The following is a 57,295-nucleotide window of genomic DNA, read 5'->3' on the forward strand; positions in this document are numbered from 1 at the left end:
GCGCGTCACGAAGGGTCCGGCGACCGACGTTGCGAAGACCCTTCGTGACGCCCGCAAGCTCGCTCCTCAGGGAGCGGAGAGAACAACTGCGCCGCAGGACCCGAAGGTCCTGTGGCGCAGTGGTTTCGAGAGCCCGACTCAGCCCTGCTGCTGCCCGAGTTGCTGGGTGATCTGCTGGTTGATCTGGTGCAGGCTCGGCACCGACATGCCCGGGAGATGACCCTGGATGGTGCGCAGGACCGACGAGTCGTCGCGCACCTTCTCGCTCGATTGCACGAGAACCGTTCCCGCGCCGGTGAAGTCGAACTGGCGCTCCTCGCCCGAGTTCAACCCCATCCGCCGGCCCGCGGCCGCGATGAAACCGTTGACCCACGCCTCGTCGTAGTGGTGACTGGGCGACGGGCAATCCGACCATCCGACAAGCGCTTCGGGATCGACGCGCACGGGCGGTTCGACGAACATCACCGGGCCGTTCGACGACGCGAGGAACTTACCGGTGCCGATGAGCGTCAGGAACCCCGGCACGATCGACTGGTTGAGCGACAGGTTCGGCTGGAAGGCAAGAAGATTGGCTGCCCGGATGGTGAGGTTGCCGTCTTCGAGGTCGTAAGCGTTGATGTCGTATCCGCGGTCGCCGATGATCAGCTTGCCGTGGCCCTCGGCGACGACGTAGTCACCGAGGTACAGCGGGGCGGAGAACTGCTGCGCCACCATCTGCAGCATGTTTCCCTGCAGACCCTGGGTCAGTGCGGTGAACTGCATCTGACCGTAGTAGGCGATCATCGCGCCCTTGGACATGAACCACGGCTGGTTGAGGTCGATGCAGAAGGAGTAGTTGTTGTCCGGCACGTTGTCGTCCGACGGCAAATTCATCGGACTCCACACGGTGTTGAGTTGACTCATAGCTTCTCCTCCGATGCCTGCACGTACACGATGCCCTGTCCGGAGCACTCCAATTGCATTGCCTCACCGCCGGTTCGACCCACGTTGCGCCAGCTCATCGCCGACCGCAGGCTGGTGTTGACCTGACCGGCCGACCCGACGAACGCCTGCGGGTCGACGGTCACCGGCGGCTTGGCCGGGGACACCTCGAGCTCGAAGACCCCACCGTGCCCGAGCAGCACCGCCGAACCCGGACCCGACAGCTGCGTCGTGAACATGCCCTGACCGGTGACGGCTCCGGCGGCAGCGGACCGCAATGCACCGAAGAGGCCGCCACCACCGCCGCCACCACCGCCCTGTGAGGCGACCGAGACGACGGAGGCCTGCAGGTTGGCCGCGTAGGCGAGCAGCCGCGACGCCTCGACCCGGATCGTGCCGCCGACCGCTGCGAGATCCACGACGTGCACCTCGATGCCGAGGAAGCCGTAGTGCACCTCGCCGTGCCCCTGCGCGATCATCGTCGACTCGTGCTCGCCGGCGAGCATCCGGCCGGCCATCCCGCCCATGCCGCCCAGTCCCGGCATCCCGCCGCCCATACCGCCGGCTCCCGCGATCTGGTGGGGCTGGAAGTGCACGTTGCCCTTGTAGAAGAGCATCGCCCCGCGTCGCGCGACGACCGGCCCGGTACGGCCGATGTCGACGGAGACGACCTTGCTGTTGACCTTGGTGAACATTCTCGCTACCTCACCCTCACCGCTCGGCCGGCTGGATCGACACGACGCCGCTGCCATCCCAGCGCAACGAGAACGCCTCTCCGCCACCCTGTCCCAGCGCCGACCGCCAGGAGACATCGGTGACGAAGGACTGACTCAACTGGCCGCGGGCGCAGACGAACGCGTCCGGGTCGACCACGAGCGGATACTGCGGTGACACCTCGAGGTGGATGAGCGGGCCGCCGTTGGACAACAGTGCGATCTGTCCGTGGCCGCTCACCGTCGTGGTGAACAGACCCTGACCCGACGACGCTCCGCGCAGACCGGCGAAGGTGACGTTGGTCTGCAGGTTGCCGTTGAGCACCATCAGCTGCTCGGACTCCACCTGCAGGGTCTCGTTGTTGAGCTCGATGACGGTCGTCTCGGCGGCGTTGTGCGCGAAGTACACGATGCCGTTGCCCGAGGCCTCCATGAGCGACAGCGCCTCCCCGGTGGCCCGCTGCTTCAGGCCCGCGAGCACGCCGTCGCCGCCGCCGAAGCCCGCCGATTTGAAGGTGACCTGTCCCTCGTAGGCGACCATCGACCCGCTGATCGCGCGGACCGCGGAGTTGTTCAGCCTGGCTTCCACCACGCGTTTGGACCGTTGTACCAACTGCATTCGACGTGCCTCTCTCGCGCCGTGGGGAGGCCGCCGATCGACCATCCCTCGTTCGTCTCCCGACGCCATCCCCGCACCGCGGCACCTGCCGGCATCTCGGCATCCCAGCTCGCCGTGAGCCGGGGAATCCGGCCTCATACCGAGATGAAAATAGCCGATAGCATCGAGTGGTGCCCGGAAACTTCGTACGTCGTTGGTTCGGGAACGATTCACGCACGAATTCCGCGCCACCTGCATCATCGGAACAAATGACGGCAGCGTTCCTGGAGTCCGAATCCGTCCTGGCCGAGATCGATCCGGCCGTCGCGGTGACCGCCGCCCTCGACCCGCGGTCGCGCCTGCGCGCCTCGTGGTCGGACATCCGCGAGCAGCACGCCCAGGCGACGTCGGACTACCTCCGGCTGGTGTCCCCCCCGGCCGGCACACGCGTCGACCCCCGGGATCTCGACCGGTCGACACAGGCGCTGCGGTCGATCACCGCCTCCATGCGCGACTTCGCCCGGACCAACGCCGAGACCCTCGAGCGGGCGCGGGCCACGGTGCGGGCCGCCGACGCCCAGGACCACGAGGCGCGGGTGGCCGCCAACCGGGCGATGACCGCCCTGGAGAACGCCGCACCGGCGGTGGCACGACTGCAGTCGGTGTCGGATGCCACCGACGACCTCGCTCGTGCGCTCACGGCTTTCGACCAGGGCGCGGGGCTGCGTGCCCGGCAGACCGCCGCGGCAGCCGTGCTCAGTTCGGCGCGTCGCCTCGAACAACTTCTCGCCGAGGCCCCCGCCTTCGCCGACCGCGCACAGCAGGTCATCCGTTCGGTGGAAACGCGCCGGAGCGCGGTGTCCACCCGGAGCGCGCAACTCCCCGACACCCTCTCGGCACTGCGCCGGGAGTTCAGTGCCGATTGCTCCCTCGATCTACAGCGCAACGGCTCGGTCGTCGACGAACGGCTCGAACACGCCGACGCCGAGCTCGCGGCCGCCCGCGCGACGGTCGATGCTGCCCCCGACCAGGCCATCGGCCGCGCCGACGCCGCCCGCGACGACCTGGCCGTCGCGGAGAAGGCCGTCGACGCCGTGCTCGACCGGTTGCGACTCCTGCGGGAGGTGCGCACCGACCCAAGGGGCGCGGAGCAGCGCGTGCGCTTCCGCCTGCGCGACGCCCAGCTCTTTGCGGTCAACCACCGTCTGGTTGACGAATGGGGCTCGGTCCTCGATGCTCAGGCCGACCGGATCGAGCGCGCCAAGGGGGTCCTGGATCGCATCCACCCCGACTACTGGAGCTACCTGACGCAGCTGCGTGCGGTGGACGACCGGATCACCGAGATCGTTTCGCGGATGAGAGGACAGGTGGCCGCAGGATGACCACCACTGCACGACACGACGACACCGGTCTCGAGCCCGGGACGATCCGGCACTTCGACCATCTGGAGCCGTCGGTCTCGAACTCCCTGTTCCATCGGCAGCCCGAGCCGATCGAGCCGACCTGGCCGGCGCAGCGGCTCGCCGTCGCGCTGGGCGCCACCCTGTACGTCCCGGCAACCCGGCCCGATCTTGCCGAGGTCATCCGCCGACGCCGCGCCGAGGGTGTGATCTCGATGGTCATCGACCTCGAGGACGCGGTCGCCGACGACGAGGAGGCCGAGGCGATCGAGCACGCCGTGGCCGCGTTGCGCGCTATCGCCGCGAACCCGTGCCGGCCGATGTTGCTGTTCGTCCGTCCGCGGTCGGCCGACCGGATAGTGCCGATCGCCACCGCGCTCGACACCCCGTCGGTGCTGACCGGGTTCGTCATCCCGAAGTTCTCGTCGGAGAATGCACCCGAGGCGTTCGACGCCGTTGCCACTGCCGGACAGATCCTCGACAAGCAACTCTGGGTCATGCCGGTTCTCGAGTCGGCCGCGGTCGTGCACCGCGAGACCCGCGACGACGAGTTGACCGCCCTCGCGTCGCTTCTGAGCGCGCACCGCGACCACGTGCTCGCCGTGCGCATCGGTGCCACCGACATCTGTAGTCACTTCGGCATCCGCCGGGATCGTGACCTGACCATCTACGACGTCCGGGTCGCGGCCGATGTGATCGCCGGCATCGTCAACCATCTCGGCCGCAGCGACGAGAGCGGCTTCGTCGTGACGGGGCCGGTGTGGGAGTACTTCGCCGACCACGAGCGCATGTTCCAGCCCATGTTGCGTCACACACCGTTCCGCGAGAACGACGCCGTCTACTTCCGGCAGCAGCTCGTCAGCCGCGACATGGACGGTCTCCTCCGCGAGATCACCCTCGACCGCGCCAACGGCCTGCACGGCAAGACCGTCATCCACCCCGCGCATGTCGCCGCGGTGCACGCGTTGTCGGCGGTCACCCACGAGGAGTATCACGATGCACTCGACATCCTGGCCGGCGAGTCCGGCGGGGTACGGGCGTCGTCGTACCGCAACAAGATGAACGAGCTGAAGCCCCACCGCAACTGGGCCTTGCGGGTCATCGATCGGGCTGCCGCCTTCGGCGTGACCCGCCAGGGGGTTTCGTTCGTCGACCTCCTCACCGCACTCGCCTCGCCCGGGTCGGCCACCTCGTGAACGATCCGGACACCGTCGGCATCGACTGGGTGACCGAACGTTTCGGCGTCGAGATTGCCGACGTCGGCGACATTCCGGGTCACACGGTCCGCGACCTCGTCTCACTCGGTCTGCGCCACAACCGACGCCGTGCTCATCTGCTGGTCTCGACCGTGCTGGGCAAGCACATCCCGACCTCGCCCGCCATTGTCCGTGGCGCCGCCGACGATCTGGGCGCCGCGATCATCGCCGAGATCGGTGCGAATGCGGCGCGCGACGCCGTCGTCTTCGGCTTCGCCGAAACCGCGACCGGTCTCGGACACTGTGTCGCCGAACGCATTTCCGCGTCCCGGTATCTGCACTCGACGCGGCGCAGACGCCCGGATGTGGTGGTGACGGGCACCTTCGAGGAAGGGCATTCACATGCGAGGACGCATTTGCTGCAGCCCAGCGATTCCGCATTTCTCGACCCCGTGGCGCCGGACGAGGTGCTGATCCTGGTCGACGACGAGATCTCCACCGGCAAGACCGCGCTCGGCGCCATCGAGGCCATCGTCGCGGACCGTCCTCGTAAGCGGTTCGTCGTGGCGTCCCTGGTCGACATGCGTACCCCCGCGCAGAAGTCGGAATGCGATGATCTCGCAGCGAAACTCGGCGTCGATGTCGCTTACGTGGCGCTCGCGCACGGCTCGATCACCCTTCCCCCGGACCTCCTCGACGAGGTGTGGCAGCTCGGGTCCGACGAGCTCAACCCGGTGGCAGCCCGGCGCGGCGGCCTGGTCGCGGTGGCCCTCGACTGGCCGGCGGCAGTTCCCGACGGCGGCCGGCACGGAATTCTCCGCACCGACTCGACGGGCTTCCGGCGAGCGGCGACCGCGGCCGCCGACACCGTGGCGGCACAACTCGATCCGCGGCGCCCGGTTGTCGTGATCGGGCACGAGGAACTGATGTACGCACCCTTGTGCATCGCCGAGTCGCTGGAGCGTCGTGGCTTCGCCACCGGATACCAGACCACCACGAGGTCGCCGGCCCAGGTGCACGACGTCCCGGGTTATCCACTCCGGCGCGGATTCCGGTTCACCGCACCGGAACCCGATCCGGAGACGCCAAGGTATGTCTACAACGTGTCCTCCGTCGACCATCCGGACCCGCAGGTCGTCCTGATCGTCGACTCGCCGGCCGACACCGATGAGCTGCGTGCGCCCGGTGGACTCGTCGACGTCCTCACCGCCGCCGGGCACCCGGTGGTGCTGGCCGTCTTGCCCGCCACCGACCAGCCTGCCCTGGCACGAACCCGAGAGGCGGTGCGCTGATGGACATCGCCACCACCACACCACCGCTGTGCGGACCGGAGTTCGGTTCGTACGCGGCCGACGAGGTCACCTGGCTGCTCAAAGACCTGTCCGACGTGGCGCTGGAAGGTGAACTGCGCGAACGGGAACGTCGAATCCAGTCCGGTCAGGCCCACTACGCGGAGTCGCTGCCGATCGAGTATCAACCCGGCCGCGAGTACCAGGAACTCTTCCATGCGACGCTACGGTCTTCCGCCCAGCGGCTCGCGGAAGCCGTCGGAGTGGTGTCCGAACTCATCCTGGTCGAGCGGCATTCCACGCCGACGCTGGTGTCGCTGGCGCGGGCCGGCACCCCGGTCGGCATCCTGATCCGACGGTGGATGGCGGCCGTCCACGGCATCGAACCCCAGCACTACACGATCTCGATCGTGCGCGCCCGCGGGATCGACACCGTCGCACTCGATCACATCGTGGCGCGGCACCCGGCCGAGTCGGTCGTCTTCGTCGACGGCTGGACCGGCAAGGGCGCCATCCAGCGCGAACTCACCGCCGCTGTCGACGAGTACGCGCGCGCCGGGCGGCCGCAACTGCACGACGAACTCGCGGTGCTGGCCGACTCCGGCTCCTGCACGACCCTGTTCGGCACCAGGGACGACTTCCTCATCGCCTCCGCCTGCCTGAATTCCACTGTCTCCGGCCTGGTCTCGCGCACCGTCCTGAACGCCGACCACATCGGTCCGGGCGAGTTCCACGGAGCGAAGTTCTACCGCCATCTCGCCGACTTCGATGTCTCGGGACTGTTCCTGGACACCGTCAGCGCCGAATTCGATGCAGTCGCCGACCGAGTCCGGACGACGGTGTCGGCGATGACGCCGGAGTCACGCCGGCCCGACTGGTCCGGCTGGCGTTCCGTGGAACAGATCCAGACCGAGTACGGCCTGTCGTCGATCAATCTGGTCAAGCCCGGCGTCGGCGAGACGACGCGGGTGCTGCTGCGTCGCGTACCGTGGCGCATCCTGGTGCGCGCCGACGATCTGCCCGAACATCGCCACATCCGGTTGCTCGCCGCCGAACGAGATGTGCCCGTGGAGGTCTCGCCCGATCTCGCCTACTCGTGCGTCGGGCTCATCAAGGAGGACTCGTGAACGCGCTGGTCGCCACCGATCTCGATCGGACCATGATCTACTCACGCGCCGCCATGGGCGACGAGCAGTTCGCGGCCCTGGAGACCGTGTGCGTCGAGATCTACCGCGACGCGCCGCTGTCGTACATGACCACGACCGCCGTCGAACTGATGACCCGTCTGGCACGTGAGGTCGTCGTCGTACCGACGACCACTCGCACCCCGGCACAGTTTGCCCGGATCGAGCTGCCGGGCAGCCCATTTCGCCACGCCGTGGTCAGCAACGGTGGCCGGATCCTCGTCGACGGCGCCGACGATCCGGAATGGCGTGCGCACATCGACCGCGAGGTGACCCGCGCGGGCGCCACCCTCGACGAGGTCCGCGACGAACTCCGAACACGCATCGACGACTCCTGGGTCACCGCTCTGCGGACCGCCGACGACCTCTTCTGTTACTTGGTCGTCGACCCCGCGGTCCAACCGCCGGAGTTCCTCGAACAGTGGCAGCAGTGGTGCGACGCACGGGGCTGGACGGCATCCCAGCAGGGTCGCAAGATCTACGCGACCCCGCAGCCGGTGACCAAGTCGGCGGCCATCGCCGAAGTCCGGCGACGGCTCGTCGCAGACGGCACCCTCGACGGCTCGGCAGTGCTCTGCGCGGCCGGCGACGGCTGGCTCGACACCGACCTGTTGCTCGCCGCCGATCACGCGATCCGCCCGCGGCACGGTGAGCTGGAAGCACTCGGCTGGTCGGCGCCCGGGCTCGCGATCACCGCCGGCACCGGGGCCCTCGCCGGTGTCGAGATCCTGCGGTGGTTCGGCGAGCGGAGCGGGATCAGCGTGCCGGAATCCGCGACGCCTCCAGCGCGAGACCGGACCGTCGGGGTTCACGCGAACTGATCAACCGAACTGATCACGTGGGCATCGATCCGAGGACGTCGGAGTGCCCGTGGCGTCGGCACCAGCTGATCAGGTATCGCGCGTGTAGGCCGCACCACCGGTAGACGGCGGCCTGGGTCATCGGCAGCGATGCGTCGTGCTCACCGCGCTCGACGATGATGGGCCCGAGGTAGTGGCTCGTCACCTTGTTCGCCGTGTTCGGCGACACCTTGGCGGCGCGGGCCAATGAGGCGTTGTCCGAGGCGCTGCCCGACGCAATCGCCCCCGCGAGACGGCCCGCGGTATGGCCGCGCCGACCATCGAACAACTCGTAGAGCGGTGGACGGCGCGCCGACGCGGCCCTGGGCAGGGCCTGGCCGAGCGCCACCGAGCGCACAACACCGACCAGCGTCGCGAAACCGTCCGATTTGGCGATGACCCCCGCGACCTCGTCGCGCAACCGCGCCTCGTCGAGATGGTCCTGTTCCAGCCCGTGTCCCTGGGTCGCCAGGACAACCGGCGCGTGCCGGTCATGGTGGTCGAGGGTGTCGATGATGTCGAGTCCGTCGAAGGTCCATTCCAGGTCGGGTCGGTTCCAGATCAGATCCGCCACCACGACGTCGAATCGCACGTTGCCGGCGATGCACTGGACGAACTCGTCGCGGCCGGTGGCAACGGTGACCGTGGCCTGGTCGAGCGCCTTGGTCAGCGGCACCGCGACCACGTGTCCCAGCGGGGAGGCGACGAGGACCCGCATGTCGGTCGGCACAGGCATGATCATGCCCGATATGTCCGCGGTGTGCGCGATCACGCATCCGATCGGACGACAGGGTGATTATTTACCCTGCAATCACCACATCAGGTCCGAGATACCGCTGACAAACCGTCTCACGTTCGTAAGGCTGAAGAAGTTGGCGTTCGTGAAATAAATTCTCGATGCCCGATCGCGAGTCATGTCGATCATCCGAGAGAGTCCCGCCGTTTGTTCGGCTCACAGCTCCCGGCCGAATCGAAGTCGACAGGAGATCCCGGCACGTGTCCGTACCCCTCAACGACGCCCCCCGGTCGGCGACCCCCGGCACCGGGCCCACTGCCGCGCCGAGTCCGGAGCGGCGGATCACGGCCGTCGTTGCCGAGCACGACATCTTCGACGCCGCCCTGGCCGCTCTCGTGGAGAGCGCCGGCTACGACGCGACGGTCGTCGAACCCGCACAGCTCGCTGCCCTACGGAACCCGAGCGCGATTCTGGTGCGGTCGGCCGCGATGCTCGGATTCGTCCGGCGGGTGGCATCGCTGCGCACCGTCAACGTCATCTTCGTGGGCAACGGGGTCGCGGGCTTCGATCACATCCGTGTCTCACCGCGGGCCCCGGCCGCCGAGGACGAGCTGCAGCGGGCGCTCGAGACTGCGGTGGGGCCGCCGACCCCGCCGTCCGCACCCACACTTGCGAACCGGGTACGCATCACCCAGCGGGAGCTGGAGATCCTCCAGACCTACACATTGGGTGCGACGCTGCGTCAGACGTCGCGTGTCCACGAGATCGCCGAGAGCACGGTGCGCGAGCACTATCGGCGTGTCGCCCGACGCTACGAGGAAGCCGGCCGGCCGATCGGGAACAAGGCCCAGTTGCTGGTCGAGCTCATCGCCGACGGCTGGGTGCGCCCCTGACACCGCCGCCGTGGCCGACGTGCGGCTCAGTTGGTGTCCTTTGCCTCACGACAGAGGCTCTCGGACGGTGCAGACTTCCGACCATGACCGCGCCTGCCGACTCCCTCGACGAACGGGGGATCGGGAACCGACGGACCGGCACGGCGTGGACGCTCGCCGGGATGGAGCTGTTCGTGTCGTTGTCGGCACTCGCCGGCGGCTCGGCTCTCATGACCGATCAGTGGTCGATGCCGCGGGAGTGGCTCACCCACACGCCGTTCGAGACCTGGACCGCTCCCGGTGTCGCACTGATCGCCGTAGTCGCGTTACCCCACCTGGTGGCTGCCGTGGTCGCCGCCGTCCCGTCCGTGCCCGCGCGGTTGGGCATAATCGGCGGCCTGCTCGCCGGGTCGTCGCTGATGGTCTGGATCATCATCCAGATCGCGCTGCTGCAGGTGTTCTTCTTCCTACAACCCGTGCTCTTCGTCGTCGGCATCGGTGAGATCGCGCTGGCGATCCGCTGGCGGCGCGTCCGCTGCCCGTCGACGCCGGGTGACGGCGCTGAACCCTAGAAGAGCCCCACGGCGCGGCCGATCAGACCGAGCGCGACGATGAGAAAGATGATCGCCGCGATGGCGATGACGATCACGCCGCCGGCACGCCTGCGTTGCGGCGGTTCGTGCTCCTCTCCACCGACCGCGGATTCCGCCGGCGGTGTGTCACCGGGCGCCACTCCGCCGCCGGGCTCGAGTCCCGCCGTGCTGGACGGGTCGGGGTTCTGCGGGTTGAACGGTTTGCGGGCGGGGTCGTTGTCAGCCATACGGGCGGTGTACCCGGAATGGCGCGAAGTCACTCGTGGGCTGTCAGAGACCGGGTGCGAGTGCGGCGAACATCACGGGCAGATCGTCGGCCCAGTAGGGCCATGCGTGCGTTCCGATCGCACGGAAATGGACGACCGGCTGCAGCCCCTCGGACCTCATCCGGCGGGCGAACTCGTTCGAGCACGCATTGACCGAGTTCTCGAGTACCGCTCCCGTCGCGATCTTCTCCCCACGGTGCCGGCCCGGGTCGAGCCGGGTGCGTTGATCGAGGGGGCCGGGCGCGCCGGTCCCGGACGCGATGAAGACGCGCTTCCCGACGAGGGCCGGCAGGCGGCGACCCGGGTCGTGGTCGGCCCATCCCGGCGCGTTCCACGGACCCCACATGTTGGTGGGATCCCCACCGTCCCGGATGATCGCGGCTCGGATCTGCCCTTCGTGCACCGGGCCGGTCGTGAACGGGCAACCGCTGATGGAACCGACGCCCGTGTACAGGCCCGGCCGGCGCGTCGCGAGTGTGAACGCGGCCTGGCCGCCCATGGACAGGCCCGCGATCGCGTTCCGCCCGTTGCCCGTGGAACCGGCCGTCGATCAGCGACGGCAGTTCGACGGTCAGGAACGTCTCCCACTGCGGACGCCCGAACGTCGCGTCGTCGTGCTGCCAGTTCGTGTAGAACGCCCCCTGGCCGCCGGGCAGCACCGCATTGACGTCCTTGTCACGAAAATACCTGTCCGCGCGGGCTTCCCGAATCCAGTCGCTGATCGCCGTCTTGCGGCCGCCCCCGTCGAGGAGATACAGCGTCCCGCGCGACCGGGAGTGCGCCGGGTGCAACACGCTCACCGGCACGTCCCGGCCCATCGCGGCCGAACGGATCACCAGATCGTGCCGCTGCGGCCCGACCGCCACACTGCTGATCACCGACGCCGACGCGGATACCGGTGCCGCCGAGACGATTCCCTGCGTACCCGAGACGATCGGTCCGGCGATGAGCGCGGCCGCGAAGACCCTGGTCAACCGGCGCCGAGCACGACTCATCCGGGGAGCACACCCAGCTGCCCGAGGAAGTCGAGCTGATCGAAGTACAGGTGCTCGGACATCAGCTCCGAGCCGTCGATGCGGTAGGTCGCACTCCATCGGAACGAGACAGGCCGTCCGGTGGGTTCGACCGGACCCGACGGACTCTGCAACACACCGTCGTGGACACCGTCGAACGTGCCCTCCACCGAGGCGTTGTCGCCGTCGACGACATACGAACCAACGGTGAGGCGACCGTCGGAGAAGGCGCCCTGGAAGACCGACAGGAAACCCAGTACGCCCTCCCGTCCCGTGAACACCCCACCCGGCGAGACCAATTCCGCGGCGGCGGACCATGGTTCGTTCTCCGGTGCGCGGCCGTTGAAGGCGTCGATGTGCGCGTCGATGACTGCTCGTGCATCACTCATGTCGGGCTCTCTTTCTCGGTTGTCGTCGGCAGGTGCGCCGACATTCGGGTATCCGGATGACACCGACCGCGCGGCGGGTCAGGATGAGCGGGTCGATCGACGAACCGCCCGATCGACTTCGGTCACGATCGTCTGGGTCGAGTCGTAACCGGCGATTGCATGCGCCATCTGCCGGCACCGAACGGCAACGCCGTCGTCGGCCAGGATGCGGCGTACCGTCGCGGCGAGGTCCGCAGGAGCGGGTCGCCGGGTCCCCAGATCTGCGCCGACCCCGAAGTACGCCACCCGAGCCGCGACTTCGGGCTTGTCCTCACCCCCTGGTGCGACGACGACGGGCACGCCGTGGCGCAGCGCCTGCAGCACTCCGCCGTAGCCGCCGTTGGTGATCATCACCGATGTGCGCGGCAACAGTGCGCCGTAGTCGAGGAACCGCGCGACCCGCGTGTTGTCGTTCCGCGGCACGGGATCCGGGTCCGCACCGCCGGTTGTCACGACGACCTGGACGTCCATCTCGGCCATCCCGGCGACGGCGGGTTCGATCAGTTGGGAGAAGTCGTCGTTGTCGAGCGTGCCCTGGGTGACGTGGACGATCGGGCGGTCGTCGTCGAGCATCTCCGACCACCACGACGGCGGGGGAACAGCAACGCCGGCGAACACCGGCCCCGCGAACACCGTGTTCGGCGCGAGATCGGATCGGGGATACTCGAATTCGGCCGGGCCCAGCTGGACGAAACGGTCGAACGCCCTGGACAGGTCGAGGACGAAATGATCAAGCGTGCCTCCGGCCCGTCGGACCAGGTCCCGCGCCGAGGACTGCGTGGACGCGAGCAACACCCGCCGTACTGCCATGTGAGCCAACCGGTTACGGAGCCGACCCAGCCGGCCGGTCATCGGCGGCAAACCGCTGTTGAAGGGTGCGACGTCGGGACTGGACTGAGCGAGCGGCATGGTGCCGACACCGATCACCGGAGGCCGCCGGCCCGGGGGCCGGGACAGCAGGGGGATGATCCCGGCGAAGGTGCCGTCGCACAGGATCACGTCAACGCCCCGGCGGCCGACGACCGACGCCACCGCCGTCGCCTGCTCCGGCAGCGGCGCGATGAACGTCCGCTCGACCTGATAGCGCGACAACGCCAATCCGCGATGCCGATGCCGGTCGGGGGTGAAGCTGTCGGGGTCACGTTCGTCCAGATCGGCGACTCCGGTCAGCGATTCGACGGTCAACCCTGCGTCGCCAACCCGGTCGGCGAAGCGCGAGCCGGTCAGCATGATCACCTCGTGACCCCGATCCGCCAGCACCCGTCCGACAGCGGTGAACGGACCGACGTGCCCGGCCAGCGGGGTGGCGCACAACAGAATGGTCGACATCGATCCTCCATTTGAATAGAGATCGACTCTAGCCAAATTAGATGACGGATGAGCGCTCTCGCGCGATCGGTCCCATCTTTGCACCTCAGCGAGTTTGCTGGATTCAGAGACCGTAGTCGGACTTTGGGCAAGGCCCAGCAAGGCCACTACTATCGTTGTCGTTGGAGTCCGACCCGATCGGAGGCCGGCGTGAGCAAACGCCCCTACACACCGCGTAAGCGCGCGATCAGCGCCGCGCAGACGCGGACACGCATCCTCGACGCCGCCCAGGCGTTGTTCGTCCAGCAGGGATATTCGCGGACCACCGTGCAGCAGATCGCGCAGCAGGCCGGGGTGTCCGTCGGCACCGTGCATCAGGCGGGGTCGAAAGCGTCCCTCATGACGGCCGTCCTCGAACGCGCCTTCACCGGTGACGAGAAGTTCGTCTCGCTGCTCGAACGACCCGAGTTCATCGCGATCATGAACGACACCGACACCGATCGCGCCATCGGGCGGTACGTCGACCACGTCGTCGCCGCCAACAGTCGGATCGCCGATCTATGGCATGCCGCGACGCTGGCGGCCGACACCGACCCGGCCATCGGCGAACAGCTCGAGCGGTCTGAGCTCCGCCGGCTCGACGACGTGCACACCGGCTGCCACTGGTTCGTCCACCGGGGCCTGATCCCCGACACCCGGGTCGACGAATTCGCCGACATTCTGAGCTATCTCACCGGCCCGGCGACCCATCGCTACTTCACCGTCGAACGAAACTGGAGCACCGCGCGATTACGCAGTTGGCTGCTCACCGGCATCATGGCGGCGATGCGGTAGTCACACCTGCGGGTCAGCGGCCGTGGTGAGCGGTGGTCGAAGGACCAGGACGACGACGATCGCGACGAGGAAGACGGCGGTCAAGGCGAACGGGACCGGGATGACCGGGTCGAGCAGGACCAGCACGGCACCAACCGGTACCACGGTGTTCACCACGCGATCGGCATTGGCGCGCAGAGCAATCCACCAGATGCCCAAGATGAAGACGGCAATGGGGATCGTGACCGTGAACGACGCCTGGGTTTCCGTCAACTCGCTGTGGTGGGTCAGGACGTCGATCTCGACCTCGATACCGGCCGAGAAGGCACCGGCAGCGGCGAAGACGAAGTAGTGGACGTATCCGTATCGAAGGGAGTCGGCGAGCGACCCGATGGCCCGGTGGTGCGGCGGCCAGAAGTAGATCCACCACAGCGCCGCGGTCGCGATGAACGTGAGGATCGCGATCGAGATCAGCGGGGCGAGCTCCTGTTCGTTGTGCAGCGCCTCGATGATGGCGTTCGACGACGCCAACAGGCTCTCGCCGAGCAGGATCAGCGTGAACAGTCCGTACCGTTCGGTGATGTGATGCGGATGCCACGGAGTGTTCCCCTGCTTCTCGGCGATCACCGGCACCGCGAGCTCGGCACCGACGAGCACCACCAACCCGATGGTTGCGGCTGCTCCCGACGGTACGAGGAGCCATAGCAGCCACAGGATCTGGACGACGGCGATCCCGGCGGCATAGAGCCGGGTCGTCCGGCGGCGGTCTCCGGCAGAGCCGGAAGCGCGCAACCACTGGGCGACCATCGCGACGCGCATGACCACGTAGCCGAACACGACCAGGGTGAACTCGTGGTCGACGAAGGCGGGCTCGATCCCGGCGGCCAGCACCAGCACACCCGCCATCTGGACGAAGGTGAGCACCCGGTAGAGCCAGTCGTCGGTGCCAAACGATGTCGCGAACCAGGTGAAGTTCATCCACGCCCACCAGATGGCGAAGAAGATGAAGGCGTACGACACCACCCCGTCGACGATGTGGTTCTCGGTGAGTGCGTGATGGAGTTGGACGGCCGCGATGCTGACCGCGACCACGAAGACCAGATCGAAGAAGAGCTCGAGCGTGCTGGCCGTCCGGCCCGGTTCGGCCGGGTCTCGTAGGCGCATGGTGCTCAGGTGAAAGCGCTCAGACATCGTTGCCCCCGATCGGTCGCTGCGTGTGCACGAGATCATGCCATCGGCGCCGAGGGCATGCGCTCAGGAGTGCGGGTCGGGGTGTCCCACCGCCGACGGCGGTCGGCGTGCGGGGCGCACGCCGTGTGACCTCGGCGATCTGCGCAGGTGACGGGCGGGATGGACCCGTCGTGGCACAGTGAACACGTGCTGCTGCCCACCCTGACCCCCACCGCACCGGACGATCCCGCCGTGATCCGTGTCGGCGACGACAAGCTGTCGCGCGAGGACCTCGTCGGGGCCGCGACGGCAGTCGCCGAACGGATCGCCGGCGCCCGAACCGTCGCGGTACTGGCCACGCCGACGGTGGAGACGGTGCTGGCGGTGGTGGGCGCGCTGATTGCCGGGGTGCCGGTCGTCCCCGTTCCGCCCGACTCCGGGCCGCGCGAGTTCGAGCACATCCTCGCGGACTCGGGGGCACAGGCGTGGCTGGGGCAGGCCCCCGCCGAACCCACCATTCCTGTCATCCCGGTCCGCCGCTACGCGAAATCGTGGCACCGTCACCCGGAACCGCACGCCGATTCGACCGCACTGATCCTCTATACCTCCGGCACGACCGGCCTCCCCAAAGGTGTTCCGATCACCAGGCAGAGCATCGCCGAGGGTCTCGACGCACTCGCCGATGCGTGGCTGTGGACCGCCGACGACACTCTGGCGCATGGCCTTCCGCTGTTCCATGTCCATGGGTTGATCCTGGGGGTCCTGGGTCCCCTGCGACGGGGCGGACGACTGATCCACACCGTCACCCCGACCGCGGACACCTACGCCGGTGCCGCCGGATCCGGCGCGACCATGTTCTTCGGCGTCCCGACGGTGTGGAACCGCGTCGCCGCCGATCCGGCTGCGGCGCAGACGCTGTCGTCGGCGCGAGTCCTGGTGTCGGGCAGCGCCCCCCTTCCCGTGCCGGTCTTCGAGCGGATCCACGAGCTCACCGGCCGCGAGATCGTCGAGCGCTACGGCATGACCGAAACACTGATCACCGTCAGCACGCGCGTCGACGGACAGCGCCGGCCCGGATGGGTGGGTCTCCCGCTCGCCCACGTGGAGACCAGGCTGGTGGAAAACGGAGAGCCGCTACCCCACGACGGCGAGAGCGTGGGCGATCTCCACGTCCGCGGCCCGATGATGGCGTCCGGGTATCTGAATCGTCCGGAAGCGACTGCCGAATCCTGGCTTCCGGACGGCTTTTTCGCGACCGGTGACGTCGCAGTCATCGACGGAGACGGGATGCACCGCATCGTCGGCCGACGAGCCACCGACCTCATCAAGTCCGGCGGGTTCCGCATCGGGGCCGGCGAGATCGAGACCGTCCTGCTCGCCCACCCGGCGGTCCGCGAGGTGGCGGTGATCGGCGTCCCCGACGACTACCTGGGCCAACGCATCGTCGCCTACGTCGTCGGCGACCAGGTCGCCGACACCGAGCTCATCGAGTTCGTCGCCGGCGAACTGTCGAATCACAAGCGGCCGCGCGAGATCCGGTTCGTCGAGTCCCTCCCGCGCAATGCGATGGGCAAGGTGCAGAAGAAGCAGCTGGAATGACCGTCGTCTGAAAACCGCCCGGTGGAGCGGAGCCGACGACGGTCTGCCGGCTGTCCGCTTTCCACGGGCGGTTTTCACACTGCTGACGTAGTAATCCACAGACGTCTCGGACGCCGGGTTCTGCCCGCCGCCACGATAGACACTGTCCCGCATGACCTTCGACGAGCTCACCGAGCGGTTCGGCGGCGTCGTCGCCACCCATCAACACCTGGCCGCCGGCGAGACCGCCGCATCGATCCGTGAAGCGTGCCGTTCCGGCACGCTCTCGTCGATACGCCACGGGTGGTACCGGACCGAGGCCGCCGATCCAGAAGTGGTCGGGGCCGTCGCCGATCATGGCGTCGTCTCCTGTGCGACCGCGCTACGACGCCACGGACTCTGGATACCTGAACATCCCGAACAAGTGCATTCGCGTGTGACGCGCCACGAGCGACGCCGATCCCACGACAGGTGCCGACGGTACGGTCGGCCGACTCCGGCCGACGGCGCCGTCGACGATGTCGCGACAGCATTGCAGTACGCCGCCCGATGCTTCGACGTCGAGGGTTTCGTCATCCTGTGCGACTCCGCACTCAACACCGGCAAGATCACCCCCGCACGACTCCGCACCGAGTTCGATGACGCGCCGATGTTCATCAAGCGCGCCATCGAGAAGACTCACCAACTCGCCGCGTCCGGAACCGAGACAGCAGCCCGCCTACGTCTCCGGAGCGCCGGCTTGCGAGTCACGGTCCAGCACCACGTATCCGGTGTCGGGTGGGTCGATCTGCTGGTCGGAGAACGGCTCGCGCTCGAGCTGGACAGCGTCGAACACCACACCGGGATCGAGAAGTACGAGGAGGATCGCACTCGAGACCGAAAGCTGATCTCTCGCGGTTACTTTCCGTTGCGGCTCACCTATGCACAGGTGTTCGGCGACTGGGCCAACACCTATGCGGACATCGCCGAGATCGTCGCTCGGGGGTACCACCGCAGCCGGTCGCCGGCCTGGAGAAAGCCGAGCTGATAACCGCCCGTCAGAAACGGACACCGGGCGCTACGTCCCCGAGCACTTTCCACCGGGCGGTTTTCAGCGAACCCGGGCCATCAGTTGGCCCACGACCGCTCGGCCAGCCACTCGGTGATGGTCCCGACCGCCTCCTTCAGGTGCGGGATCTGGTCTCGGCCCGAGTAGTAGTGCTTCGCGCCGACGATGGTGTGCAGGGTCTTGTCGGGATGACCGACCGCGTCGAAGAGGCGGTGCGTATGACTGGGCGTGCACGCGTTGTCGGCGAAGTTGCCGATGACCAGTGTCGGGACCGCGAGATCGGCCGCACACCGGGGACCGTCGCCGTTGGCGTCGTCGAAGCTCCACTGCGACAACCAGCTTCGGAGGGTGGTGAACCGAGCGAGCCCGACCGGTCCCATGTTCACGATCCGCGGATCACCCAGGTAGCAACCGAGCTTGCGATCGCTGGGGTCGACGGTCAGGTCGAGCCAGCGCGGATCGGCCATCGTTCCGTGCACGATGAAACCGCGCTCCATCAGCGGTTCGCCGCGCTCGCGCAGATCGACGAGTCGCTCTTTCACCCAGGCGGTGATCCGCCGGTTACGGTCGATCTGCGCCGCGCGGTAGCGGTCGAGGAACTCTGCCGAGTACGGCGGCTGGTTCGGGTTCGAGGGGTGGTAGAGGTCCAGCTCCGGGTCGCGGTTGTCGGGATCGGACTCGTCGAGGATCGACGGGTCCATCCACTCGGTCAAAGTGCCGTGCCGCGAGACGTGCGCCGCGAGCAGCATCATGCCGTCGGCGGCGGGGAGGTCGAGGGCGGTCAGGTCCGGCGGCTCACCGGCGGGGGTCGCGGTGACCGTCGCGTGCTGTGCCTGCTGCTGGTAGTACAGCGACAGGGCGCCACCGCCGCTCCACCCGGCCAGGATGACTTTCTCGTAACCGAGGCGTTCGCGCGCATCCTTCACGCACGCACCGAGATCCTGCACCACCTTCTCCATGATCAACGCACTGTCGACGCCGCGATACCGGCTGTTGCAGTAGATGACATGGTGGCCGGCGCGGGCGAGCGCATTGGTCATCGGCAAGTAGGCGCCGCCCCCGATCGGGTGCATGAAGACGATGACGTTCTTCGACGGCACGCCACAGGGGCGGAGCAGGTAGCTCTCGAGCACCACACTCTCGGTGACCCCGCCGTAGGTGTCTTGGTACGCCGAGAGGTCCTCGAAGACAACGAGATAGGGAATGCGGTCGTAGTCGTGACGAGGCACGTCCCCCCGGTCGCTCATACTCGTGACCCGGCGTCGGCCTGTGCGGAGTCCGCGACCCCGGATTCGAAAAGTGCGGGTGCGGCGATCAACCGTCGACCGGTGTCGATCGAGATCACCTGCCATTCCACGCGGTCGAACTCGTCGAACTTGCGCCGGGAACGCTCTCGCGCCCGCTCCGGGATGCCGTGATGCATCCCCTGGGGTGCGTGCGAGATCAGGCCCGGCGGCATGCCGACTCCGAACATGCTGCCGCCGTGGAAGAACGCGATCTCGTCGAAGTCGGTGTTCCGGTGGTACCACGGCAGCCGTTCGGCACCCTTGCGCGCCTCGGCGGGGCGCGGCAGGAAGTTCATCACGTACACCCCGGTCGCCTGCATGAACAGATGCACCGTGGGCGGCAGATGCACCGTCTCGGAGGTGACGACGTCGTAGTCCTCGATGTTGAACGTGAACGGGAAATTGTCTCCACGCCAGCCCTCTACGTCGAGCGGGTGGAACGGGTAGAACAGCGATGTCTGCCCCTCCCGCTGCCGGAACCGCACCTCGTACTCGTCTCGGCCGTCACCGTCGAACGCCTCCGCCTCGGGAACGACGACGAGCGAGGAGTCGAAGGGGAAGAACCTGCCCAGCACGCCCGGCTCGGGCACCCGGAACTCGTCGACCGCCTCGATGACGAGCAGCAACGACGCACCGTCGGGCACCTGACGATAGGTGCACCCCTTGGGGAGATATACGTAATCGCCGGGCCGGTAGGGCAATCGACCGAACTCGGTCTCGAAATACCCGGTGCCCTCGTGGACGAAGACGAGTTCGTCACCGTCGACCGGGCGAAACCAGAACGGAGCGGCCTCTTTCCGACGACTCAAAGAAATCCGGCAGTCCTCGTTATGGAACATCAGCAGCGGCTCACCCGCGGGGTCGTTCTGGTCGGTGGGCGCGAGGTCGGTGACGATTCGATCGACGCCGGTGTGGGTGCCCACCGCCCGGAACTGCGTCGGGTCGTTGCGTCGATACAGATGTGCCGTGCGGCCGGTGAAACCGTATCGTCCGAGCTCATCGTCTTTCAGATCGGCGACATCTCGGTGCACCTGCCGAGGCGTGCGCCCCTTGCGGTGCTGGACGAACGATTTCATGCCGAACTCCTTTCTCTGCGCTTTCCGATGCTAGATTCAGGTTCAGAAGATGACAAGGGTCACACTTCCCGTCGATCCGAGTGCGGTCATCGACCGTCCACATGGTTCGATGGAGAATCGGTCCGCGGAAGGAGCTCACGGTGCCGCCGACGAACAAAGGTCGCCAGACCGAGGCCGCGTTTCTCGACGCCGCGCGCCGGACGTTCGCCGAAAAGGGCTATCTGAACACCAAGATCTCGGACATCTCCGCCGCTGCCGGCCGCTCGACCGGTTCGTTCTACAACTACTACGACAGCAAGGACCGGCTGCTCGAAGCCCTGCTGGATCAGTTCGCGGACGAAGTGGTGGAGCAGTCGCTCGCGACCCGGCACACCGAGCCGGAGGCGAGCGTCCGCGCGGCCGTGACCGCGTACTGGACGACGTACAAGAAGTACCTGCCCGAGATCATCGGCCTGTTCCAGATGTCGATGACCGACGACGATTTTCGCAACCGATGGCTGGCCAACCGGGTGTCCGGTGTGAAGCAGGTGTTGTCGGGTCTGCACGGTGCCGAGCGCGCGGGCTACTCCATCGGCCTGCCGCTCGAACCGCTGGCGTCCGCGCTGGTCGCGACCCTCGAATCCACGTGCTGGACCTGGCTTGCGGTCCGCGGCGACGCCGCCGGGCCCGTCCCCGACGACGACACGGCCATCGAGATCCTCACCGCGATCTGGTACCGGACCGTCTTCGGGGCCGGACCGGCACAGTCGGCTCCCTGACCCTTCGTGGCTCGTCGCTGGCGCTCCTCGCACCTCAGGGAGCAATGGTTATGTCGTTCTTTCGGATGAGGGAGCAGGGGCGTGAGCGACAGCCACCGGGCTGACACCGGCCCGCTTGCCGTCCCGGACCGAGCCGACGACGATGGGACGCATGCCCATCGAGGTCCGGCCCGCGACGATCTTCGACGACATCGCCACGATGGTCGGTCCGAAGAAGCCGACGTCGAACGTCTGCTGGTGCCTGAGCTACCGCATCCCGAGCAAGCAGAACCAGGAGCTGGTCCGCGAGCAGCGCGGAGAGTTCGTGAAAGAGCTGTGCGACAGCGGTATTCCGCTGGGTGTGCTCGCCTACGACGAGGCGGACGAGGTCGTCGGCTGGGCGGCCGTCTCACCGCGCGCGGACACGAGCTTTGCCCGGAACCGGAAGATCCCGCACGTGGACGACCTGCCGGTGTGGTCGGTGTGGTGCATCCGTGTCCGCCCCGGTCATCGCAAGCAGGGGATCTCGCACGCACTGCTGGCCGGGGCCGTCGACTATGCGCGGTCGAACGGTGCGCCGGCGATCGAGGGCTACCCCGTCGACAATCAGGGCGCCAGAGTCGATCTGACGATGGCCTATGTCGGGACCCGCGGCCTGTTCGAGAAGGCCGGTTTCACCAAGGCGGCAGACACCTCGTCCGTCCTCGCCGGATTCCCACGCGTGCTCATGCGGTTGTCGCTGGACTGATCGAGACCACGACTCAGATCAGTTCCGCCAGTTCGGCGGTGGGTACGTGGATCCAACCCTCCCGCGCGGCGACCGGCCGGTCGGTGGCATCGGGCAAGATGGTCCGGCCGAGCTCGGCGGCACGCGCGATCAGTGCGGTGATCACGGCGTCGAACGCGTCGTCGTCACGGGCCATGGTCTCGGCATGATCGCCGAGATCCAACCATGGCGCAGCTTCTTCGAATGCCACGACGAGTCCGGCGAGCACCGAAACGTTGGCGGCCCGTTTGTATCCGCGTGAGGTCAGTCCCCATCGTTTGAGTGCCCCAGCGGGGTAAGCCTCGACCGCCCACCCGTCGACGCGGTCGTCGACTCCCAGGTCCGAGAGCAGGCCGGCGCATCGGAACGCGACGTGCGCGATCTGGTCTGCCGACACGCTGAGCGGGCGACCGACACCGGCGTCGACGATCCGCAGATCGGTGCGACGTAATGCAAGTGGTCGTCGACGGGCGATGTCGTCGAGTTCTCGCCCCTTCGACAAGTCGTTGCGATGATGCGCGACGACGAAGTCGACGAACTCGTCGGGCCAGCCGAAGGGCGAATCGATCCCGATGCGGGTCGACCCCTCGACGAGGCGCCGGACGGCGGTGTCGTCCGCGCCCACGACGAGATCGGTGAGCACGGCCTTGTCGGCATCCCAATCGACGCATGCGACAGCAGTTTTCGCTGGCGATGCGGACAAGTCGATGCCGACCGTCCGCATCGCCGGGATCACGGTTCCGGGTCGAGTCAGAAGTTGCCCTCGAGGAACTCGGCATACGCGGGCAGATCGAGTTGCCCGTGGCCCGACAGTCCGATCACGACGACCTCGTCCTTGTCGCTGTCGGCGACGTGCGAGGCGCAGGCCGCGATCGCATGCGTCGACTCGGGAGCCGGGACGATGCCCTGGGTCCGGGCGAACTGCACGCCCGCGGAGAACGCGTCGTGCTGGGAGATGGCGACACCCTGCACCAGACCGAGCTCCACCGTGTGGCTCAGCGCCGGCGCCATGCCGTGATAGCGCAGACCACCGGCGTGGATCGGGTCGGGCACGAAATCCATACCGAGCGTGTGCATCTTGAGCAACGGGGTGAGTCCGGCGACGTCACCGTGGTCGTAGCGGTACTCCCCCTGCGTGATCGACGGGCACGCGGCGGGCTCGGCGGCGATGACGCGCGGGTCCGAGCGGCCGTGCAGCTTCTCCCGCAGGAACGGGAACGACAACCCCGCGAGGTTCGAACCGCCTCCGGCACAACCGAACACGACGTCGGCACCACCCGGTTCCACCGCGTTGAGCTGGTCGACGGCCTCCTGCCCGATGACACTCTGGTGCAGCACCACGTGATTGAGCACGCTGCCCAGCGCGTAACGGGTGTCGGGGTTCGCGGCCGCGACCTCGACGGCCTCGCTGACGGCCATGCCCAGGCTGCCCGTGGTGTTCGGGTCCTTGGCGAGCATCGCTCGACCCGACTCGGTCAGCTCGGACGGACTGGGGTGGATGGTCCCGCCGTAGGTGCGGATGAGGAACCCCCGGTAGGGCTTCGAGCTGTACGACGCACGGACCTGCCACACTTCGACGTCGATGCCGAACTGCGCACCCGCGAACGCCAGTGCGCTTCCCCACTGACCGGCTCCGGTCTCCGTCGTCAGCTTGGTGACACCGTCGAGGCTGTTGTAGTACGCCTGCGCGACAGCCGAATTCGTCTTGTGGCTGCCGACCGGGCTGACACCCTCGTACTTCACGTAGATCCGCGCCCTGGTGTTGAGCGCCTCCTCGAAACGACGCGCGCGGATCAGCGGCGACGGCCGCCACATCCGGTAGATCTCGCGCACCGGTTCGGGGATCTCGATGTAGGGCTCGGTGGACACCTCTTGCGCGATGAGGCCGCTCGGGAACAACGCGGCGAGATCGTCCGGCCCGACCGGTTCCTTGGTGCCCGGATGCAGGTGCGGCGGGATCGGCGAGTCGAGCTCGGCGGCGAGGTTGTACCAATGGGTCGGGACATCCACTGTGATCAGATCCGGATTCCCGGTCTCGACATGCATCGTCATGGATCACCACTCTAATCCTCGGGCCGGTCCCCGCGTCCCGTGCCGACCGATCCCGCTGTCACGCCCCGGGCAGCCGGTACTCCTGCCGGGGCCGGCCGGTGGCGCCGTACTGCAGCGACATCGTCAACCGTCCGGCCGCCACGAGGTTCGCGAGGTGCCGCCGCGCGGTCGGTGCCGCGATGCCGATCTCCCGCGACACATCGTCGGCGAACAGCGGAGCGCCCTCGGCGGACAACGCCAGGATGCGCTGTTCGGTCGGCGAGCCACCCTCGGCCCGGTCCGCGGCGCGGGTGCCGAACCGCAGTGCCGACAGCGCTGCGTCGACGGCGTGCTGGTCGACGTTCTCGCCCGCCAGCATCCGCCGGTACTGGGCATAGCCGGCCAACCGACGCGCGAGGTCGGCGTCGTCGAAGGGTTTGATCAGGTAGGCGAGTGCACCGGCACGCATCGCGCCTCGTACCGCCGAGGCGTCGGTCTCGGCACCGACGATGAAGCAGTCGCAGTCGAGTTCGGCGACCAGTTCGATGCCCGAACCGTCCGGCAGGTAGACGTCGAGGAGTGCGAGATCGATGTCGGGATGTTCGGCGATGGCTTGACGTGCCGCACTGATGCTGCCCGCCCGGGCTCGCACGGTGAAGCCCCGGACGGCGTCGACGATCGCGGAGTGCAACGCCGCGACCCGGAAGTCGTCGTCGACGATCAGGACGCCGTGGTCGTCGGTCATGGGGTCACTCCCAGTTCGTCGGTCTGGCTGTACGAGTCGTCTTCGGCCTCGTCCGTCGGCGCGAGCACGCCGGGCAGGCGGGCGACGAACACGGCCCCGCCCGGTTCGTCATCATCCGCGGAGCCGCGACCCCCCGCATCGGCGACCCACACGTCGCCGCCGACCCGGCGCGCGATCTGCCGGGCCAGGGCGAGTCCCATACCGCGGCCGCCGGGTACGTGCGCGCCGGATTTGGTCGTGGCGCCCTCGGCGAAGACGTCGTCGGGGTCGTCGAAAGCGATGCCGGGTCCAGAATCCCCGACGGTGACCAGGACCGTGTCGCCGTCGGCGATGACCTCGACCTCGACCTCACCGGGCTGTCCACCGTCCGGTCCGGACGCGGCGGCATCGATCCCGTTGTCGACGAGGTTGCCGAGCACGGTGGTGACGACGACGGGTTCGGTGAGTACGCCCTGAATCCAGGTCTGGTCGCCGAGTCGCAGCACCACCCGGCGCTCGCGCGCCTGAGCCGCCTTCGCGTCGAGAAACGCGTGGAGGTGTGGTTCGCGCACATTGTCGAGTCCGCCGAGGAGCGCCCCTCCCGGTCCGGTTCCGGTGACCTCGTCCAGGTAGGCGAGCGCTTCGTCGGCGTGCCCGTGCCGGAGTAGGCCGGCGAGTACGTGCATCCGGTTGGCGGTTTCGTGGCGCTGTGCGCGTAGGGCGGTGCTCATCGACCTGATCGAATCCACCTCGCGGCTGAGTGCTTCGACGTCGGTGCGATCGATCACCGACAGGACCATGCCGAGGTCGCGACCGTCGGCCCGCACCCGATGGGAACTCACCAGGACCACCCGTTCGCCGACACCGGCGGCGAGGGGTTCGTCGGTCGGCGTCGCCAGGACGGTCGCCACCCGCGGGGTCAGGCCGAGGTCGCCGGCGGGGGTGCCGACCGGGGCGTCGATGTCGAGCAGCGCACGCGCCCTGTCGTTGACGACGCGCACGATGCCGTCGGCGTCGACGGCGAGCACGCCGTCGGCCATCGAGTGCAGCACGGCCCCCTGTTCCCGGACGAGCTCGGCCAGATCGTCGGGCTCCAAACCCAGGGTGAGTCGGCGCCACCGACGGGCCAGCAGCACCGAACCCACCCCGCCGATACCCAGTGCCGCAAGCGCGAGGAGCGCGATCGCGACGATGTCGGTGCGGGTCTCGGAGCCCAGGCGTTCGGTGGAGACACCGACGCTCACGAACCCGACGACTGCGCCGTCGGCGTCCAGGACCGGGACCTTCGCGCGGACCGACTCGCCGAGGGTGCCCCGGTCGGTGTTCACCTCGTTCGATCCGGACAGCACCTTCGACGGGTCGGTGGAGACCGTCCTGGCCAGCTCCGTCACCTCGGGATGTGCCAGACGGATGCCGCGGTCGTTGCCGATGACGACGAACAGGGCTCCGGTCCGGGCTCGTACTGCCGCCGCCTGCCGCTGCAGCGGGCCGTCGACCAGGTCCGCCGCGTCCACCCGGTCACCGGGATGGGCGGCGACCTCGCTGCGGACCTCGGCGTCGGCGGCGACCGACTGCGCGATGGCGAGCGCGCGCTGCGCGTACTCGTCGCGCACCCGGTCGTCGGCTCCGGCGATGACCAGACCGAACCCGACCGCGAGGCTGACCGCTATCACCGCCAGCTGCAGGAGCAGCACCTGCGTCCGCAAACGCATGGTGTCAGCCTAATGCTCCCTGCGGGGCTTGCGGAGGGCCGTCACGAAGGGTCTCCGACACCTGCGCTCCTCGCCCGCGGTCACCGATGCCGGATCAGAACGGGATGGCCCCGACCAAGACGCCGACGGCGAGCATCACCAGCGAGACGACCGTGGCGCGCCACAGAACCTTCTTGTGGTGGTCGGCCAGGGTGACCCCGGCCAGTGCGACCAGCAGCAGGATTGCCGGCACTAGCGGGCTCTGCATGTGCACGGTCTGGCCGGTGATCGATGCCCGCGCCATCTCGGTGGGGTCGATGCCGTAGCGGGTCGCGGTCTCGGACAGGACCGGCAGCACCCCGTAGTAGAAGGCGTCGTTGCTCATCAGGAAGGTGAGCGGGATCGAGAGCACGCCGATCACGATGGCCATGTGGGGGCCCATCCAGTCGGGGATGCCATCGGCCAGCCAGTGCGCGATGGCGTCGACCATCCCGGTGCCGTTGAACACGCCGGTGAGGACGGCGGCGGCGAGGACCATGGCGACCACCGACACGATGCTCGAGCTGTGCCGGGTGATGGCCTCCTGCTGCTGCTTGATGTGCGGGAAGTTGATGGCCAGGGCGATGCCGGCGAAGATCATGAACAGCACCGGGATGGCGACGATGTCGGCACCGAGGATGGCCAGCAGGGCCACGGTGAGTCCGGCATTCACCCAGAAGAGCTTGGGGCGCAGGGTTTCCCGATTGGGGTCGAGGACGCCCGAGAAGGATGCGTCGCGGTCGTCGTCATCGGCGCCCGCCACGGGGCGGCTGAGATCGTGATCGCCGGTGGGAGCGTCGTCGTAGGCGCCCGGGCCCGTTCCCCTCGAACCCGAACTGCTTGCCCGACGACCCTTCGGCGGCAGGCCGGTTCCGCCACCGGCGCCGACCAGCACCTCTTCCTTCGGGGCGAGGATCGAATCCCGGATCTCCAGCTTGCCGATGCGCCGGCGTTCGAGCACACCGAGGTGATAGGCGAAGAGCAGCACGACGACCAGCGCCGCCACCAGCGCGGGGACCATCGGGACGAAGACGTCGTTGGTGTCGATGTTCAGCGCACTTGCGGCGCGGGCGGTGGGACCGCCCCACGGCAGGATGTTCATCGTGCCGTTGGTGAGTCCGGCGACGACCGTGAGGACGACCGGGCTGACGCCGAGCTTCAGGTACAGCGGCAGCAGTGCGGCCGTCGTGATGATGAAGGTCGTGGAACCATCGCCGTCGAGCGACACGACGCCGGCGAGCACCGCGGTTCCGACCACCAGGCGTGCCGGGTCGTCGTGCACCGCGCGGACGACCGCCCGGACCACCGGATCGAAGAGTCCGACGTCGATCATGATGCCGAAGAAGATGATCGCGAAGAACAACATCGCCGCGGTGGGTGCGAGGTCTTTGATGCCGTCGGTGATCATGTCGCTGATGCCGAGGCCGGCACCGGCGAAGAGGCCGAAGGCGACGGGCACGAGGATCAGCGCCACCACGGGCGTGGCCCGCTTGGTGATGATCAGCACCATGAAGGTGGCGACCATCCCGAGGCCGAGGGCTACCAACATTGTCTTACTCGATTCTGCAGCGGATGTGAGGGCGACCACATCGGGTGGTCACACCAGAAGTGTTGGGGTCACCGGCATCACAGTCACGCTTGAGCGCATAAGTAGCGTTTCGCGCTTTTCGCGTCAGTCGGGCAGCATCGGTGCGTCGTCGCCGTGGTTGCGTCCGATGAGCACCGCGCGGGTGACCGAGTCGCGGCCGAACCGGTCCCGCAGCAGATCCATCGTCGCGTCGAGTTCTGCTCCAGTTGCTGTCGGCCCGCTCGCTCGGCTCCCGGCGCCGGCGTGATCGGTGTCGAACGGCAGCGTCAGCTGGATGCTGTCGTGGTCGTCGAGGTTGGTCAGCGACAACCCGACCAGGGTGCATCCCCGTTCGCGGATGATCGGCATCGCGTCGGCGAGGAGTCCGCGCGCCGACGTCATGATGAGGTCGGTGCGGTCGGTGGACTCCAGCAGGGTGCGAGACCGGGTGGCGCGGGTGAAGTCGTCGAAGCGCAACCGCAGAACGATTGTCCGACAGACCCGTTCGGCCGTTCGGAGCCGTTTGCCCAATCGTTCGACGATCGCGGTGATGGTCGCCTCGAGGTCGGCCTCGGACTTCGGACGTCGGCCGAGCGCGCGTTGTGAACCGATCGAGCTGCGCCGTTTGCCGGTCTCCACCCGACGCGGGTCCTGGGCGAGTGACAGCGCGAAGAGGTGCCGTCCGGCACCCGACCCGACGATGCCGCGCAACGAGCGCTCCCCGAGCGCCGCCAGCTGGCCCACGGTCTCGATTCCTGCGTCGTGCAGCTTGGCCTCGGTGACCGGACCGACCCCCCAGAGTCGACGGACCGGGAGCGGATGCAGGAAGTCGAGTTCGGTTCCCGGCTCGACGATGAGCAGGCCGTCCGGCTTGCCGACGGCGCTGGCGACCTTGGCGAGGAACTTGCTGCGTGCTCCGCCGACCGTGATGGGGAGACCGACCTCCTCGCGGACGCGGCGTCGGATCGTCGATGCGACGTCGTGCGGCGTACCGCTGATCCGACCGAGACCCCCGACATCCAGGAAGGCCTCGTCGACCGAGATCCCCTCGACCACGGGAGTCGTGTCGTGGAAGATGTCGAAGACCTCCCGACTCGCCTCCATGTAGGCCTCGAACCGCGGCCGGACGACGATCGCGTCGGGACAGAGTGCCCGCGCCTCGTGGCCCGGCATCGGCGATCGCACCCCGCGGGCCTTGGCCTCATAGCTCGCCGCGAGGACGACGCCGCCGCCGACGAGAACCGGACGGCCGCGAAGCGAAGGGTCGTCCCGCTGCTCGACCGAGGCATAGAACGAGTCGAGATCGGCATGCAGGATCGACGGATCCCGCCGTTCCCGCAGCTCGATGCGCATAGAACACATGTTCGCATGACGCTCGGACATGCACCAGCGCGTCCGAGGCAGCCGACGCGGGCTATGGGCCCATCGGCTTGGTGGGATCGCCGATGCCGGCCAGGCGGCGCACCGCGACCAGACCGTCGTCGCTGCCGGGCCAGTGGCGCTGGAGCGCATCTTGGCCGGCACGGCGGACGACCGAGCGCAGCGCCAACACCACGATGATCGCGTCGTCGGCGTAGCCGGGAACTGGGATGAAGTCGGGAATCAGGTCGATGGGAAGGACCAAGTAGATCAAGAGCAGCATTAGCCGGACGCGGTCCATCAGGGACGGCTCCGTTCTGTCGGCGAAGGGTGAGACGTCCGCCACTTTATCGGGAACCGTTGTCAACACGTCTACGCTGAACCCATGCCAGGCCCGAGCATCGCCGAGATCTTCAACTCGACCAGTCCCGATTTCGACCTGGTGACTCCCCTCGTCTGGGGTCCGGCGGGCGAAACCCTCGTTGCTCGGGCACGGGTCGCGCTGGGCGATGAGGTTCTCGACATCTGTTCCGGCACCGGTGCCAGCGCACTGGCCGCCGCACGGGTGGTCGGACCCGACGGACACGTCACGGCGATCGACTTCGCCGCCGATCTGGTGGAGCGTGGCCGAACCAGCGCCTATGCGGCCGGTCTGCGCAATATCGACTTCCGGGTCGACGACGTGACCGCGCTGCCCGGCCGGGAGCGCGGCGAATACGACGTGATCACATGCGGTTTCGGCGTGTTCTTCCTGCCGGACATGGACGACTCGGTGCGCAATCTACTGCCCCTCCTGCGCCCACGTGGTCGTCTCGCCGTCGCGGTGTGGCATGACGACGCACTCCACGACTTCACCGGCGCCTACTTCGCCGAGGTCGCCCGCGTGACGAACACGCCGCCGCCACCCGGTCCGCGTGCCCCGTCCGACGGACCGCCCCACCCCATCACGCGGATCGACACCGAGGAGAAGATCGTCGGGTGGCTCGAATCGCTCGGTGCAGAGGAGGTGTCCGCATCGGTTCTCGACCTGCGCGTACCACGGACCGACGAGTTCTCCTGGTCGATGGTCCTCGGCAGCGGGTTGCGCGGCGCACTCGCCGACCTGGACGCCGACGCCGTCGAGGACGTGCGAGTCGGGTTCCTGCAGCGGCTGGCAGACGAGGGAATCACCGAAGTCGACTGCGACACACTGATTGCCGTGGGTGAACGACCGGCCGACTGACCTCGCGGCGCTTCCACCGCCGGGCGTCGACGGCTTCGCGCGATTCGGCTGCAGACGCCCAATCCGTGGTGAGACCGCGGGTACAGTCGCATTCGCGCTACGCGATGCCGCGGTCAACGGAAGCGGATCAGGCCCGGCACATCAGCCGGCGCGGTCCATCCGTCGCGAGCGAAGTCCGCCCAGATCCGTCGCAACGTGCGGCCGTCCTCGGCAGCCCGATCGGCGTCGTGGCCGGCCAGGATCGGGGCGCCGGCCCAGATCTCCGGGGTTCCGAACAGCAACGGGATGTCGACGGTGTGCACGGCGCGCAGCGGGTGCTTGGGTGCACCCCACTCGATGACGTACTGCGCGGCTTTGCCTCCGGCGCGGCGGTGATGCCGAGCGAAGCGGTCGGCCGCCGACGTGTAGATGGCACGGGTGAGTCGCTGGACGAGACATTCGTACAGGCGGCTACCGACAACCGGAACCGCGGGGAGCGACGACACCCCGTCGATCGCCGCGGTGAAGAACGCGGCCTCGCGGCTGCACCAGCCGATGAGGACCTCGACGTCCCGCGCTCGACTCTCCCAGACCCCGTCCACCTCGTCCTCGGGTGGCAGCGGGTGGTGGCCGTACTGTGGCCCGAAGGACATGAAGGCCGGAAGGCCATGTTGCAGGACCGCTTTGAGTCCCATCATCGACTCCTGGACGGCCAGTACCTCGTCGACGGTCGCCGACGCCGACACCTCATGCGACGCAGCGAACATGTCCGCATGCAACCGCTCGCGACGTCGGGTGATGCCGAGCGGCGCACTCTGGATGATGGCGCGGCGGAACAGACCCGTCACGCCGTCGGCCGCCATCAACTGTGCAACCGCGTCGCCGCCGGCTGATTCGCCGAAGACGGTGACGGCGTCGGGATCGCCGCCGAAGGACGCGATGTTCCGCTGAACCCAGCGCAGCGCTTCGATCATGTCGAGCAGTCCCAGATTTGCCGGCCGGTCGATGCCGTCGCCGAGAAACCCGAACAACCCCAGCCGGTAGGTCACCGACACGACGACCACCCGCTGTTCGGCGACCAGCGCAGCCGGATCGTGACAGGGTGCGTCGGCGGCGCCGATGATGTACGAGCCACCGTGAATCCAGACCATCACCGGAAGTACCTCGTCGGGTCGACGATCGGCGGGAACCGTGACCGACACGTACTGCGCGTGCTCGTCACCGGTCATCTCGCCCAGCGCGGCATCGCCGAAGGTGTCGTGGACGATCCCCTCGCCGTTGCGCTGGGGACAGGCGGGCGACCACGAGGTCGCATCGATCGGCTCGTCGGCCGGCGGCTGCGGGGACGGAACCTCGAAGCGCGCCGCCTGCGCATAGCGGATCCCGGTGGCGCGCACGACCTGTCCGTCGGTGCGAGCGATGATCGTCCCGGCCGGACACTGGAAGGTCGCGGTCGTCGTGGGTACCTCGGTCATGCGCGGGCTTCCTTCGCCGACGCCGACGGAGCCGGTTCGACCTGATACCGGATGAGCCGAGAACTGTTGAGCACCACGGCAACCGATGAGGCGTTGTGCAGCACGGCGGCGAGGACCGGCGAGAGCGCGCCGCCCGCACCGATCACCAGCCCCAGGGCGTTGACGGCGATCGACATCCCGTAGTTCTGGCGTATCACCTCGACGGTGTGCGAACCCAGATCCCGGATGTCGAGCAGCTTGCGCAGATCGTCCCCGGCCAGGGCGACGTCCGCGGTCTCGACCGCGACATCCGTGCCGGCCAACCCCATCGCGATGCCGATGTCCGCGGCGGCCAACGCGGGGGCGTCGTTCACACCGTCACCCACCACCGCGACCACGTGGCCGAGGGCCTGCAGCTCACGAACCACCGCGAGCTTGTCGTCAGGGGTGACCTCGGCGGCCCACCGCTCGATGCCGAGTTCGGCGGCGATGGTCGCCGCGGTGACCGGGTGATCGCCGGTGAGCATGGCGATCTCGGTGACCCCGTCGGCACGCAGCGCGTCGAGCACCTCACGCGCCTCGGGACGCAGCTCGTCGGACAGACTCACCAGACCGACGAGCCTGCCGTCGACGGCCAGCAGCAGCGGCGTCTCGCTCGCCTGCCGCAAGCGGTCCACCCAGCCGATGGCGTCGTCGGAGATCGCGACGCCGTGCCGGTCGAGGAGCGACGGATTACCCAGCAGGAGCACGCGCCCGTCTTCGGCACGGGTGCGCATGCCGAGTCCGACGATGACCTCGCATTCCGCATGCGTCGGGATCTCGATGCGACGTTCCTCCGTGGACCGGATGACCGCTTCGGCGAGCGGATGACGCGAATGGATCTCGGAGCTGGCCGCGTAGGCGAGGATCTGTTCGGGCTGCCAGTCGTCGGAGAAGGACACGACGTTGGTCACGACCGGGCGCCCGACGGTCAACGTGCCGGTCTTGTCGAACACCACCGCCGAGATCCGTCCCGAAGCCTCGAGATGCGATCCGCCCTTGATGAGGATTCCGCGTCGCGCGCCGTTCCCGATGGCGCCGCTGATCGCGGTCGGGGTGGACAGACCCACCGCACACGGACACGCGATCAGCAGCATCGTCATCGCACGACGGAGATCGCGCGTCACCAGCAGCGTCAGCGCCGACAACGCGAACGACGCGGGTACGAACCGCCGGGAGAAGTTCTCCCCGACCGTCTGGATGGGAGCGCGGTCGCGCTGAGCCTCCTCGACCCGGCCGACGATCCGACCGATCGAGGTGTCGTCGCCGACCGCGTGGGCCTCGATGACGATCCGGCCGGTGAGTACCACCGAGCCGGCCTGCACGCGGTCGCCGACGTGCTTGGTCACCGGGAGGTTCTCGCCGGTCAGCGCGGACTGGTCGACCACCGCCTCCCCGTCGACGACCACCCCGTCGACCGCCACCGCGACCTGCTCGTGCACGATCACCGCGTCCCCGACGTGGAGCGCGTCGATGGCCACCTGCACCTCGGTGCCGTCGGCGAGGCGGACCCACGCCGTGTCCTGGGTGCCGCGGAGGAGGTCGGCGATGGCGCGGCGGGTGCGTCGCAGGGTGAGGTCCTGGAGGAACTCACCGATGTTGAGCAACCACAACACGGTCAGCGCGACCACGTTCTCGCGCAGCAGCAAACTCGCAATCGTGGCAGCGGAGACCAGTGCGTCGGTGCCGGCCCGGCCGCCACGCAGCGAGCGGAGCGCGCCGCGGAGGAACGGGTAGCCGGAGAAGATGGTGACACCGGTGGCGACGGTGCGCGAGGCCGGACCGAGCAGCGGCGGACGGCGGAACCCGTAGCGCCGGAAACCCAGCAGGACCAGGGCTCCCGCGCCGATGCCCATCCGCAACAGGTCGGCATTGGTGACGTCGGCCGAATGCGGTGCGCGGTCAGGAAGATTCGCGGGGTCGGCGTAAGTGGCCGCCGCGATCGCATGATCGATGGCATCCCGGTCGGTGTCCGCCCGGAACCACACGACGACCGAGGCGGTCCGCGGATAGGCGTGCACGGCGCGCACACCCGTCACCCTGGCGACGCTCTCCTCGATGGCCACGGCACGGCGGTCGGCGACAGTGCGATCGGTGACCCGCAGCCACGGAACCGTCATACGCACCCGGCCCGCCGCCGACGACCGGACGACGATCTCGGTCGGTGGCAGCTCGGGAGAGTACGTCGGCGCGGACGTGCTCACGATTCAGTGATCGTGGTCATGGTCGTGAGCCACCGCTGTTCCCGGCGGTGTCGACTCCTCGCCCAGCCGTTCCTTCGCCTCGGCGACGATGTCGGCGGTGTTGAGTCGCACCGACTCCGCGACCTCCTCGGCCTTGCGTGTTCCACGGATACCCCACGTGGTCGCCACGACGGCTCCCTCACGCAGCGGGGCGCGTCGGGCGACGGTGCGTACGGCGTCGTAGGCGACGGCTCCGACGAAGCCGGTGGCGACCGTCGCGCCGGCCTTGGCGAGCAGTGCATGAAGTGCCATGTGGGGTCCTCGCTATCCGATGTGCTTGCACACGTGGTGACAGGACACCACGCTACAGGCGCACCGCGACTCACATGGTGTGGCCGCGGGTGCGGTTGTCGGACATGCGGTCCCGCTTATGTTCACGCCGGCAACGCTCCCCGCGCGGAGTGTTCCTCCGCCCACCGGAGCGCGTGGTCGGCGACCTTCTCCCACCCCGGCTCACCGCAGGTCCAGTGCGACCGCCCGGGGAACTCGTAATACTCGGTCAGCGCCTTGGACCGGCGGTACTTCTTCGCGTTCGATTTGTTCACCGCGGGCGGCATGATGTGGTCGGCCCCGCCGGCGATGAACAGCAGCGGTGCACGGTCGTCGCGCCGGTAATCCACCCAGGTCTCCTGATGTCCCGGGGTGAGGTTTGCGAACACGCCGTACTTCCAGACCCACGATCCGGGCGCGGCGATCGAGTACCGGTCGTACACCGCGCGCGAGTCCTCGTCGTTCAGGGTGTTGGTGAAGGCGTAGTGCCACTCCTTCGGTGTGAAACCGGCCGCCTTGTGGCGGTTCGAGAAGCGCTTGAGGATCGGGAACAACGACTTCACCTGCGAAAGCGGTTGCGTCCGAACGCCTTCGGTCGGCGCGGAGTTGATGGCCACCGGAGCCGCACCGAGCCCGCGGTCGACCAGCAACTGCGTGAGCACGCCACCGAAGGAATGCCCCATGATGATCGGCGGCGACGGCAGTTCGCGGATGATCCCGGCGAGGTGCTCGACCGTCGCGGGTACCGTCAGATCCGCGATCACGTCTGAGTTCTCCCTCAGGGACTCGACTTCCACCTCGAAGCCGGGGTAGGCCGGGGCGATGACCCGATACCCCTTGTCTTGGTAGTAGGTGATCCAGTCTTCCCAGGACCGGGGCGTCACCCACAGGCCGTGGACGAGGACGATGGTGTCGGGCGGCGGTGTGGTCATGTGCAGTCTCCGATTGTCAGGGCCCGGCGTGGGCTCAGGGGGCGGTGTAGGTGTCGAGGAAGGCGAGCAGATCGTCGTTGAGCTCGCCCCTGTGCGTGTCGGTGATCCCGTGGGGTGCACCGGGGTAGACCTTCAGCTCGGCGCCGTAGACCAGTTCGGCGGACGCCTTGCCGCCCACCTCGAACGGCACCACCTGGTCGTCGTCGCCGTGGATGACGAGGGTGGGGACGTCCACACGTGCGAGGTCGCTCCGGAAGTCGGTGGCCGAGAACGCGGCGATGCTCTCGTAGGTGTTGTGTGCGCCCGCCTGCAGGCCCTGTCGCCAGAAGGCATCGCGCATGCCCCGCGACGCATTCTGGCCGTCCCGGTTGTTGCCGAAGAAGGGCCCGTCGGCGAGATCGCGATAGGCCTGCGAGCGATCGGCGGTGGGTGCCGACCGGATGCCGTCGAACACCTCGATCGGGACCCCACCGGGGTTGTCGTCGGTCTGGAGCATGAACGGGGGTACCGCGGAGACCAACACGAGTTGCGCCACGCGATCGGTACCGTGCCGCCCGATGTACCGGGTGACCTCATCGCCACCCGTGGAGAACCCGACGAGCGTGAGCTCCTGCAGATCGAGATGCCGGATCAGCTCCGCGAGATCGTCGGCATACGTGTCCATCTCGTTGCCCGACCACGTCTGCGACGAACGGCCGTGTCCGCGACGGTCGTGCGCGATCGCCCGATACCCGTTGTGCGCCAGGAAGAGCTGCTGAGCTTCCCAGCTGTCGGCGTTGAGCGGCCACCCGTGGCTGAGCACGACCGGACGTCCGTCGCCCCAGTCCTTGTAATAGATCTCGGTTCCGTCGAGCGTGGTGACGTAGGGCATGGGTCCTCCGGTGTCGATGTGGGATCACCGTAGGAGGAAACCGGATCGCCGATCGTGTCGAGGCTGCACGGTTCTGTGCTGTCCGTGACGCGGACCGGTTGTGAAGGCGGTAATGGCTCGGCGCCGTGTGCCCGCGCAACGTCTCTCAGTGTGGGGCGAGCGAGCTCCGCAGACTCCGCCGGACCGCGGCCCGGACGTCGGCGTCCGGGTCGTCGGCGGCGCCCTCGAGGATCCGCCGGACCTCCGGATCGTCGCTCCACTCCGCGAGGGTGAGTGCGGCCGCCCGCCGGACGTCGTTGTGGACATCTGCGATCGCCTTCTCCAGCGCCGAGACCGTCGCCTCGTCGCGCGCGATCGCGAGCCCCCGCGCCGCACCGACGCGCACCTGCCATGCGGTCTCGCGTAACGCACGGACGAGGACCGGGCCGTCGACAGCGCCGTCACCCACGACCGCCATCGCGGAGAAGGCCGCGGCCCGGACGAGGGGATCGCGGTCGGCTCCGAGTGTCCGCACGACCTCCACACCACCGCCGTCGACCGTCGCCAGCCCGTCGGCCACCGCGATCCGGACCTCACGATCGGGATCCGTTGCCAGGCCGGCGATCAGCTCGGACTCGTCCCGTGACACCAGCGCGCGGATGGCCTCGATCCGGACGCGGTGGTCGGAATCCCCTGTGGCGGAAGCGAACAGGTCGACCCGATCGGCGCGCACGGCCCGCAGCAGGTCGACGACGGTCGCACGCACGACCGGGTCCGGGGACTCGGCGTGATTGGCGAGCGCGGACACGAACTCCGCGGTCGGATCGATGATCTCCACGAGTTCCCGCAGCCCCTGCGTCGCCGCTCCGCGGACCGGTGCCGCGGCGTCGGCCAACGCCCGGACCACCGCCATCTCGAACCCGTCCGGGGTGTTCTCGGTCAGCACCGCGATCGCGGTCCGGCGGACCGTCGGATCCGGGTCTGCCAGATAGCCGGCGAGATCGGCGGCGTGGGTCACCGCGGTTCCGAGCAGTTCGACGATCCTCGGTGACGCCGTTGCCGTGGACTCGTCCTTCCTCGTGGTCTCACGCACCGGGCTCTCGACACCGCGGTATCCCGGGCCCGTCGACACGACCGGTTGTTCGATCGCGATCACCGTGCGGTCGGCCGGCGGGATGTGGTCCAGCCCCTCGACATCGACCAGGAAGGGTTCGACCGGCCGACCGAGGAACTCCATCGTGCCGTCGGCGGCCTTGCGGACGTTCAGGTGGTAGCCCCACTCGTCGTCCCGGCGCTCGGGGAGATCGGCACGCTCGTGATAGAGACCCCACCGACTCTCGGTGCGTGTCAACGAACTACGGGCCGCCAGTTCGGCGCAGTCGCGGATGAACGACACCTCCGCACACCGCATCAGTTCGTGCGGGGTCCGCCCGCCCATCTGCTCGATCTCCGAGCGCATGCGCTCGAAGGTCTCGATGGCGATGGCGAGCTTGTTCGACGTCTTCGGCGGCGCCACATAGTCGTTGACGAATCGGCGCAGCTTGTATTCCACCTGTGGCTGGGGTGGACCGTCCGGGTGGGTCAGCGGTCGGTAGATCAGCTCGTGGGCGGCGCGCAGCTGGTCCATCGGCAATTCGGTGGGCGCAGCCAGGTCGCGGGCGGTGTCGCTGGCGTGCTGACCGGTGAGTTCCCCGTAGACGAACGCGCCGATCATGTAATTGTGCGGCACGCAGGCGAGGTCGCCGGCGGCATACAGGCCGTCGACGGTGGTGCGGCCATGCTCGTCGACCCAGACTCCGGACGCGGAATGTCCGCTGCACAAACCGATCTCGGAGATGTGCATCTCGATGTCGTGGGTGCGATAGTCGTGTCCGCGGTTGCTGTGGAACGTACCCCGCGTGGGTCGTTCGGTGGTGTGCAGGATCGACTCGAGCGATTCCAGCGTCTCGTCGGGAAGATGACTGACCTTGAGATAGATCGGGCCGCGAGCCGACTCGATCTCCGACTTCACCTCCGCCATCATGTCTCCGGACCAGTAGTCGGAATCGACGAATCGCTCTCCGTCGGCGTTCACCTGGTACCCGCCGAACGGGTTCGCCACATACGCACACGCCGGGCCGTTGTAGTCCTTGATCAGCGGGTTGATCTGAAAGCACTCGATGCCGCTGAGCTCCGCGCCCGCGTGGTAGGCCATCGAGTAGCCGTCACCGGCGTTCGTCGGGTTCTCGTAGGTGCCGTAGAGGTACCCGGAGGCGGGCAGGCCCAGGCGACCGCACGGCCCGGTGGCGAGGATGACCGTCTTGGCCCCGATCTCGACGAACTCGCCTGTGCGCGTGTGCAACGCGGCCGCACCCACCGCGCGCCCGCCCGCGGTCAGGACCCGCACGGGCATCAAGCGGTTCTCGATCGTGATCTTCTCGCGCATGTCCCGCTTGCGCAGGACGCGGTACAGCGCCTTCTTCACGTCCTTGCCCTCGGGCATGGGCAGGACGTACGACCCCGACCGGTGCACCCGGCGGACCGCGTACTCGCCGTACTCGTCCTTCTCGAACTTCACGCCGTAGCGTTCCAGACGGCCGATCATCGCGAAGCCACGAGTCGCCGTCTGATACACCGTCTTCTGGTTCACGATGCCGTCGTTGGCCCGAGTGATCTCCGCGACGTAATCCTCGGGGGTGGCCTTGCCGGGGATGACCGCGTTGTTCACGCCGTCCATCCCCATGGCGAGGGCCCCGGAGTGGCGAACATGCGCCTTGTCGAGCAGCAGGACCGACGCGCCGTTCTCGGCGGCGGTGAGGGCGGCCATCGTCCCGGCGGTCCCGCCGCCGATGACCAGCACGTCACAGTCGATCCGACTCCGGTCGGCGATGTCTGGGATATCCACTGCCGGTTCACTTCTCCAATGCATCAAGGATGGTGCGGCGCAGCCGCCGGGTGGCGTCGTCCCCGCGGCGATCCGGGTCGCGAGGGTGCGGGACGTCGACGGTGGCGCGGACGGTCTCGCCCGCACGGCCCAGGACGACGACCCGGTCGCCCAACAGCAGCGCCTCGTCGACGTCGTGGGTCACGAAGACCACGGTCGACGGATGCGCCGAGAGGGTCTGCAGCAGCAATCGCTGCATGGCGGTCCGTGTCTGCGCGTCGAGCGCCCCGAAGGGTTCGTCCATCAGAACCGCTCTCGGCGACCCGGCGAGTCCACGGGCGAGCTGCACGCGCTGACGCATGCCGCCGGACAACGACTTCGGCAGGTGGTCGGCGAAGCCGTCCAGACCGATCTCGGTGATCCACTGCTCGGCCTGATCCCGGCGGTGTCGCCGCGGGACGCCGCGCAATGTCAACGCCAGCAGAATGTTCCCGCGTACCGTCCGCCACGGGTGCAGCGCATCGTCCTGGAACACCATGGCCCGATCCCGAGACGTGGTGCCAACCGGGTCGCCGTCTGCCAGGATTCGACCGCCGCGGACCGGCAGGAGACCCGCGACGGCGCGGAGGATCGTGGACTTCCCGCACCCGGACGGTCCCGTCAGGACGACGATCTCGCCGGCGCCGACGACGAGGTCGAAACCGTCGATCACCGTCGAGTCCCCGTAACCGATCCGGATGTCCTCGAGATCGAGCCGCATCGCGGCGACCGAGTCCGCCGTCAATGCCGTTGTCGTGGGGGCCATCGTCGCTCCTGCCGTCGTCGGGGTCATCGTTGCTCCTGTCCTCGCGGCAGCCAGCGGGTGACCCGCCGTCCGATCACCTCGATCAGCCCCGACGTCAGTGCGCCGAGCACGCCGATGGTCAGCATGCCGACGAACACCTGCGGGTAGTCGACCACCGTGTACGCCTGCCACGTCCGGTATCCGACCCCGAGCCGGCCGGAGATCATCTCGGCGGAGATGAGGCAGATCCAGGCGACGCCGACCCCGACCGACAGTCCGCTGAACACACCGGGTGCGATGCCGGGCAGGATCACCCGGAGGACGACGTCTCGACGGGTGCCGCCCATCGTCCGGACCGAGTCCTCCCAGATCGTGGGCAGCGCCCGGACGGCATGGCGGGTCGCGACGAGGATGGGGAAGAACGCCGCCGCGAAGGTGATGAAGACCATGCCGGCCTCGTCGGTCGGCAACACCAGGATCGCGACCGGTACCAGTGCGATCGCCGGGATCGGACGGAGCACCTCGGTGAGGGTGCCGACCGTGAGTCGCGCTGTCCCGGAGCGGCCGAGGGCGATTCCCACCGGGATGCCGACGCAGACCGCCAGCGCGAATCCCGTACCGATCCGGATCAGCGACTGGCCGAGATCCAGGTAATACTGCTCGGAGCCGAGAGCTGCCCAGAACGCCTGGCCGACGTCGGTGAGCGAGGGAATGGTGTCGAACCTGGCCCACAGAACCACATCGTGCGTGGTCAGCAGCTGCCAGACGACACCGGCCACCACCAGGACCAGTATCCGGACTCCCCAGTGCCAGTACCGGTTCGACCCGTCCGGGGTCCGGACCGGCACCGAATCGGTGGCCGTGTCGTCGACGGCGACCGATCCGATCGTCGCGGTGGTCATGACACGACTCCGGCGAGTGCCTGCTCGTACGTCACGTCGACGGCACCGGGATGCGTCGCGCGGTACTGTCGCGCGCTGTCGGTCGTGGTGAACGCGACGTACCGGTCGCCCTCCCGCAGCCACACCGCCTTGTCGGCGAACCAGCGGGTCCCGAGCTGCGGGTCCGAGATGTAGGCGGCCCGGACTTCCTGGCCCTGTCGTCGAGCCTGTGCGACCGCGCGCAGCAAGCAGGTCGGATCCGCGGCGGGTTGGGTCCGTTCCTGTCCGCGCAACCAGAGCTCACCGGCGGTCGCCGGGTCGACCTCGACCCCGCAGATCGGATCGTCGCCACGGGTGACGGAGGCATTGCCGGTGCGGCTCAGGGCTTCCGAGTAGTTGATGCCGGCCGCGGCGAAGGTGTCCTGCAGCGGCCCCGGATCGACGAAGGTGTCCAGGTCGATCTCGTGGGGGAAGCTGCCGATGGACTTCAGGTAGGGGACGTCGTTGCGCAGCGCCCCGACGAGGTCCGACTTGATGGCCGGATTGAAGTCCGTTCCGCCCGGGCCGTTGTAGAGGTAGACGACCTCGGCCGGGAGACCGCTGTTCTCCGCGACGAGTTCGGCGGCGGCGAGCGGGTCGCGGGTCAGGGACTCGGTCGCATCGAGCTGAGCGCGCAGGAAGGCCTGGACCACGTCCGGGTTCTCGTGCGCATAGGCAGATCTCGCGACGACGCCGTGCAGGGTCGGAACCCCGAGCTGGGCTCCGTCATAGAGCAACCGCGCCTTGTCCTGGAAGACCAGGAGTCCGGGCCAGGCCACGAACTGGGCCAGGGCATCCACCTTGCCCGACTCCAGCGCCGACGCGCCCACCTGCGGCTGTTGGTTCTGCACCTGCACCCCGGTGGTGGGGTCGATCCCGGCGCGGTCGAGGGCCTGCACGAGCGTCCCGTGACCGGCCGATCCGACGCTGGCCGAGATCGACTTCCCGCGTAGATCGGCGATCGTCGTGGCCGGTGAATTCTGCGGGACCACAACCATGTTCAGCGAACCCCGCGGGCTGGATCCCGTGACCGACAGCATCTCGGTGCGGGTCTTCTCCTCGGCACCGGCACGGGATCCGTTGATCAGCAACGGATAGTCACCCATCGACCCGATGTCGATCTTGCCCGCGATCATCCCGGTCGTGATCGGCGCGCCGGTGTCGAAGTCCTGCCACTCGACCGTGTACTCCTGGCCGGTCCGCTCGGTGACCTCGGCGAGCCGCTTCTCGAACTGACCTTCCGCGCGGAGCAGGGTCCCGGCGGTCACCGTGTTGATCGTCTTCGACTGATAACCGACGACGACCCGGATGGCGTCGGTATCACCGGTGTCCTCGAGCGAGCAAGCGGCACTGCCGAGGGCGACGGCGAGCGTGACGGTGATCGCCGCCAGTTGTCGGGATCGGAGACGTGTTCTCATCGGACGTCCTTTGGGCTGGGACCATGGGCATGGGTGATCGCCGCCGGTTGCGTTGCAGTACCGGCGTTGTGGGACAGAAGATTTCAGCGGAGCAGATAGGGCATGTTGACGGTGACCGCACCCGTCGGGCATCGGACCGCGCACGGCCCGCAGTACCAACACTCGTCGACGTGCATGAAGGCCTTGCCCGATTCCGGGTTGATCGCCAACGAGTCGAGAGGACAGACCTCGACGCAGAGGGTGCAGCCCTCGATGCACAGCGATTCGTCGATTGTGACCGGCACGTCGACGCGGTTGTTGACCTGACTCATGAGCCGGCCGCCTCGCGTCGGGCGGTGCTCCGCAGACAGACTCGGTCACTGCGCATCCGGATGTACTCGAGGTCGACGGGGCGGCTCTCGTGCGCGAGATGGGTCAGTCGTTCGAGCAGCAGCAGCGAGGTACCCGAACCGGTCTCGAGATGCGCCGCCGAATGCGGGTCGGCGTCGACGGCCTCCACCGTCATCGTCGCGTGTCCGAGGGGTCCGCCGGCGATCTGCTCGAGAAGCGTGAACACGTCGTTGTTCTCGAGGTCGTGCTCGAGCAGCGGGATGCCGAGGTCCGGCACGAGATACGTGATGTCCAGGCTGATCGGCTCGTCGTCGAGGTAGCGCAGCCGTTCGATGTAGACGGCCTGCGCGTCGGCGAGTTGCAGCCGCCTCGCGACTGCGCGGGGGGCATCGACGAGGGTGGCGATCTTGACCGTGTTGCGCACCTCGCCGTGCATGCGGAATGTCTCTTTCAGTCCCTGCAGGGCATCGAGCCCATGATCGAGTTTGCGAGCCACCACATGGGTGCCGACCCGTGGCGCTCGCTCGATCAGTCGTTCCTCGGTGAGGATCGCGAGTGCATCGCGGATGGTGTTGCGGGAGACATTGAAGTCGGCGATGAGGGTGCGTTCATCGAGCGAATCGGCGAGGTCGCCGTCGTGGATCTGTCGCCGGAGCACGTCGGCGACCATACGGGCGTTGTCCGCCCGGAGCCGTCCGGCTGCTGTGGTCCTGAGCTGCATGAATGGCACGATAACGCGATCGCGCCGGCCCCGGAACGCCTGTGCGCGGCGCTGGTCGCGGCCCGGGGTGAATGCGCCACCGGCGGTACGCCGTGACCTGCGGCCCGTGCTCGGCCGCAGGTCATTGCGCCACCCTCGTGCGCCTCGGTCCGATTAGAATCACCGCGCTCACAATGCGGTGTCGGCCCCCCCGGGTCAGCGCGGTTGCGTCGCGTCGGCCGCTCGCAGCACCGTCCGCGAGACCGCGTCGGGGCGCGACACCAACGACGCGTGCGAGGCGTTGACCTCGGCGGTGCGCCCGGGTACGGCTCGTCCGGCCAGGAAGCGCTGCAGCGCCGTGGGATCACCCGATCCTGCTGCGAGACGAGGTACCAGCTGGGCACCCGTGCCCACGACGGCGGTCCGGACGGTTCCAGGTTGGCGCGGAGCGCGGCGGATTTCTGGTGGGCGAACATGTCGGCGGCGACCGCGGGCGACACGTCCTGCGCGAAGATCTCCCGGAAGTACGGGCGCGCGATGTAACCGTCGACGTTGCGTCCGGCCACGCCGGTCGGGTCGTTCTCGACCACCGTCAGCTGCAGGGCCGGCGGAAGGAGCCGGCTACCGGGATAGGTGATCGGGTTCAGCAGCCCCTGGACGAACTCGCCCGTGGTCGGCGCGAAGGCGGCGATGTAGACGTTGGCACGGACGTCGGGGTCCTGGGTGTTGGTGATGACGAAGCCGCCGTAGGAGTGACCGACGAGGACGATCGGTCCGTCGATCGTCGCCAGCTTCTTTTCGAGCTGCTCGGAGTCGTAGGCCGGGGACCGGAGCGGATTGTCGAAGGTCTGGACCGCCAGTCCCCGGCTGCGCAGATCCTGCGCGACGTCGCGCCAGCCCGACGAATCCGCGAACGCCCCGTGCACCAGGACGACGGTCGGTGCCGACGGCTGGGCGTGGGCGGGGGCCACCGACAGGCCGACGGCCGCGGCCATCAGCGTCGAGACGAGCACTGCCCGTCCGGCCAGTTTCCGGACTGCGATTCTGGGGTTCATACCGACGGCCTTTCCAGGGGAGAACGGGGTCGAGCTGGACCTTAACCACTCCGGCGGGCACCGATCTGGTCACGAGCGCACGGTTCTGTGCTGTCCGCGCACGATCTGGTGACGCCGTCGCCGGGCATCGGGTGTTCCGACCGCTCGACGCCGAGGACCACTACTCTTGCCCTCATGACCAAGCGAACCGAACCGGACGCCGAGATCGACATCAAACCGCGTAGTCGCGACGTCACGGACGGCTTGGAGAAGACCGCGGCCCGCGGCATGCTCCGCGCGGTGGGCATGGGCGACGACGACTGGGTGAAACCGCAGATCGGCGTCGGGTCGTCGTGGAACGAGATCACGCCCTGCAACCTGTCGCTCGACCGGCTGGCCAAGGCGGTCAAAGAAGGCGTGCACGAGGGCGGCGGGTACCCGCTCGAGTTCGGCACCATCTCGGTCTCCGACGGCATCTCGATGGGTCACGAGGGCATGCACTTCTCGCTGGTGTCCCGCGAGGTGATCGCCGACAGCGTCGAAACCGTCATGAGCGCCGAGCGGCTCGACGGTTCGGTCCTGCTGGCCGGTTGTGACAAGTCCCTGCCCGGCATGCTGATGGCCGCCGCCCGACTCGACCTCGCGTCGGTGTTCCTCTACGCCGGGTCGACGCTGCCCGGATACGCAACGCTGTCGGACGGCAAAGAGCGTCAGGTGACCATCATCGACGCCTTCGAGGCGGTCGGAGCCTGCTCGCGCGGACTGATGAGCCGGGAGGACGTCGACACCATCGAACGCGCGATCTGCCCGGGTGAGGGTGCGTGCGGCGGCATGTACACCGCCAACACGATGGCCAGCGCGGCCGAGGCACTCGGGATGTCCATCCCGGGCAGTGCCGCACCCCCGGCCCCGGACAAGCGCCGCGACCAGTTCGCCCGCCAGAGCGGGGTCGCCGTCGTCGAGATGCTGCGCCGCGGGATCACCGCGCGCGACATCATGACCCGCGAGGCCTTCGAGAACGCGATCGCCGTGGTCATGGCGTTCGGCGGCTCGACCAATGCCGTCCTCCACCTCCTCGCCATCGCCAACGAGGCCGAGGTCGAACTGTCACTCGACGACTTCATCAGCGTCGGCAGCCGGGTTCCGCACCTCGCCGACGTCAAGCCGTTCGGCCGGCACGTGATGACCGACGTCGATCGCATCGGCGGTGTGCCGGTGGTGATGAAGGCACTCCTCGACGCGGGCCTCCTGCATGGCGACTGCCTGACGGTGACCGGATCGACGGTCGCGGAGAACCTGGCGCACATCGCGCCGCCGGACCCGGACGGCCAGGTCCTGCGGGCCACTAAGTCCCCCATCCATCCCACCGGCGGCATCACCATCCTCAAGGGATCGCTCGCACCGGAGGGCGCGGTGGTGAAGTCCGCCGGCTTCGACTCCGACGTCTTCGAGGGAACGGCACGGGTTTTCGACCGCGAACGCGCCGCGATGGACGCACTCGAGGACGGCACGATCACCGCCGGGGACGTCGTCGTCATCCGGTACGAAGGCCCGAAGGGCGGACCGGGCATGCGGGAGATGCTCGCGATCACCGGCGCCATCAAGGGCGCGGGTCTCGGCAAGGACGTGCTGTTGATGACCGACGGCCGATTCTCCGGCGGCACCACCGGTCTGTGCGTGGGTCACATCGCGCCGGAGGCCGTCGACGGCGGACCGATCGCACTGGTCCGCGACGGCGACCGCATTCGGCTCGACGTCGGCCGCGGTCTCCTCGACCTCCTCGTCGACGACGACGAACTCGCTTCGCGTGCACGGGAGTTCACTCCCCTGCCCCCGCGGTACACGCGCGGCGTGCTGGCGAAGTACTCCAAGCTCGTCACCTCGGCGTCGCAAGGGGCGGTCTGCCGCTGAGCGCTGTACCGGTCCCGCTGGACCCCTTGAACCCCGGTGCCGGCTCAGGTTGCGGTTTGTCCCGGATTGCGGGACGAATCGCAACCGGATCTCCGGTGACCGCCGTCGAATGCGCCTACAGTCTCTGGCATGGCCAAAGACCGTGGCACCCCGAAACCCGCGACCGGGAAATCGTCCGCGCTGTCGAAGGTGTCTTTGCCGCAATGGATTGCGCTCGGACTGACCGTTCTCGCGGTGGTCTTCATCGTGCAGAACCGGACCACGGTGCGCATCGACCTGTTCTGGGTGAGTGTCGAATCTCCGCTGTGGTTCATCCTGGCCGTGGTCTTTCTCGTCGGATGGGTCGTCGGCGTACTCGCCGCGCGCGGCCGTTACCGGCAGCGCCGTCCGCACTGAGTTCGACGCCGCTTCGTCGGCGAAACCCGCCCGGTCTCACGACGATCGCCCGGGCGGCAGCTCCATTCGCGGGATGAGGTGGCCGAGCAGCCACTCGTAGATCGCGTCGTTGTTCAGCAGGGTGAAATGGTGTGCGTTGCCGATGTGGAACCCCTCCTGGAACTTCAGCCCGCGACGCTGCCGCGTGTGCTGCCCGCGCCCACTCGGCGCGAGCACCAGGCCGTCACCGAGCAGACGCCCGACCGGGTGGTCGGGGTCGCGGGTGATCGTCGCGGTGACGAAGAGATGGCGAGCGCCCGCCAGCAGCGGCACGTCGGCGCCGGGCGGCTGTGACCACGCGTCCGGGTCGTGACCTATCCAGTCGTCGTCGGTCAGGCTGCCGTGGAACAGGTCTCGCACCCCGGCGCTGCGACGACGCAGCAATGAGCCGATCGGGCGGGTGACCGGCGTCCGGTTCAGCGCATTCGTGGCCAGGTGGACACCGCGAGCGAGTGGAGCCCCGAGGTGCGGCGTGCCGAGGCACACCGTCTCCGACACGAGGCCGGTCCAGTAGTCGCCGCGCTGATCGGCTGCGTGGCAAGCACTTCGGACGACCAGCCCACCCATCGAATGCCCGATGAGGGTCAGTCGTGTCACCGGCGTCGGCCAGAGCAGGACGAGTGCGTCGAGAAGGTCGGCGAGGGCGCGGCCGTTCTCGCTGATGTGGCGACCGGTGTTGTAGCGGACCTGGACCTCGGTGGCGCCGATGTCGTGGGTCAGCCGCTCGCCGTATGTGGGTCGCCGGGCGCCGGGAGCGGAGCGAGCGGGCCCAGTTCGCCGGGCGCCGGGAGCGGAGCGAGCGGGCCCAGTTCGCCGGGCGCCGGGAGCGGAGCGAGCGGGCCCAGTCTGCTTCGAGCCGAGCGACCACGCGAACTCCGACTCCATCAGGCCGTGCAGGAACACGACGACGTGTCCACCCGTGTCGGGGAAGCCATCGCGGAGGGACTCTGCGTCGAGGGAGACCGGCCGGCCGTCGACGCGGATCGACATGTCGGCCGTAAGGGGCGAGTGCACGGTTTCCAGTTCATCGCCGATGAGACCGTTGAGGATGCCGAGGAGCACCGCGCCTCGAGGGGTGTGCGAGGGCGCGCGGCCCTCCGACCAGGGCACATGGTCCGCCGCCGTCCTACCGGCGTCGAGCGCCGCGGTGATCGAGTTGTACGTCCCCTCGCTGACGGCGTCATGCACCATCCGCGCGGTGTCGACGGAACTCCCCAGGACAGGCCGGAGCATTCGGAAGACGCCCCCGGCGATGACGCGGTGCATCGCTCCGACGCCGCGCGTCGCAGCGCCGGCCTCGTACAGCCCGAGATCGGTGAGCGCCCGCAGCTCGGACTCACGCGTGGTCGTGGCGGTCATGCCCCGAGTGTACAGATGTGCACTGAATTGCGGACCGTCCGATCACAATCGCCGGGCAACGCAGATCCGATTGCGTTTTGTCCCGGCTACCGGGACAAAACGCAACGGGATCTCAGGCGGCCAGTCTCCGCGCCCGGAACACCACGTCGTGGGTGTGGTGGCCGCCTCCCGCGGCCTTGCCGCGTTCCCGCGTCTCGTCGGTGACGATCTCCCAACCGTCGCCGAGCAAGGCCGCGAAGTCCTTGGGCTGCACATAGACATCAGGGTCGAAGCCATGTGCACGCACACCCTCGGGGGCGTGTGCCACGACGAGCAGGGACCCGCCGGGGCCGACGGCTTCGACCAGCCGCCGCGCGGCGTCCAAACCCTCCTTCGGGATCGGAAAGTAGTGCAGCGTCACGAGGTCGACGCCGGCCGCCGGCACGTCCTCGGCGATCACGTCGGCACGCAACCACGTGATCGACGGCCGCGGGTCGATCTCACGGGCCCGATCCACCGCGACCTGCGAGATGTCGAGGGCCGTGACCTGCCATCCGCGGTCGGCGAGCCATCGGGCGTCGGCCCCCTCGCCCGACCCGACGTCGAGCGCAGTGCCCGGCTCGATGTCCGACACCTCGGCGACGAGCGCAGGGTTGACGTCGGAGGTCCACAAACGGTCCGCGCTGCGGTACCGCTCGTCCCAGCCTTCGGCGGTTCCCGGATCGTTGCTCCCCCGGGACTCGGTGGCGGCCTCGGGGCGGTGGCTGTTCTCGGTTGTCATGCCTTCGACTCTGGCACGCACCGTCGTGAGCGGCAAGGACGGTTGCCGATCCGGCAAGAAGTTATGGTGGAGGGAGACCCCGGGTCAGTGCACCACGCCCGCGATCCGCCGGATGGCCTCGGTGAGCACGTCGGCGGAGCAAGCGACGTTGAGTCGAACGAAACCGGCACCCGGATTCCCGAAGGCGTGTCCGTAATGCAGGGCGACGCGGGCTTTGTCGAGAATGACGAGCCCGGGGTCGTCGCCCAGCCCGGTCTCGCGGAAGTCGAGCCAGGCGAGATACGACGCCTCCGGCCGCGTGTATCGAACCGTCGGAAGATGCTGCGCGAGCAGCTGTTCGAGGAGATCGAAGCTCTCCCCGATGACCTCGAGGGTGGCGTCGAGCCACTCGTCACCGTGCGCCAATGCCGCTTCGGCCGCAGCGCGGCCCAGAATGCTCGTGCGATAGCGCACCTCGTCGGGTTGCCGCGCGATCAGAGCCCGGCCCCGATCCGACGCGACAACCGTGAGCGCGCACTTGGCACCGGCGAGATTGAAGGCCTTGCTCGCCGAATGTGCGGCCACGCCGACGTCACGCGCCGTGTCGCTCACCGTGAGGAACGGGACGAACTCCACGCCGGGGTGGACCAGCGGCGCATGGATCTCGTCACTGACAACGGTCGCGCCGTGTGCCGCGGCCAAGTCGGCCAGTCGCGCGAGGTCGGTGGCGTCGTGGACGAGACCGAGCGGATTGTGCGGGTGACACAGTAGAACCGCGCGGGCCCCGGCGGCGAGGGCGCGTTCGATGCCCGCCAGATCCATCCGCCAGGCCGTCGACGACGACCCGCGTTCCTCGAGGAGGGGCACCTCGACGACGCGACCACCGGCCTCCGGGATGAGTTCGAAGAACGGCGGATAGACCGGGGGCATCAGCACGACACCGTCGCCGGGACTGATCGCGACGCGCAGACTCTCGACGATGACGACGCTCACGTCGGTCGTCGAGCTGACGTCAGCCGGATCCACCCGCCAACCCCACCGACGGTCGGCGAACCCGGCGAAGGCCTCGCCTGCGGAGCCCGAGGTCGCCGCGTAACCGATGTCGGACGCACGTACCCGGTCGATGATGGCGTCGGCGACCACCGGTGCGAGCGGATAGTCCATCTCCGCGATGAACAGCGGTAGTACGTCGTCGGGGTGCGTGCTCCACTTCGCGCTCGTACGACGGCGTAGTTCGTCGAGCGGCGGCGCGACCGGTCTGATGCTCACCGCTACTTCGTACCGCCGATGTCGACGCGGCACCAAGAGTGCGGCCACCACGTCCGTCGACGATTCCGCCGTCAGCGGGCAGACTGGTCGGCATGGCCTTCCCCATTCGCATCGGTGTCCAGATCCAGCCCCAGCACGCACCCGAGTACTCGCTGATCCGGGACGCGGTCCGCCGCGCCGAGGACACGGGCGTCGACATCGCGTTCAACTGGGATCACTTCTATCCGCTCTACGGCGCTCCCGAGGGCGAGCACTTCGAGTGCTGGACGATGCTCGGCGCCTGGGCCGAGCAGACCTCTCGGGTGGAGATCGGCGCGCTCGTGACCTGCAACTCGTACCGGAATCCGGAGTTGCTCGCCGACATGGCCCGCACCGTCGACCACATCAGCAACGGCCGTCTGATCCTGGGCGTCGGAGCCGGCTGGTTCCAGAAGGACTACGACGAGTACGGCTACGACTTCGGCACCGTCGGTTCCCGGTTGAACGATTTCGGTGCCGCCCTCCCGCGGATCAAGTCGCGGCTGGCGAAGCTCAATCCGGCTCCCACCCGCGACATCCCGATCCTCATCGGCGGCAGCGGCGAGAAGAAGACGCTGCGCTACATCGCCGAGCACGGCGACGTCTGGCACGGCTTCAACGACGTCGAGCAGTACCGGCACAAGTCCAAGGTGCTGGCCGAGCACTGCGCCGCCGTGGGTCGAGACCCCGAGACCATCGAGCGGTCGTCGGGCGTGCAGTTCGACGGGGACACCGACGCGCTGCTGCGCGATGCCGATGCACTCGCCGACGAGGGCGTCACGCTGCTGACCGTCGGCGTCACCGGCCCCGACTACGACCTCACCGCACTCGAGGCGCTGTGCCGGTGGCGCGACTCGCGGAACTGACCGCGTAGCACCCGGGCGCACCCGCGCCCGGGTGCCGACACTCTCCCGAAGGCGTCGACGACACCGCACGCCCGCACGGCTAGGTTTGTGATCATGCATCGAGTGCCGGCACTTCGGGAACTGCTGACACGCGCGGCTTCGGCGGTCGCGCTGACGGGACTGCTGGGCGTCCTCATGGCCCTGGCCTCCCCGGGTGCCGCGTCGGCGGAGCCGCCCACCCGGCTGCCGAACTACGTCGTCGACTCCGCCGACGCGATCTCCCCGGCGCAGCGCACCCAGCTCGAGACGGCCATCGATTCGCTCTACAACGCCCACGCGGTCCAGATGTGGATCGTGTATGTCCGCAATTTCGACGGTCTGACCAGCGAGGAATGGGCGGATCGGACCGCTGCCGCCAGCGAGCTGGGTGACCATGACGCCCTGCTCGCCGTCGCCACCGAGGACCGGGCGTACCGGTTCTTCGCACCCGACAGCGTGGGCGGCCTCGATCAATCGACACTCGAAGAAGTCGCGAACGACGACGTCGTCCCGCAGTTGCGCGACGAGAACTGGGCAAGTGCGGGCCTGGCGGCGGTCAACGGACTGTCCGGCGCACTCGATCCGAACCACACCGGCCTGATCGCAGCCGGCGTCGTCGGCGGCGTGGCCGTCCTCGGCGGCGGCGGCGCGTACCTCTACTCCCGACGCCGCAGGCAGCGTCGTATCGACGACAGCGTCGAGACCCTGCGCGAGCAGGAACTGACCGTCGACCAGTTGGCCGCGCAACCCGTCGAGGTGCTCGACCCGTGGTCGCGTGAGGTGCTCACCGACCTCGACAACGCCATCCGTACCAGCAAGGAGGAGCTGCAGCTGGCGGTCGGCGAGTTCGGTGAGGCCGAGACGGCTCCGTTCACCGACACCGTGCGGCACGCCGAGCAGGCGCTCGGACGGGCGTTCGCGCTGCGCCAGCGTCTCGATGACAACGTTCCCGAGACCGACGACGAACGACGCTCGATGCTCGTCCAGATCATCACCACCTGCACCGAGATCGACAGCACACTGGACGACCACGTCGAGAACTTCGACGCGATGCGCAACCTCCTCATCAATGCGGACTCGCGATTCGACTCCATCACCCAGCAACTCATCGGTCTACGTGCCCGTCTGGAGACGGCGTCGCAGCAGCTGACCGAGCTCATCGGCAAGCACGGCGAGGCCACGTTGACCTCCATCCTCGACAACGTCGATCTCGCCCGAGCCCAGATCGACTTCGCCGAGGCGACCGCGGATCAGGGGCGCGCCGCCATCGCCGCACCGGTGGGTCAGCAGGGACCGGCCGTCGCTGCGATCCGCTCGGCCGAGGGATCGATCGAGCAGGCGACCACGCTGCTCGACGCCATCGATCATGCAGACGCGAACATCGCCGTCGCCCGCTCGCGGATGCCGGCGCTCATCGCCGAGGTGGACGACGAACTGGCCGAGGCCACCGCGCTGGCACAGACCGGCGGGACCTCGCTGGTGACTGCGATCGAGGTCGCGAGCGCCGCGGTCGCGAATGCCCGCGGCAACTTCGACGCCGATCCGCTGGGTACCTTCACGGCGCTCGTCGACGCCGATGCCGATCTCGACGACGCACTCGCCGCGGCCCGGGACGCCGCGGCCGAGCGCATCCGTCGTGCACAGGTCCTCACCGCGGCACTCGAATCGGCCGAGGCCAAGGTGACGGCGGCGGCCGACTTCATCGGCACCCGCCGCGGGGCCGTGCAGTCCACGGCACGTACCCGACTGGCGGAGGCGCAGCGGCTTCTGCAGTCCGCGACGGACGCCGCTGCCACCGATGCACCGGTGGCGACCGCGACCGCACGTCGCGCCGGTTCCCTGGCCGACCAGGCGCTCATGGCCGCTCAGACCGACGTCGTCGACTGGCAGTCGCAGCAGCGACATCCGGGCGGCTCGTCCACCGCCGGTGCGGTCCTCGGCGGAATCCTCGTCGACAGCTTCCTACGCGGCACCGTCGCGGGACGCGGGGGCGGCTTCGGTGGCGGCGGCTTCGGCGGCGGTTTCGGTGGGGGCGGCTTCGGGAGCGGCGGACGCAGCCCCGGTTCCTTCGGCGGCTCCGGGTCGTCGGGCCGGATCGGAACCGGCGGGCGCTTTTAGGCCCCGGCGCCGGGAGCGCAGCGAGCGGGCCGGATCGACACGGCGCCGGGAGCGCAGCGAGCGGGCCAGATCAGCACGGCGCCGGGAGCGCAGCGAGCGGGCCGAATAGCACGACCGCGTGATGTTCCACGTGGAACCAACAGGGGTGTTGGGTTGCCGTTAACGCTCGGGTAGCCATCGGTTCGTTTCATCCTCCTAACGTGCTCCTCGTCGTGCGCCGGCCCCGTGGCGCGACCATGTTTTCAGAGGAGCCCGTGTGCGTATTCCGTTGCAGCTGTTCATGTCCACCGGCGAGGATGCCGGACGTTCGTCCCGCGCCTACGTGACATGCCGCTACAAGTGCGGCGACGCGTGCCGCCACGATCCCGGGAACACCAGCGACAACAACTACTTCCGGGACATCGTCCGCACCGCGGTCTCGCGTCGAAGCGTTCTCAAGACCTCGGCCGGTGCAGCGGTGGCCGTCGGTGCGACCTCGCTCCTCGCGGCGTGCGGTGACTCCGGGTCGTCGGAGTCGGCCTCGTCGTCGAGCGGTGCGACATCCGGAGATGCGATGCCGGGCATGAACTTCGCCGCCGTCGCGCCGAACACGGAGGACGCCGTGGTGATCCCGGACGGGTACCGCCAGGAGGTGGTGATCAGGTGGGGCGACCCGATCCTGCCCGGCGCTCCCGAGTTCGACTTCGCCAAGCAGACACCCGAGGCGCAGGCCGGGCAGTTCGGCTTCAACAACGACTTCGCCGGCCTGATCCCGGTCGACGGCGTCGCCGATCACCACTACCTGGTCGCCAACCTGGAGTATCCGACCGAGCCCTTCATGTTCGCCGGCTACAAGGAAGGCGAACCCACCGAGCAGCAGGCCCGCATCGCCATGGCGTCGGTCGGCATCGCGGTCGTCGAGGTCGCCGCGCAATCCGGCAGCGGAGCTCTCAAACCCGTTGTGGGCCCGCGGAACCGACGTCTGACCGCGTCTAGCCCCTTCCGCCTCACCGGCCCGGCCGCGGGCAGCGAGTTCGTCAAGACGGCCGCGGACCCGGCGGGCACCACTGTCCTGGGCACCTTCGCCAACTGTTCCGGAGGTCTCACCCCGTGGGGCACGATGCTCTCCGGCGAAGAGAACTTCAACAACTACTTCGCGAACCCGAGCACCATCACCGATGCCAAGGCCAAGGAGCGGCTCGAGCGCTACTCCTTCGAGGACGACGGCGACGAGCACTACTGGGGACGGTTCGACAAGCGCTTCGACCTGGCGGTCGAGCCGAACGAGGGGAATCGCTTCGGTTACATCGTCGAGGTGGATCCGCACGACCCGAATTCCGTTCCGGTGAAGCACAGTTCGATGGGCCGGTTCAAGCACGAATCGGCGAACATCTACGTGGTCGGGAGCGGGCCGGACAAGGACACCGTCGTCGCCTACAGCGGTGACGACGAGAGGTTCGAGTACATCTACAAGTTCGTCTCCAGCCGCAAGATGAAGTCCGGCCTGTCGAAGACGGCCCGCGACCACAACATGGGCATCCTCGACGAAGGCACGCTCTACGTCGCCACCTTCACCGGGGACTCCCCCGACCCGGTGGACGGCACCGGAACCCCGCCCGCCTCAGGAAAATTCGCCGGGAAGGGGTCCTGGAAGCCGTTGCTGACGGTCAATGCCGACGGTTCGGCACGCTCGTACATCCGCGGCATGTCCCCCGCCGAGGTCGCGGTGTTCACCCGGCAGGCCGCCGACACCGTCGGCGCGACCAAGATGGACCGGCCCGAGGACATCGAACCGAATCCGAAGTCCGGCAAGGTCTACTGCGCGCTGACGAACAACGATGATCGCGGCACCGATGGAGAAGCGCCTGCCGATGCGGTGAACCCCCGCAACGAGAACAAGAACGGTCAGGTCCTCGAGATGACCGACGACCACACCGGCACCGAGTTCACCTGGGAACTCCTGCTGGTGTGCGGCGACCCGGCTGCTGCCGACACCTACTACGGCGGGTTCGACAAGACCAAGGTCAGTCCGATCTCCTGCCCCGACAACGTCGCGTTCGATCCCCATGGCAATCTGTGGATCTCCACGGACGGCAACGCACTCGACAGCAACGACGGGTTGTTCGCGGTCGCCCTGGACGGCGATCGACGCGGGGAGACCAAGCAGTTCCTGACCGTGCCCAAGGGTGGCGAGACCTGCGGCCCGATCATCGACACCAATCGTGTCCTGATCGCGGTTCAGCATCCCGGCGAACTCGACGACCACTCCGCGGACAACCCGGCGTCGCACTGGCCCGACGGCGGACAATCGCAGCCCCGGCCCTCCGTCGTCGCCGTGTGGCGGGACAACGGAGGCGAGATCGGCGTCTGACCACACCTCGTTATCCGAGCACCCTCGAGTCCTGGCCACTGCCGCCCGGCTCGGGGGTGTTCGCATCTCCCACCAGGACTGTCCAGCGGCACCGAGCCGTTGACCTGGATCTTTCGTGGCCCGCACCCCGATCGTGACAGTCGTCAAGGTTTTTCTTGACGAGTGTCAAGACTCAGGCTTAGTGTGGCGTGCAGCACATGTCGCCTCGACTGTGTCTTGCTTCTCCGCCTCGGCCGAGGCGGTCTCACGGAGGTGGAACGATGACGAGTTATGACCTGACCGGGCGGACGGCACTGGTCACCGGTGGCGCGCAGGGCCTCGGTGCCGGGATGGCCGAGGCGCTCGCCGCAGCCGGCGCGTCCGTCGCGATCGGCGACGTGAACTCCGACGGCGGTCGGCAGACGGTCGAAACGCTTCGGGCACAAGGCGCGAAGGCCGAGTTCGTCGCGCTCGACGTGACCGACGACGCGGCCTGGGAGTCGGCCGTGGCGTCGACCGTCGAGTCGCTGGGCGGGCTCGACATCGTCGTGAACAACGCCGGAATCGAGGTGACGAACCTCCTGGTCGATCTCGACGCCGCAGAGGCGTCGAAGATGCTCGACGTCAACGTGCTCGGTACCGCACTCGGCATCAAGCACGCGTTCCGCGCGATGCGTCCCGGCGGCATCGCAGGCAGGGGCGGAGCCGTCGTGAACATCGCATCCGTCGCTGCGACAATCGCTTTCCCCGGCATCAGCGTCTACTCCGCGACGAAGTCGGGTATCGACCGCCTCACCCGGGTGGCGGCCGCCGAATCCGGCAAGCTCGGCTACGGAGTGCGCGTCAACTCGATCTATCCCGCACTCACCCCGACCGCGATGGGCAACAAGCTCGCCGTCGAGACCGCGGCCCTGGGGCTGTTCGAATCCCCGGAGGCGGCTGCCCAGGCGGTCGCCGAACTGACGCCGCTGGGCCGGCTCGGTCAGGTCGACGACATGGCCGACGCCGTGGTCTTCCTCGTCTCCGACGCCGCGAAGTTCATCACCGGCGCGGGCCTCCCGGTCGACGGCGGCATGGGGATGTGATCCCGCCGACGTCCACCGCCGCAACGCTTTTCCCGAACACCCGCATCGAACACCCGAACCAGACACGAGGAGTCCCACCATGCCCACCGACAAACGCGTCGTCGTCTACGGAGCGTCCGGATACACCGGCCGACTGATCTGTGAGTACCTGCGCGAGTACAACATTCCGTTCCTGGCCGCGGGCCGCGACCACGCCCGGCTGAAGAGCGCCGTCGAGGCGGTGCCGGGCATCGACACGGTCGCGTACGACATCGTCGAGGTCGAGCACACGGTCGAGGCGCTGACCGAGGCCTTCCGCGGCGCCGACGTCGTACTGAACACGGTCGGGCCGTTCGCCCGCTACGGTCACGAGGTCGTCCAGGCGTGCCTGGAGATCGGGGCCCACTACACCGACACCAACGGTGAACAGAACTGGATGATCGATGCCGAGGCGCAGTACGGAGCCGAATTCGCTTCTCGCGAACTGGTCTTGACGCCGGGCCTGGCGCAGATGTACTCGATCGGCGAGATCGCCGCGAACATCTGCCTGGAGAACCCCGGACTGGACACCCTCGACATCCAGGTGTTCTGGAAGGGCCACCCGACCGTCGCGTCGACCAACACGATCCTCACCAATGCGGCATTCGCGAAGGCGTACTACCTCGAGGAGAACGAGTACGTCGAATGGCCGGCGGACGCGGGTCTGTACACGGTCAGCGTGCCCGGCCAGCACGACCTCGGTCTCGCTCTGCCCTGGGGCGGTACATCACACCCGGTGTGGTTCAAGAACGACCCGCGCGTGGCCACCGCAAAGGCACTCGGCGGCGTCTTCAACCGGCCACTGATGCAGGGCGTTCCGGTTCTGGTGGCCGCCGCGCTCGAACAGATGG

At 68.3% G+C, this 57,295-nt stretch carries 52 protein-coding genes and 2 pseudogenes (1 of these 54 cut by a window edge); 20 read left to right on the forward strand and 34 right to left on the reverse strand.

Going from position 1 to position 57,295, the window contains the following annotated elements; genetic code table 11:
- Nucleotides 1-138 precede the first annotated feature (138 nt).
- From M4D77_RS05685 to M4D77_RS05695, 3 genes are read right to left on the reverse strand one after another with little or no spacing between them, the layout of a single operon-like run.
- On the reverse strand, nt 139-903 hold the full coding sequence (locus M4D77_RS05685) for an AIM24 family protein (RefSeq protein ID WP_058252893.1): 765 nt from the start codon (nt 901-903) through the stop codon (nt 139-141).
- Entirely contained in the window at nt 900-1,616 is a 717-nt protein-coding gene (locus M4D77_RS05690; RefSeq protein ID WP_065629494.1) for an AIM24 family protein, read from the reverse strand. The genes M4D77_RS05685 and M4D77_RS05690 overlap by 4 nt, the downstream gene beginning before the upstream one ends.
- Before the next feature lie 16 nt (nt 1,617-1,632).
- Complete coding sequence (locus tag M4D77_RS05695) at nt 1,633-2,253, reverse strand: AIM24 family protein (RefSeq protein WP_033204169.1); 621 nt, start codon at nt 2,251-2,253, stop codon at nt 1,633-1,635.
- A gap of 248 nt (nt 2,254-2,501) precedes the next feature.
- Between M4D77_RS05695 and M4D77_RS05700 the strand changes: the two genes are divergently transcribed.
- The 5 genes from M4D77_RS05700 to M4D77_RS05720 are packed head-to-tail and all read left to right on the forward strand — an operon-like array spanning nt 2,502 to nt 8,122.
- Nucleotides 2,502-3,614 (forward strand): hypothetical protein, encoded by a 1,113-nt coding sequence (locus M4D77_RS05700; protein WP_259935723.1) that lies wholly within the window; start codon nt 2,502-2,504, stop codon nt 3,612-3,614.
- Nucleotides 3,611-4,828: an HpcH/HpaI aldolase/citrate lyase family protein gene (locus M4D77_RS05705; protein ID WP_165629370.1), complete on the forward strand. Its 1,218-nt coding sequence runs from the start codon at nt 3,611-3,613 to the stop codon at nt 4,826-4,828. Before M4D77_RS05700 ends, M4D77_RS05705 begins: the two co-directional genes overlap by 4 nt.
- Nucleotides 4,825-6,120 carry a phosphoribosyltransferase family protein gene (locus M4D77_RS05710; protein WP_259935724.1) on the forward strand — a complete coding sequence of 432 codons (1,296 nt, stop codon included), beginning with the start codon at nt 4,825-4,827 and terminating at the stop codon, nt 6,118-6,120. The genes M4D77_RS05705 and M4D77_RS05710 overlap by 4 nt, the downstream gene beginning before the upstream one ends.
- Nucleotides 6,120-7,244, forward strand: coding sequence for a cysteine protease StiP family protein (locus M4D77_RS05715; protein ID WP_165629368.1), 1,125 nt, complete (start codon nt 6,120-6,122; stop codon nt 7,242-7,244). The genes M4D77_RS05710 and M4D77_RS05715 overlap by 1 nt, the downstream gene beginning before the upstream one ends.
- Nucleotides 7,241-8,122 carry an HAD family hydrolase gene (locus M4D77_RS05720; RefSeq protein WP_259935726.1) on the forward strand — a complete coding sequence of 294 codons (882 nt, stop codon included), beginning with the start codon at nt 7,241-7,243 and terminating at the stop codon, nt 8,120-8,122. Before M4D77_RS05715 ends, M4D77_RS05720 begins: the two co-directional genes overlap by 4 nt.
- A 13-nt stretch (nt 8,123-8,135) precedes the next feature.
- On the opposite strand, the gene M4D77_RS05725 is transcribed toward M4D77_RS05720, so the two are convergent.
- Nucleotides 8,136-8,876 (reverse strand): response regulator, encoded by a 741-nt coding sequence (locus M4D77_RS05725; protein WP_259935761.1) that lies wholly within the window; start codon nt 8,874-8,876, stop codon nt 8,136-8,138.
- A 260-nt stretch (nt 8,877-9,136) separates the two neighbouring features.
- Here M4D77_RS05725 and M4D77_RS05730 point away from each other — a divergent pair, with 260 nt between their 5' ends.
- Both M4D77_RS05730 and M4D77_RS05735 read left to right on the forward strand, forming a co-directional pair.
- Nucleotides 9,137-9,769, forward strand: coding sequence for a helix-turn-helix transcriptional regulator (locus tag M4D77_RS05730; protein WP_242697025.1), 633 nt, complete (start codon nt 9,137-9,139; stop codon nt 9,767-9,769).
- An 83-nt stretch (nt 9,770-9,852) separates the two neighbouring features.
- A complete protein-coding gene (locus M4D77_RS05735) occupies nt 9,853-10,320 on the forward strand; it encodes a hypothetical protein (protein ID WP_058252900.1) in 468 nt (155 codons plus the stop codon).
- Here the strand turns inward: M4D77_RS05735 and M4D77_RS05740 are convergent.
- The 5 genes and pseudogenes from M4D77_RS05740 to M4D77_RS05760 all read right to left on the reverse strand — a co-directional run bounded on the left by M4D77_RS05740 (nt 10,317) and on the right by M4D77_RS05760 (nt 13,377).
- On the reverse strand, nt 10,317-10,568 hold the full coding sequence (locus M4D77_RS05740; RefSeq protein ID WP_078112504.1) for a DUF6480 family protein: 252 nt from the start codon (nt 10,566-10,568) through the stop codon (nt 10,317-10,319). The two genes, M4D77_RS05735 and M4D77_RS05740, sit on opposite strands and share 4 nt — an antisense overlap.
- Before the next feature lie 43 nt (nt 10,569-10,611).
- Nucleotides 10,612-11,106 carry an alpha/beta hydrolase-fold protein gene (locus M4D77_RS05745; RefSeq protein ID WP_259935727.1) on the reverse strand — a complete coding sequence of 165 codons (495 nt, stop codon included), beginning with the start codon at nt 11,104-11,106 and terminating at the stop codon, nt 10,612-10,614.
- 91 nt (nt 11,107-11,197) lie between these two features.
- Nucleotides 11,198-11,701 (reverse strand): annotated as a pseudogene (locus tag M4D77_RS23785) (hypothetical protein); the annotation flags it as partial.
- A complete protein-coding gene (locus M4D77_RS05755; RefSeq protein WP_078112503.1) occupies nt 11,599-12,009 on the reverse strand; it encodes an ester cyclase in 411 nt (136 codons plus the stop codon). The pseudogene M4D77_RS23785 and the gene M4D77_RS05755, both read right to left, overlap by 103 nt.
- A gap of 78 nt (nt 12,010-12,087) precedes the next feature.
- The gene (locus tag M4D77_RS05760; RefSeq protein WP_259935728.1) at nt 12,088-13,377 is read right to left on the reverse strand and encodes a nucleotide disphospho-sugar-binding domain-containing protein; all 1,290 of its coding nucleotides are present in this window, start codon (nt 13,375-13,377) and stop codon (nt 12,088-12,090) included.
- 189 nt (nt 13,378-13,566) lie between these two features.
- Here M4D77_RS05760 and M4D77_RS05765 point away from each other — a divergent pair, with 189 nt between their 5' ends.
- Nucleotides 13,567-14,190: a TetR/AcrR family transcriptional regulator gene (locus tag M4D77_RS05765; protein ID WP_078112502.1), complete on the forward strand. Its 624-nt coding sequence runs from the start codon at nt 13,567-13,569 to the stop codon at nt 14,188-14,190.
- Here M4D77_RS05765 and M4D77_RS05770 read toward each other — a convergent pair whose 3' ends face one another.
- Nucleotides 14,191-15,360 (reverse strand): low temperature requirement protein A, encoded by a 1,170-nt coding sequence (locus M4D77_RS05770; protein WP_259935729.1) that lies wholly within the window; start codon nt 15,358-15,360, stop codon nt 14,191-14,193.
- A gap of 186 nt (nt 15,361-15,546) precedes the next feature.
- On the opposite strand from M4D77_RS05770, the gene M4D77_RS05775 reads away from it, so the two are divergent.
- Entirely contained in the window at nt 15,547-16,938 is a 1,392-nt protein-coding gene (locus M4D77_RS05775; protein ID WP_259935730.1) for an acyl-CoA synthetase, read from the forward strand.
- 151 nt (nt 16,939-17,089) lie between these two features.
- Entirely contained in the window at nt 17,090-17,944 is an 855-nt protein-coding gene (locus tag M4D77_RS05780; protein ID WP_259935731.1) for an endonuclease domain-containing protein, read from the forward strand.
- An 80-nt stretch (nt 17,945-18,024) separates the two neighbouring features.
- Here M4D77_RS05780 and M4D77_RS05785 read toward each other — a convergent pair whose 3' ends face one another.
- The gene (locus M4D77_RS05785) at nt 18,025-19,212 is read right to left on the reverse strand and encodes an alpha/beta fold hydrolase (protein WP_259935733.1); all 1,188 of its coding nucleotides are present in this window, start codon (nt 19,210-19,212) and stop codon (nt 18,025-18,027) included.
- Nucleotides 19,209-20,327, reverse strand: a complete 1,119-nt coding sequence (locus tag M4D77_RS05790) for a homogentisate 1,2-dioxygenase (protein ID WP_259935734.1) — start codon at nt 20,325-20,327, stop codon at nt 19,209-19,211. The genes M4D77_RS05785 and M4D77_RS05790 overlap by 4 nt, the downstream gene beginning before the upstream one ends.
- Before the next feature lie 140 nt (nt 20,328-20,467).
- Between M4D77_RS05790 and M4D77_RS05795 the strand changes: the two genes are divergently transcribed.
- Nucleotides 20,468-21,085, forward strand: a complete 618-nt coding sequence (locus M4D77_RS05795; protein ID WP_259935736.1) for a TetR/AcrR family transcriptional regulator — start codon at nt 20,468-20,470, stop codon at nt 21,083-21,085.
- Between the two features lie 151 nt (nt 21,086-21,236).
- Nucleotides 21,237-21,812 carry a GNAT family N-acetyltransferase gene (locus M4D77_RS05800; protein ID WP_259935737.1) on the forward strand — a complete coding sequence of 192 codons (576 nt, stop codon included), beginning with the start codon at nt 21,237-21,239 and terminating at the stop codon, nt 21,810-21,812.
- A 13-nt stretch (nt 21,813-21,825) separates the two neighbouring features.
- Here the strand turns inward: M4D77_RS05800 and M4D77_RS05805 are convergent, their stop codons facing one another.
- The 7 genes from M4D77_RS05805 to M4D77_RS05835 all read right to left on the reverse strand — a co-directional run bounded on the left by M4D77_RS05805 (nt 21,826) and on the right by M4D77_RS05835 (nt 29,542).
- Nucleotides 21,826-22,554, reverse strand: a complete 729-nt coding sequence (locus M4D77_RS05805) for a DUF429 domain-containing protein (protein ID WP_259935762.1) — start codon at nt 22,552-22,554, stop codon at nt 21,826-21,828.
- 26 nt (nt 22,555-22,580) lie between these two features.
- Nucleotides 22,581-23,882 carry a TrpB-like pyridoxal phosphate-dependent enzyme gene (locus M4D77_RS05810; protein WP_058252911.1) on the reverse strand — a complete coding sequence of 434 codons (1,302 nt, stop codon included), beginning with the start codon at nt 23,880-23,882 and terminating at the stop codon, nt 22,581-22,583.
- A 58-nt stretch (nt 23,883-23,940) separates the two neighbouring features.
- Complete coding sequence (locus M4D77_RS05815; protein WP_259935740.1) at nt 23,941-24,606, reverse strand: response regulator; 666 nt, start codon at nt 24,604-24,606, stop codon at nt 23,941-23,943.
- Nucleotides 24,603-26,297, reverse strand: coding sequence for a sensor histidine kinase (locus M4D77_RS05820; protein ID WP_259935741.1), 1,695 nt, complete (start codon nt 26,295-26,297; stop codon nt 24,603-24,605). The genes M4D77_RS05815 and M4D77_RS05820 overlap by 4 nt, the downstream gene beginning before the upstream one ends.
- Before the next feature lie 94 nt (nt 26,298-26,391).
- Nucleotides 26,392-27,864, reverse strand: coding sequence for a CitMHS family transporter (locus M4D77_RS05825; RefSeq protein WP_058252914.1), 1,473 nt, complete (start codon nt 27,862-27,864; stop codon nt 26,392-26,394).
- Between the two features lie 123 nt (nt 27,865-27,987).
- Nucleotides 27,988-29,235: a DNA polymerase IV gene (gene dinB / locus M4D77_RS05830; RefSeq protein WP_259935744.1), complete on the reverse strand. Its 1,248-nt coding sequence runs from the start codon at nt 29,233-29,235 to the stop codon at nt 27,988-27,990.
- Nucleotides 29,236-29,296: 61 nt separating this feature from the next.
- Nucleotides 29,297-29,542 carry a YkvA family protein gene (locus M4D77_RS05835; RefSeq protein WP_396266534.1) on the reverse strand — a complete coding sequence of 82 codons (246 nt, stop codon included), beginning with the start codon at nt 29,540-29,542 and terminating at the stop codon, nt 29,297-29,299.
- 84 nt (nt 29,543-29,626) lie between these two features.
- On the opposite strand from M4D77_RS05835, the gene M4D77_RS05840 reads away from it, so the two are divergent.
- Nucleotides 29,627-30,463, forward strand: coding sequence for a class I SAM-dependent methyltransferase (locus M4D77_RS05840; protein WP_259935746.1), 837 nt, complete (start codon nt 29,627-29,629; stop codon nt 30,461-30,463).
- A 113-nt stretch (nt 30,464-30,576) separates the two neighbouring features.
- On the opposite strand, the gene M4D77_RS05845 is transcribed toward M4D77_RS05840, so the two are convergent.
- From M4D77_RS05845 to M4D77_RS05900, 12 genes and pseudogenes are all read right to left on the reverse strand, one after another.
- Nucleotides 30,577-31,917: a carboxylesterase family protein gene (locus M4D77_RS05845; RefSeq protein WP_259935747.1), complete on the reverse strand. Its 1,341-nt coding sequence runs from the start codon at nt 31,915-31,917 to the stop codon at nt 30,577-30,579.
- Nucleotides 31,914-34,055, reverse strand: a complete 2,142-nt coding sequence (locus M4D77_RS05850) for a cation-translocating P-type ATPase (RefSeq protein WP_259935763.1) — start codon at nt 34,053-34,055, stop codon at nt 31,914-31,916. The genes M4D77_RS05845 and M4D77_RS05850 overlap by 4 nt, the downstream gene beginning before the upstream one ends.
- Nucleotides 34,056-34,142: 87 nt before the next feature.
- Entirely contained in the window at nt 34,143-34,430 is a 288-nt protein-coding gene (locus tag M4D77_RS05855) for a DUF1490 family protein (protein WP_058252919.1), read from the reverse strand.
- A 122-nt stretch (nt 34,431-34,552) separates the two neighbouring features.
- On the reverse strand, nt 34,553-35,380 hold the full coding sequence (locus M4D77_RS05860; RefSeq protein WP_259935749.1) for an alpha/beta hydrolase: 828 nt from the start codon (nt 35,378-35,380) through the stop codon (nt 34,553-34,555).
- A gap of 34 nt (nt 35,381-35,414) precedes the next feature.
- Nucleotides 35,415-36,251: an alpha/beta fold hydrolase gene (locus M4D77_RS05865; RefSeq protein ID WP_259935751.1), complete on the reverse strand. Its 837-nt coding sequence runs from the start codon at nt 36,249-36,251 to the stop codon at nt 35,415-35,417.
- 145 nt (nt 36,252-36,396) lie between these two features.
- Nucleotides 36,397-39,114, reverse strand: a complete 2,718-nt coding sequence (locus tag M4D77_RS05870; protein WP_259935752.1) for a fumarate reductase/succinate dehydrogenase flavoprotein subunit — start codon at nt 39,112-39,114, stop codon at nt 36,397-36,399.
- 7 nt (nt 39,115-39,121) lie between these two features.
- Nucleotides 39,122-39,898: an ABC transporter ATP-binding protein gene (locus M4D77_RS05875; RefSeq protein ID WP_137810945.1), complete on the reverse strand. Its 777-nt coding sequence runs from the start codon at nt 39,896-39,898 to the stop codon at nt 39,122-39,124.
- A gap of 23 nt (nt 39,899-39,921) precedes the next feature.
- Complete coding sequence (locus M4D77_RS05880; RefSeq protein ID WP_159371708.1) at nt 39,922-40,779, reverse strand: ABC transporter permease; 858 nt, start codon at nt 40,777-40,779, stop codon at nt 39,922-39,924.
- Nucleotides 40,776-42,215, reverse strand: a complete 1,440-nt coding sequence (locus M4D77_RS05885; RefSeq protein WP_159371709.1) for an ABC transporter substrate-binding protein — start codon at nt 42,213-42,215, stop codon at nt 40,776-40,778. Before M4D77_RS05885 ends, M4D77_RS05880 begins: the two co-directional genes overlap by 4 nt.
- Before the next feature lie 83 nt (nt 42,216-42,298).
- Nucleotides 42,299-42,526 carry a ferredoxin family protein gene (locus M4D77_RS05890; protein ID WP_010843879.1) on the reverse strand — a complete coding sequence of 76 codons (228 nt, stop codon included), beginning with the start codon at nt 42,524-42,526 and terminating at the stop codon, nt 42,299-42,301.
- The gene (locus tag M4D77_RS05895; protein ID WP_159372000.1) at nt 42,523-43,215 is read right to left on the reverse strand and encodes a GntR family transcriptional regulator; all 693 of its coding nucleotides are present in this window, start codon (nt 43,213-43,215) and stop codon (nt 42,523-42,525) included. Before M4D77_RS05895 ends, M4D77_RS05890 begins: the two co-directional genes overlap by 4 nt.
- Nucleotides 43,216-43,461: 246 nt before the next feature.
- Nucleotides 43,462-44,300, reverse strand: a pseudogene (locus M4D77_RS05900) (alpha/beta fold hydrolase).
- Nucleotides 44,301-44,474: 174 nt separating this feature from the next.
- Between M4D77_RS05900 and ilvD the strand changes: the two are divergent.
- Nucleotides 44,475-46,190, forward strand: a complete 1,716-nt coding sequence (gene ilvD, locus M4D77_RS05905; RefSeq protein WP_068972114.1) for a dihydroxy-acid dehydratase — start codon at nt 44,475-44,477, stop codon at nt 46,188-46,190.
- A 129-nt stretch (nt 46,191-46,319) separates the two neighbouring features.
- Nucleotides 46,320-46,586 (forward strand): lipopolysaccharide assembly protein LapA domain-containing protein, encoded by a 267-nt coding sequence (locus tag M4D77_RS05910; RefSeq protein WP_137810943.1) that lies wholly within the window; start codon nt 46,320-46,322, stop codon nt 46,584-46,586.
- A gap of 36 nt (nt 46,587-46,622) precedes the next feature.
- On the opposite strand, the gene M4D77_RS05915 is transcribed toward M4D77_RS05910, so the two are convergent.
- The 3 genes from M4D77_RS05915 to M4D77_RS05925 form a co-directional block, all read right to left on the reverse strand.
- Entirely contained in the window at nt 46,623-47,984 is a 1,362-nt protein-coding gene (locus M4D77_RS05915) for a GPI inositol-deacylase (protein ID WP_259935754.1), read from the reverse strand.
- 112 nt (nt 47,985-48,096) lie between these two features.
- Nucleotides 48,097-48,744 (reverse strand): bifunctional 2-polyprenyl-6-hydroxyphenol methylase/3-demethylubiquinol 3-O-methyltransferase UbiG, encoded by a 648-nt coding sequence (locus M4D77_RS05920; protein WP_259935755.1) that lies wholly within the window; start codon nt 48,742-48,744, stop codon nt 48,097-48,099.
- An 84-nt stretch (nt 48,745-48,828) separates the two neighbouring features.
- Nucleotides 48,829-49,992 (reverse strand): MalY/PatB family protein, encoded by a 1,164-nt coding sequence (locus M4D77_RS05925; protein WP_259935756.1) that lies wholly within the window; start codon nt 49,990-49,992, stop codon nt 48,829-48,831.
- A gap of 92 nt (nt 49,993-50,084) precedes the next feature.
- Here M4D77_RS05925 and M4D77_RS05930 point away from each other — a divergent pair, with 92 nt between their 5' ends.
- The 5 genes from M4D77_RS05930 to M4D77_RS05950 form a co-directional block, all read left to right on the forward strand.
- Complete coding sequence (locus M4D77_RS05930; RefSeq protein WP_068972109.1) at nt 50,085-50,876, forward strand: LLM class F420-dependent oxidoreductase; 792 nt, start codon at nt 50,085-50,087, stop codon at nt 50,874-50,876.
- A 93-nt stretch (nt 50,877-50,969) separates the two neighbouring features.
- Nucleotides 50,970-53,012 carry a TPM domain-containing protein gene (locus tag M4D77_RS05935; protein WP_259935757.1) on the forward strand — a complete coding sequence of 681 codons (2,043 nt, stop codon included), beginning with the start codon at nt 50,970-50,972 and terminating at the stop codon, nt 53,010-53,012.
- Nucleotides 53,013-53,268: 256 nt separating this feature from the next.
- Nucleotides 53,269-55,362 (forward strand): PhoX family phosphatase, encoded by a 2,094-nt coding sequence (locus tag M4D77_RS05940; protein ID WP_259935758.1) that lies wholly within the window; start codon nt 53,269-53,271, stop codon nt 55,360-55,362.
- Between the two features lie 260 nt (nt 55,363-55,622).
- Nucleotides 55,623-56,426: an SDR family NAD(P)-dependent oxidoreductase gene (locus M4D77_RS05945; protein ID WP_259935759.1), complete on the forward strand. Its 804-nt coding sequence runs from the start codon at nt 55,623-55,625 to the stop codon at nt 56,424-56,426.
- A gap of 79 nt (nt 56,427-56,505) precedes the next feature.
- On the forward strand, nt 56,506-57,295 hold the 5' portion of the coding sequence (locus tag M4D77_RS05950) for a DUF5938 domain-containing protein (RefSeq protein WP_065631111.1). Its footprint extends 338 nt past the window's final position; 790 of the gene's 1,128 nt are visible here — the first part of the coding sequence; the start codon lies at nt 56,506-56,508; the stop codon falls past the right edge of the window.

The organism is Gordonia sp. p3-SID1431 (assembly GCF_025143765.1).
GTDB classification, from domain to species: domain Bacteria; phylum Actinomycetota; class Actinomycetes; order Mycobacteriales; family Mycobacteriaceae; genus Gordonia; species Gordonia hongkongensis.

Coding starts and splice junctions, on each gene's coding strand:
- M4D77_RS05770 (WP_259935729.1), bottom strand. CDS start 15,360: ATGTCTGAGCGCTTTCACCTGAGCACCATGCGCCTACGAGACCCGGCC.
- M4D77_RS05715 (WP_165629368.1), top strand. CDS start 6,120: ATGGACATCGCCACCACCACACCACCGCTGTGCGGACCGGAGTTCGGT.
- M4D77_RS05725 (WP_259935761.1), bottom strand. CDS start 8,876: ATGCCTGTGCCGACCGACATGCGGGTCCTCGTCGCCTCCCCGCTGGGA.
- M4D77_RS05705 (WP_165629370.1), top strand. CDS start 3,611: ATGACCACCACTGCACGACACGACGACACCGGTCTCGAGCCCGGGACG.
- M4D77_RS05800 (WP_259935737.1), top strand. CDS start 21,237: ATGCCCATCGAGGTCCGGCCCGCGACGATCTTCGACGACATCGCCACG.
- M4D77_RS05700 (WP_259935723.1), top strand. CDS start 2,502: ATGACGGCAGCGTTCCTGGAGTCCGAATCCGTCCTGGCCGAGATCGAT.
- M4D77_RS05860 (WP_259935749.1), bottom strand. CDS start 35,380: ATGACCACACCGCCGCCCGACACCATCGTCCTCGTCCACGGCCTGTGG.
- M4D77_RS05780 (WP_259935731.1), top strand. CDS start 17,090: ATGACCTTCGACGAGCTCACCGAGCGGTTCGGCGGCGTCGTCGCCACC.
- M4D77_RS05735 (WP_058252900.1), top strand. CDS start 9,853: ATGACCGCGCCTGCCGACTCCCTCGACGAACGGGGGATCGGGAACCGA.
- M4D77_RS05685 (WP_058252893.1), bottom strand. CDS start 903: ATGAGTCAACTCAACACCGTGTGGAGTCCGATGAATTTGCCGTCGGAC.
- M4D77_RS05695 (WP_033204169.1), bottom strand. CDS start 2,253: ATGCAGTTGGTACAACGGTCCAAACGCGTGGTGGAAGCCAGGCTGAAC.
- M4D77_RS05760 (WP_259935728.1), bottom strand. CDS start 13,377: ATGTCGACCATTCTGTTGTGCGCCACCCCGCTGGCCGGGCACGTCGGT.
- M4D77_RS05920 (WP_259935755.1), bottom strand. CDS start 48,744: ATGACAACCGAGAACAGCCACCGCCCCGAGGCCGCCACCGAGTCCCGG.
- M4D77_RS05740 (WP_078112504.1), bottom strand. CDS start 10,568: ATGGCTGACAACGACCCCGCCCGCAAACCGTTCAACCCGCAGAACCCC.
- M4D77_RS05880 (WP_159371708.1), bottom strand. CDS start 40,779: ATGACCACCGCGACGATCGGATCGGTCGCCGTCGACGACACGGCCACC.
- dinB (WP_259935744.1), bottom strand. CDS start 29,235: ATGCGCATCGAGCTGCGGGAACGGCGGGATCCGTCGATCCTGCATGCC.
- M4D77_RS05745 (WP_259935727.1), bottom strand. CDS start 11,106: ATGGGCGGCCAGGCCGCGTTCACACTCGCGACGCGCCGGCCGGGCCTG.
- M4D77_RS05855 (WP_058252919.1), bottom strand. CDS start 34,430: ATGGCACTTCATGCACTGCTCGCCAAGGCCGGCGCGACGGTCGCCACC.
- ilvD (WP_068972114.1), top strand. CDS start 44,475: ATGACCAAGCGAACCGAACCGGACGCCGAGATCGACATCAAACCGCGT.
- M4D77_RS05835 (WP_396266534.1), bottom strand. CDS start 29,542: ATGGACCGCGTCCGGCTAATGCTGCTCTTGATCTACTTGGTCCTTCCC.
- M4D77_RS05850 (WP_259935763.1), bottom strand. CDS start 34,055: ATGACGGTTCCGTGGCTGCGGGTCACCGATCGCACTGTCGCCGACCGC.
- M4D77_RS05930 (WP_068972109.1), top strand. CDS start 50,085: ATGGCCTTCCCCATTCGCATCGGTGTCCAGATCCAGCCCCAGCACGCA.
- M4D77_RS05825 (WP_058252914.1), bottom strand. CDS start 27,864: ATGTTGGTAGCCCTCGGCCTCGGGATGGTCGCCACCTTCATGGTGCTG.
- M4D77_RS05820 (WP_259935741.1), bottom strand. CDS start 26,297: ATGCGTTTGCGGACGCAGGTGCTGCTCCTGCAGCTGGCGGTGATAGCG.
- M4D77_RS05890 (WP_010843879.1), bottom strand. CDS start 42,526: ATGAGTCAGGTCAACAACCGCGTCGACGTGCCGGTCACAATCGACGAA.
- M4D77_RS05815 (WP_259935740.1), bottom strand. CDS start 24,606: ATGACCGACGACCACGGCGTCCTGATCGTCGACGACGACTTCCGGGTC.
- M4D77_RS05790 (WP_259935734.1), bottom strand. CDS start 20,327: ATGAAATCGTTCGTCCAGCACCGCAAGGGGCGCACGCCTCGGCAGGTG.
- M4D77_RS05885 (WP_159371709.1), bottom strand. CDS start 42,215: ATGAGAACACGTCTCCGATCCCGACAACTGGCGGCGATCACCGTCACG.
- M4D77_RS05935 (WP_259935757.1), top strand. CDS start 50,970: ATGCATCGAGTGCCGGCACTTCGGGAACTGCTGACACGCGCGGCTTCG.
- M4D77_RS05755 (WP_078112503.1), bottom strand. CDS start 12,009: ATGAGTGATGCACGAGCAGTCATCGACGCGCACATCGACGCCTTCAAC.
- M4D77_RS05785 (WP_259935733.1), bottom strand. CDS start 19,212: ATGAGCGACCGGGGGGACGTGCCTCGTCACGACTACGACCGCATTCCC.
- M4D77_RS05805 (WP_259935762.1), bottom strand. CDS start 22,554: ATGCGGACGGTCGGCATCGACTTGTCCGCATCGCCAGCGAAAACTGCT.
- M4D77_RS05915 (WP_259935754.1), bottom strand. CDS start 47,984: ATGACCGCCACGACCACGCGTGAGTCCGAGCTGCGGGCGCTCACCGAT.
- M4D77_RS05840 (WP_259935746.1), top strand. CDS start 29,627: ATGCCAGGCCCGAGCATCGCCGAGATCTTCAACTCGACCAGTCCCGAT.
- M4D77_RS05895 (WP_159372000.1), bottom strand. CDS start 43,215: ATGGTCGCCGACGTGCTCCGGCGACAGATCCACGACGGCGACCTCGCC.
- M4D77_RS05865 (WP_259935751.1), bottom strand. CDS start 36,251: ATGCCCTACGTCACCACGCTCGACGGAACCGAGATCTATTACAAGGAC.
- M4D77_RS05910 (WP_137810943.1), top strand. CDS start 46,320: ATGGCCAAAGACCGTGGCACCCCGAAACCCGCGACCGGGAAATCGTCC.
- M4D77_RS05875 (WP_137810945.1), bottom strand. CDS start 39,898: ATGGCCCCCACGACAACGGCATTGACGGCGGACTCGGTCGCCGCGATG.
- M4D77_RS05810 (WP_058252911.1), bottom strand. CDS start 23,882: ATGACGATGCATGTCGAGACCGGGAATCCGGATCTGATCACAGTGGAT.
- M4D77_RS05690 (WP_065629494.1), bottom strand. CDS start 1,616: ATGTTCACCAAGGTCAACAGCAAGGTCGTCTCCGTCGACATCGGCCGT.
- M4D77_RS05845 (WP_259935747.1), bottom strand. CDS start 31,917: ATGACCGAGGTACCCACGACGACCGCGACCTTCCAGTGTCCGGCCGGG.
- M4D77_RS05945 (WP_259935759.1), top strand. CDS start 55,623: ATGACGAGTTATGACCTGACCGGGCGGACGGCACTGGTCACCGGTGGC.